53 protein-coding genes and 1 pseudogene (1 of these 54 only partly in view) are annotated in these 56,574 nt (G+C 62.7%); 30 read left to right on the forward strand and 24 right to left on the reverse strand.

All coding sequences use genetic code 11. The features are described 5' to 3' along the window. Positions 1-328: 328 nt before the first annotated feature. Complete coding sequence (locus FHS89_RS14805) at positions 329-1,942, reverse strand: acyl-CoA synthetase (RefSeq protein ID WP_184012906.1); 1,614 nt, start codon at positions 1,940-1,942, stop codon at positions 329-331. Positions 1,943-2,110: 168 nt separating this feature from the next. On the opposite strand from FHS89_RS14805, the gene FHS89_RS14810 reads away from it, so the two are divergent. After that, complete coding sequence (locus FHS89_RS14810) at positions 2,111-2,917, forward strand: SDR family NAD(P)-dependent oxidoreductase (protein WP_184012907.1); 807 nt, start codon at positions 2,111-2,113, stop codon at positions 2,915-2,917. 3 nt (positions 2,918-2,920) lie between these two features. On the opposite strand, the gene FHS89_RS14815 is transcribed toward FHS89_RS14810, so the two are convergent. Continuing rightward, positions 2,921-3,493 (reverse strand): histidine phosphatase family protein, encoded by a 573-nt coding sequence (locus FHS89_RS14815; protein WP_184012908.1) that lies wholly within the window; start codon positions 3,491-3,493, stop codon positions 2,921-2,923. Beyond that, positions 3,490-4,020 (reverse strand): bifunctional adenosylcobinamide kinase/adenosylcobinamide-phosphate guanylyltransferase, encoded by a 531-nt coding sequence (cobU, locus tag FHS89_RS14820; protein ID WP_184012909.1) that lies wholly within the window; start codon positions 4,018-4,020, stop codon positions 3,490-3,492. Before cobU ends, FHS89_RS14815 begins: the two co-directional genes overlap by 4 nt. Before the next feature lie 105 nt (positions 4,021-4,125). Here cobU and FHS89_RS14825 point away from each other — a divergent pair, with 105 nt between their 5' ends. From FHS89_RS14825 to FHS89_RS14855, 7 genes and pseudogenes are all read left to right on the forward strand, one after another. Next, positions 4,126-5,001 carry an RNA polymerase factor sigma-32 gene (locus FHS89_RS14825; RefSeq protein WP_184012910.1) on the forward strand — a complete coding sequence of 292 codons (876 nt, stop codon included), beginning with the start codon at positions 4,126-4,128 and terminating at the stop codon, positions 4,999-5,001. Positions 5,002-5,171: 170 nt separating this feature from the next. Continuing rightward, positions 5,172-6,365, forward strand: coding sequence for a bifunctional phosphopantothenoylcysteine decarboxylase/phosphopantothenate--cysteine ligase CoaBC (coaBC, locus tag FHS89_RS14830; RefSeq protein ID WP_184012911.1), 1,194 nt, complete (start codon positions 5,172-5,174; stop codon positions 6,363-6,365). Further along, positions 6,362-6,865: a dUTP diphosphatase gene (dut, locus tag FHS89_RS14835; protein ID WP_184012912.1), complete on the forward strand. Its 504-nt coding sequence runs from the start codon at positions 6,362-6,364 to the stop codon at positions 6,863-6,865. The genes coaBC and dut overlap by 4 nt, the downstream gene beginning before the upstream one ends. Next, positions 6,865-7,317 carry an RrF2 family transcriptional regulator gene (locus FHS89_RS14840; RefSeq protein WP_184012913.1) on the forward strand — a complete coding sequence of 151 codons (453 nt, stop codon included), beginning with the start codon at positions 6,865-6,867 and terminating at the stop codon, positions 7,315-7,317. The genes dut and FHS89_RS14840 overlap by 1 nt, the downstream gene beginning before the upstream one ends. A gap of 7 nt (positions 7,318-7,324) precedes the next feature. Further along, complete coding sequence (cysK, locus tag FHS89_RS14845) at positions 7,325-8,263, forward strand: cysteine synthase A (protein ID WP_184012914.1); 939 nt, start codon at positions 7,325-7,327, stop codon at positions 8,261-8,263. Then, positions 8,260-8,976 carry a GNAT family N-acetyltransferase gene (locus FHS89_RS16205; protein ID WP_221229457.1) on the forward strand — a complete coding sequence of 239 codons (717 nt, stop codon included), beginning with the start codon at positions 8,260-8,262 and terminating at the stop codon, positions 8,974-8,976. The genes cysK and FHS89_RS16205 overlap by 4 nt, the downstream gene beginning before the upstream one ends. Positions 8,977-8,984: 8 nt before the next feature. Beyond that, positions 8,985-9,722 (forward strand): annotated as a pseudogene (locus tag FHS89_RS14855) (HesA/MoeB/ThiF family protein); the annotation flags it as partial. A gap of 3 nt (positions 9,723-9,725) precedes the next feature. Here the strand turns inward: FHS89_RS14855 and FHS89_RS14860 are convergent. Then, positions 9,726-10,712, reverse strand: coding sequence for a 2-hydroxyacid dehydrogenase (locus FHS89_RS14860; RefSeq protein WP_184012916.1), 987 nt, complete (start codon positions 10,710-10,712; stop codon positions 9,726-9,728). Positions 10,713-10,794: 82 nt separating this feature from the next. Between FHS89_RS14860 and FHS89_RS14865 the strand changes: the two genes are divergently transcribed. Next, a complete protein-coding gene (locus tag FHS89_RS14865; RefSeq protein ID WP_184012917.1) occupies positions 10,795-11,283 on the forward strand; it encodes an SH3 domain-containing protein in 489 nt (162 codons plus the stop codon). A gap of 102 nt (positions 11,284-11,385) precedes the next feature. Then, entirely contained in the window at positions 11,386-11,670 is a 285-nt protein-coding gene (locus FHS89_RS14870; RefSeq protein WP_184012918.1) for a hypothetical protein, read from the forward strand. On the opposite strand, the gene miaB is transcribed toward FHS89_RS14870, so the two are convergent. Continuing rightward, entirely contained in the window at positions 11,667-12,995 is a 1,329-nt protein-coding gene (gene miaB, locus FHS89_RS14875) for a tRNA (N6-isopentenyl adenosine(37)-C2)-methylthiotransferase MiaB (protein ID WP_184012919.1), read from the reverse strand. The genes FHS89_RS14870 and miaB overlap by 4 nt on opposite strands. A gap of 101 nt (positions 12,996-13,096) precedes the next feature. Further along, positions 13,097-13,474, reverse strand: a complete 378-nt coding sequence (locus FHS89_RS14880; protein WP_246413959.1) for a Ros/MucR family transcriptional regulator — start codon at positions 13,472-13,474, stop codon at positions 13,097-13,099. Between the two features lie 292 nt (positions 13,475-13,766). Between FHS89_RS14880 and FHS89_RS14885 the strand changes: the two genes are divergently transcribed. Further along, positions 13,767-14,624 (forward strand): hypothetical protein, encoded by an 858-nt coding sequence (locus FHS89_RS14885; RefSeq protein WP_184012921.1) that lies wholly within the window; start codon positions 13,767-13,769, stop codon positions 14,622-14,624. Here the strand turns inward: FHS89_RS14885 and FHS89_RS14890 are convergent. Both FHS89_RS14890 and FHS89_RS14895 read right to left on the reverse strand, forming a co-directional pair. Beyond that, positions 14,612-15,994, reverse strand: a complete 1,383-nt coding sequence (locus tag FHS89_RS14890; RefSeq protein ID WP_184012922.1) for an MATE family efflux transporter — start codon at positions 15,992-15,994, stop codon at positions 14,612-14,614. The genes FHS89_RS14885 and FHS89_RS14890 overlap by 13 nt on opposite strands. After that, a complete protein-coding gene (locus FHS89_RS14895; protein ID WP_184012923.1) occupies positions 15,991-18,003 on the reverse strand; it encodes a M3 family metallopeptidase in 2,013 nt (670 codons plus the stop codon). Before FHS89_RS14895 ends, FHS89_RS14890 begins: the two co-directional genes overlap by 4 nt. A gap of 69 nt (positions 18,004-18,072) precedes the next feature. Between FHS89_RS14895 and FHS89_RS14900 the strand changes: the two genes are divergently transcribed. Continuing rightward, positions 18,073-18,525 (forward strand): tetratricopeptide repeat protein, encoded by a 453-nt coding sequence (locus FHS89_RS14900; RefSeq protein ID WP_184012924.1) that lies wholly within the window; start codon positions 18,073-18,075, stop codon positions 18,523-18,525. 119 nt (positions 18,526-18,644) lie between these two features. Beyond that, positions 18,645-21,134, forward strand: a complete 2,490-nt coding sequence (locus tag FHS89_RS14905; protein WP_184012925.1) for a GcvT family protein — start codon at positions 18,645-18,647, stop codon at positions 21,132-21,134. A gap of 487 nt (positions 21,135-21,621) precedes the next feature. Here FHS89_RS14905 and FHS89_RS14910 read toward each other — a convergent pair whose 3' ends face one another. From FHS89_RS14910 to fabA, 7 genes are all read right to left on the reverse strand, one after another. Further along, complete coding sequence (locus FHS89_RS14910) at positions 21,622-22,692, reverse strand: NAD(P)/FAD-dependent oxidoreductase (protein WP_184012926.1); 1,071 nt, start codon at positions 22,690-22,692, stop codon at positions 21,622-21,624. Further along, entirely contained in the window at positions 22,689-23,654 is a 966-nt protein-coding gene (locus FHS89_RS14915) for a threonine ammonia-lyase (RefSeq protein ID WP_184012927.1), read from the reverse strand. Before FHS89_RS14915 ends, FHS89_RS14910 begins: the two co-directional genes overlap by 4 nt. Beyond that, complete coding sequence (locus tag FHS89_RS14920) at positions 23,651-24,484, reverse strand: alpha/beta fold hydrolase (RefSeq protein ID WP_184012928.1); 834 nt, start codon at positions 24,482-24,484, stop codon at positions 23,651-23,653. Before FHS89_RS14920 ends, FHS89_RS14915 begins: the two co-directional genes overlap by 4 nt. Next, a complete protein-coding gene (locus FHS89_RS14925; protein ID WP_184012929.1) occupies positions 24,481-25,161 on the reverse strand; it encodes a haloacid dehalogenase type II in 681 nt (226 codons plus the stop codon). Before FHS89_RS14925 ends, FHS89_RS14920 begins: the two co-directional genes overlap by 4 nt. A 401-nt stretch (positions 25,162-25,562) precedes the next feature. Beyond that, complete coding sequence (locus tag FHS89_RS14930) at positions 25,563-26,351, reverse strand: enoyl-ACP reductase FabI (protein WP_184012930.1); 789 nt, start codon at positions 26,349-26,351, stop codon at positions 25,563-25,565. Continuing rightward, positions 26,344-27,570: a beta-ketoacyl-ACP synthase I gene (fabB, locus tag FHS89_RS14935; RefSeq protein ID WP_184012931.1), complete on the reverse strand. Its 1,227-nt coding sequence runs from the start codon at positions 27,568-27,570 to the stop codon at positions 26,344-26,346. The genes FHS89_RS14930 and fabB overlap by 8 nt, the downstream gene beginning before the upstream one ends. 43 nt (positions 27,571-27,613) lie before the next feature. Beyond that, positions 27,614-28,120: a bifunctional 3-hydroxydecanoyl-ACP dehydratase/trans-2-decenoyl-ACP isomerase gene (fabA, locus tag FHS89_RS14940; protein WP_184012932.1), complete on the reverse strand. Its 507-nt coding sequence runs from the start codon at positions 28,118-28,120 to the stop codon at positions 27,614-27,616. Between the two features lie 187 nt (positions 28,121-28,307). On the opposite strand from fabA, the gene irrA reads away from it, so the two are divergent. The 3 genes from irrA (at position 28,308) to FHS89_RS14955 (ending at position 30,162) form a co-directional block, all read left to right on the forward strand. After that, positions 28,308-28,727: an iron response transcriptional regulator IrrA gene (irrA, locus tag FHS89_RS14945; protein ID WP_184012933.1), complete on the forward strand. Its 420-nt coding sequence runs from the start codon at positions 28,308-28,310 to the stop codon at positions 28,725-28,727. 141 nt (positions 28,728-28,868) lie between these two features. Continuing rightward, positions 28,869-29,843, forward strand: a complete 975-nt coding sequence (locus FHS89_RS14950; protein WP_184012934.1) for a sodium-dependent bicarbonate transport family permease — start codon at positions 28,869-28,871, stop codon at positions 29,841-29,843. A gap of 4 nt (positions 29,844-29,847) precedes the next feature. Next, positions 29,848-30,162 carry a P-II family nitrogen regulator gene (locus tag FHS89_RS14955; RefSeq protein WP_184012935.1) on the forward strand — a complete coding sequence of 105 codons (315 nt, stop codon included), beginning with the start codon at positions 29,848-29,850 and terminating at the stop codon, positions 30,160-30,162. Positions 30,163-30,550: 388 nt separating this feature from the next. Here the strand turns inward: FHS89_RS14955 and FHS89_RS14960 are convergent, their stop codons facing one another. After that, the gene (locus FHS89_RS14960) at positions 30,551-31,504 is read right to left on the reverse strand and encodes an L-threonylcarbamoyladenylate synthase (RefSeq protein ID WP_184012936.1); all 954 of its coding nucleotides are present in this window, start codon (positions 31,502-31,504) and stop codon (positions 30,551-30,553) included. A gap of 71 nt (positions 31,505-31,575) precedes the next feature. On the opposite strand from FHS89_RS14960, the gene FHS89_RS14965 reads away from it, so the two are divergent. Continuing rightward, the gene (locus FHS89_RS14965) at positions 31,576-33,291 is read left to right on the forward strand and encodes an acyl-CoA dehydrogenase (protein ID WP_184012937.1); all 1,716 of its coding nucleotides are present in this window, start codon (positions 31,576-31,578) and stop codon (positions 33,289-33,291) included. A gap of 88 nt (positions 33,292-33,379) precedes the next feature. Here the strand turns inward: FHS89_RS14965 and FHS89_RS14970 are convergent, their stop codons facing one another. Continuing rightward, positions 33,380-34,807, reverse strand: a complete 1,428-nt coding sequence (locus FHS89_RS14970) for a TldD/PmbA family protein (protein WP_184012938.1) — start codon at positions 34,805-34,807, stop codon at positions 33,380-33,382. A 231-nt stretch (positions 34,808-35,038) separates the two neighbouring features. Between FHS89_RS14970 and coxB the strand changes: the two genes are divergently transcribed. From coxB to FHS89_RS15005, 7 genes are all read left to right on the forward strand, one after another. Next, on the forward strand, positions 35,039-35,869 hold the full coding sequence (gene coxB / locus FHS89_RS14975) for a cytochrome c oxidase subunit II (RefSeq protein ID WP_246413961.1): 831 nt from the start codon (positions 35,039-35,041) through the stop codon (positions 35,867-35,869). A 50-nt stretch (positions 35,870-35,919) separates the two neighbouring features. Next, complete coding sequence (cyoE, locus tag FHS89_RS14980) at positions 35,920-36,879, forward strand: heme o synthase (RefSeq protein WP_184012940.1); 960 nt, start codon at positions 35,920-35,922, stop codon at positions 36,877-36,879. Positions 36,880-36,891: 12 nt separating this feature from the next. Further along, on the forward strand, positions 36,892-37,086 hold the full coding sequence (locus FHS89_RS14985; protein ID WP_184012941.1) for a hypothetical protein: 195 nt from the start codon (positions 36,892-36,894) through the stop codon (positions 37,084-37,086). Then, entirely contained in the window at positions 37,086-37,682 is a 597-nt protein-coding gene (locus FHS89_RS14990; protein ID WP_184012942.1) for a cytochrome c oxidase assembly protein, read from the forward strand. The genes FHS89_RS14985 and FHS89_RS14990 overlap by 1 nt, the downstream gene beginning before the upstream one ends. Before the next feature lie 25 nt (positions 37,683-37,707). Then, positions 37,708-38,532: a cytochrome c oxidase subunit 3 gene (locus FHS89_RS14995; RefSeq protein ID WP_184012943.1), complete on the forward strand. Its 825-nt coding sequence runs from the start codon at positions 37,708-37,710 to the stop codon at positions 38,530-38,532. A 79-nt stretch (positions 38,533-38,611) separates the two neighbouring features. Continuing rightward, positions 38,612-39,310, forward strand: a complete 699-nt coding sequence (locus FHS89_RS15000) for an SURF1 family protein (RefSeq protein WP_184012944.1) — start codon at positions 38,612-38,614, stop codon at positions 39,308-39,310. Then, positions 39,307-40,047, forward strand: coding sequence for an SDR family oxidoreductase (locus tag FHS89_RS15005; protein ID WP_184012945.1), 741 nt, complete (start codon positions 39,307-39,309; stop codon positions 40,045-40,047). The genes FHS89_RS15000 and FHS89_RS15005 overlap by 4 nt, the downstream gene beginning before the upstream one ends. A gap of 63 nt (positions 40,048-40,110) precedes the next feature. Here FHS89_RS15005 and ileS read toward each other — a convergent pair whose 3' ends face one another. From ileS to FHS89_RS15025, 4 genes are all read right to left on the reverse strand, one after another. Next, positions 40,111-43,062 carry an isoleucine--tRNA ligase gene (gene ileS / locus FHS89_RS15010; protein WP_184012946.1) on the reverse strand — a complete coding sequence of 984 codons (2,952 nt, stop codon included), beginning with the start codon at positions 43,060-43,062 and terminating at the stop codon, positions 40,111-40,113. A gap of 368 nt (positions 43,063-43,430) precedes the next feature. Then, positions 43,431-43,985, reverse strand: coding sequence for an ActR/PrrA/RegA family redox response regulator transcription factor (locus tag FHS89_RS15015; RefSeq protein WP_184012947.1), 555 nt, complete (start codon positions 43,983-43,985; stop codon positions 43,431-43,433). A gap of 43 nt (positions 43,986-44,028) precedes the next feature. Next, a complete protein-coding gene (locus FHS89_RS15020) occupies positions 44,029-44,655 on the reverse strand; it encodes an SCO family protein (protein ID WP_184012948.1) in 627 nt (208 codons plus the stop codon). Positions 44,656-44,734: 79 nt separating this feature from the next. After that, positions 44,735-45,886, reverse strand: a complete 1,152-nt coding sequence (locus FHS89_RS15025) for an alpha-hydroxy acid oxidase (RefSeq protein ID WP_184012949.1) — start codon at positions 45,884-45,886, stop codon at positions 44,735-44,737. 62 nt (positions 45,887-45,948) lie between these two features. On the opposite strand from FHS89_RS15025, the gene FHS89_RS15030 reads away from it, so the two are divergent. Both FHS89_RS15030 and FHS89_RS15035 read left to right on the forward strand, forming a co-directional pair. After that, on the forward strand, positions 45,949-46,395 hold the full coding sequence (locus FHS89_RS15030) for a c-type cytochrome (protein WP_184012950.1): 447 nt from the start codon (positions 45,949-45,951) through the stop codon (positions 46,393-46,395). An 82-nt stretch (positions 46,396-46,477) separates the two neighbouring features. Beyond that, positions 46,478-48,832 (forward strand): ATP-dependent helicase, encoded by a 2,355-nt coding sequence (locus tag FHS89_RS15035; RefSeq protein ID WP_184012951.1) that lies wholly within the window; start codon positions 46,478-46,480, stop codon positions 48,830-48,832. A 44-nt stretch (positions 48,833-48,876) separates the two neighbouring features. On the opposite strand, the gene murJ is transcribed toward FHS89_RS15035, so the two are convergent. Then, entirely contained in the window at positions 48,877-50,415 is a 1,539-nt protein-coding gene (gene murJ, locus FHS89_RS15040; RefSeq protein WP_184012979.1) for a murein biosynthesis integral membrane protein MurJ, read from the reverse strand. Between the two features lie 222 nt (positions 50,416-50,637). On the opposite strand from murJ, the gene FHS89_RS15045 reads away from it, so the two are divergent. The 3 genes from FHS89_RS15045 to FHS89_RS15055 all read left to right on the forward strand — a co-directional run bounded on the left by FHS89_RS15045 (position 50,638) and on the right by FHS89_RS15055 (position 54,468). Beyond that, complete coding sequence (locus tag FHS89_RS15045; RefSeq protein WP_184012952.1) at positions 50,638-52,665, forward strand: NADPH-dependent 2,4-dienoyl-CoA reductase; 2,028 nt, start codon at positions 50,638-50,640, stop codon at positions 52,663-52,665. Between the two features lie 195 nt (positions 52,666-52,860). Further along, entirely contained in the window at positions 52,861-53,514 is a 654-nt protein-coding gene (locus FHS89_RS15050) for a peroxiredoxin (protein WP_184012953.1), read from the forward strand. 48 nt (positions 53,515-53,562) lie between these two features. Continuing rightward, complete coding sequence (locus tag FHS89_RS15055; protein ID WP_184012954.1) at positions 53,563-54,468, forward strand: haloalkane dehalogenase; 906 nt, start codon at positions 53,563-53,565, stop codon at positions 54,466-54,468. A gap of 34 nt (positions 54,469-54,502) precedes the next feature. On the opposite strand, the gene FHS89_RS15060 is transcribed toward FHS89_RS15055, so the two are convergent. Next, positions 54,503-54,988, reverse strand: coding sequence for a hypothetical protein (locus FHS89_RS15060; protein WP_184012955.1), 486 nt, complete (start codon positions 54,986-54,988; stop codon positions 54,503-54,505). A 191-nt stretch (positions 54,989-55,179) separates the two neighbouring features. Between FHS89_RS15060 and FHS89_RS15065 the strand changes: the two genes are divergently transcribed. Then, on the forward strand, positions 55,180-55,752 hold the full coding sequence (locus FHS89_RS15065) for an RsmD family RNA methyltransferase (protein ID WP_184012956.1): 573 nt from the start codon (positions 55,180-55,182) through the stop codon (positions 55,750-55,752). On the opposite strand, the gene FHS89_RS15070 is transcribed toward FHS89_RS15065, so the two are convergent. Beyond that, positions 55,733-56,574, reverse strand: partial view of an NAD(P)/FAD-dependent oxidoreductase gene (locus tag FHS89_RS15070; RefSeq protein WP_184012957.1) — the 3' portion only. Its footprint extends 373 nt past the window's final position; only the last 842 of its 1,215 coding nucleotides appear in the window; the start codon falls outside the window, past its right edge; its stop codon occupies positions 55,733-55,735. The two genes, FHS89_RS15065 and FHS89_RS15070, sit on opposite strands and share 20 nt — an antisense overlap.

Below are 56,574 nucleotides of genomic sequence, written 5' to 3' on the forward strand. Positions count from 1 at the left end.
TTTTTCCGGAGGATACCAATGTAGCAAAAGTTTCGCGCTGAAGCGCGGCTTTTTCGTCTGAAGACGAAGGCTTCAACCAAATCAGGGACAGTGAAATGGGACTGGCGGAGCAAGAGCAGCCCCCGCGATTCGGCCGTGGGTCAAGGTCCGAGGAACGAGCGGCCTTGACGCGCGGGCGAATCGTGAAACCCACAATTGAGGGGGTGATTTGAGGAACAAACCTGTTCCTCAAACACCTCATGACAGGCAAAGCCTCAGCGCCGAAGGCGCTGCCGGGCCCAACAGGAGGAGGGAGCGCAAGCGACTGAACGACGGGCGGGAGAGCCCCCTACAGGTCCTGTGCGCGCGCGCGGAGGACGAATTTCTGGATCTTTCCGGTCGATGTTTTCGGCAATTCGCCAAATATCACCGTTCTTGGGCATTTGTAATGCGCGAGGTTCTCGCGGCAAAAGCTGATCACCTCCGCCTCATTCGGCGCATGCCCTCCCTTGAGTTCAATAAAGGCACAGGGCGTTTCACCCCATTTCTCATCTGGGCGCGCGACCACGGCGCAGAAGGACACAGCGGGGTGTTTGTAGAGCACCTCCTCCACCTCGATCGACGAGATATTCTCCCCACCAGAGATGATGACATCCTTGGAGCGGTCCTTAAGCTGGATATATCCGTCCGGGTGTTTCACCCCGATATCCCCGGTCCAGAACCAGCCGTCCTTGAATGCTTTTGCCGTCGCCTTCGGGTTCTTGAAATAGCCTTTCATCACCACATTGCCGCGCATCACCACTTCGCCAAGGGATTGGCCATCGGCGGCCACCATCTCCCCGGTTTCGGTGTTGCACACATCAAGCGCCTCAAGCGCGGCATAGCGCACGCCCTGACGGGATTTCAGCGCGGCTTGCTCCGCCACGGGCTTGTCCGACCAGTCCTGATGCCATTCATTGATCACTGCCGGGCCATAGCATTCGGTCAGCCCATACAGGTGGGTCACATTGAACCCAGCCTCGGCCATCGCTGCGAGCACCGTTTCAGGGGGCGGGGCAGCGGCGGTCATGAATTCGACAATATGCGGCAGGTCGCGCTTTTCCTCGCCCGAGGCATTGAGCAGCGTCGACATCACGATGGGCGCGCCGCACATATGGGTCACACCATGATCCGCGATGGCATCGAACATCGCCTTCGCACGCACTTGCCGCAGGCACACATGGGTGCCCGCAACGGCACTTAGCGACCACGGAAAACACCAGCCATTGCAGTGAAACATCGGGAGCGTCCACAGATAGACAGGATGTTTGCCCATCCCCGCGCTCAGGATATTGCCCGTTGCAAGCAACGACGCGCCGCGATGATGATAGACCACGCCTTTTGGGTCACCGGTGGTGCCGGACGTGTAGTTCAGGCTGATGGCGTCCCATTCATCCTCCGGCATCAGCCAGTTGAAATCGGGATTGCCAGCCACGACGAAATCGGAATAGCCGCAGGTGCCCTCATGCACGGTCGGGTCGAGATATTCGATAATGGTCGGCTTTACCTTCGCAAGTTTGATCGCCTCATGCGCCAGCGGCACCAATTCGCGGTCCACAAGTAGGACTTTTGCCTCCCCATGATCAAGGATGAAGGCAATGCCCGCCGCATCAAGCCGCGTGTTGAGCGCATTCAGCACAGCGCCCGCCATCGGCACGCCGTAATGCGCCTCGATCATCGGTGGGGTGTTGAACAAAAGGGCCGCCACCGTATCGCCCCGCGCAATCCCGATATCGCTGAGCGAGCAGGCAAGGCGGCGCGCCCGCGCGTAGAGATCGGCATAGCTCAGACGCTGCTCGCCATGGATCACAGCCGGATGCGCGGGAAAGGTGCTCGCCGCCCGCTCCAGCAGGGTCAGCGGCGTGAGGGGCTGGTGATTGGCGGGATTGCGGGGCAAATCCCGGTTAAAGGCAGCATATGTCATTGTCATCTCCTCCCGTTTTTCCGCACTGTCACGCCTGCGGTTGGCTTAAGAAAGGGCGATTGACCCGCCCTGTCCAGTCTGATCGTCATATCCCCCCTCGAAACATCGGCAGAGTTGGGCTATGTGAGCGGTCCGGGAGACCGACCGGCGTAACGCAAGGAGGAACGGATGGGCGTGTCCGTTGCAGGAAAGACCGCGATTGTCACAGGAGCCGCGCATGGCGTGGGGCTCGCGATTGCGCGCAAACTCGTGGCCAATGGCGCAAATGTGGTCATGGCCGACCTCGATGATGAAAAGCTCGACAGTGAAATCACCACGCTGCGCAAGGATGATGGCCGTGTGACGGGCTTTTCCTGCGATCTGCGCGAAAAGCTGTCGATCACCAATCTGATGGCCACCGCGATGGATCAGTACGAGCGGGTGGACATTCTGGTGAATGCGTCCCGTCAGGTGCTGGCCTCTGATCCGCTGGACCCTGATGATGATCTTTTTGACCAGTTGATGCAGCAGAACGTGAAGAATGCGCTGCGGCTCAGCCAGGTCGTTGCGCGCAAGATGATCAAGCAGGCCGCCGATCAGCCCCGCGGCACGAATAACGGGGCCATCGTGAACGTGACCTCCATCGCGTCGCGCCGCACATTGCCTGAATTGCTGGCTTATTCGGTCAGTTGCGCGGCGCTTGACCAGATGACCCGCAGCCTCGCGGTGGCCTTGGCCAAGGATGGGGTGCGGGTCAATGCCGTGGCCCTTGGCGGTGTGATGACCGCCCATCTGAAAGAGGCATTGAAGGACCGGGAGGAACTGCGCGCCGAACTCGCCGCCGTGACCCCGCTGGGCCGGATCGGTGAGGCGGAAGAAGCGGCGGAGGCCGTGATGTTCCTCGCCTCCGACGCGGCGAGCTTCATCACCGGGCAGATTTTGGGTGTCGATGGCGGGCGCATGAACCTTGATCCGATGGACCGGCCCGCGCACTGACCGCTAAAGCTGGAGGTTCACCCCACCGACCCGCCAAACGCCGGGTTCGGGCAGGTAATCGAGCCGGGTCATTGAGAGGTTCGCCACTTCAAACGCCAGCGCCCGGTCCGGGGACAGTCCCGTCGCATGGGCCAAGGCGGCAAGGATCACACCCATATGGGCTACCGCGATAATATCGCGGTGCTGGCCATTGAGGCGATCAATTTCAGCGACAACACGGGCCGAAAACCCATCCCAGCTTTCCCCGTTCGGCGTGGCAGGAGCACCCGGAGTGGTCCAGAACGCATGGGACAGGTCGGGCCAGCGGGTCGCGATCTCATCAAATCCCAGCCCCTCCCAATCACCATAATGCATCTCCCGCAAGGCCGATGTGTCGGGCAGACGCTCCCGATCCAAGGCATCTGCCGTTGCTTTGGCGCGGATGAGGTCAGACGAAATCACCGGGGCGTCTGCGGGCAAGGCCGCGCGGAGCCGCGCGAGTTTCACGGTGTCGGACAAATCGGCGGGCAGATCGGTCCAGCCGATAGCAGCCTTTGCATGGGTCGGCCCGTGCCGCACCCACCACCAGCGGGTCATTGCGGCACCGTGCCTTTCAGCGCCATGGGCAATCCGGCGGCGACGAACAGCACCGTATCGGCCTCCGCCGCGATGGCCTGATTGAGCCGCCCCTGCGCATCCCGAAACCGGCGCGCGAGCGCATTTTCCGGCACGATACCAAGGCCCACTTCGTTTGACACGACGATCACCGGCCCCGTGGCCGCGCTGAGTGCTGCCCGCAACGCGGCACTCGCGCGATCAAGGTCGGCCTCCGCCAGCATTTCGTTGCTCAGCCACAGGGTCAGGCAATCTATCACCGTCACATGCCCGGCGGGCACGCCCTTTATGGCGTCGGGCAGGGCGCGCGGCTCCTCGATGGTCAGCCACCCCGCGCCCCGATCCGCCCGGTGGCGGACGATGCGGTCGGCCATTTCATCGTCCCAAGCCTGCGCCGTGGCGATATAGGCGCGTGGCAGGCCGCAGCCGATGGCCAATCGTTCGGCCAATGCCGATTTGCCAGAGCGGGCGCCGCCAAGCACGAAAGTAAGTCTTTTGAGTCCGCTCATGAAACAATCTGAATCTTTTTTACAGGATTGGTGATCCAAGCCGTTAACCGCTTCGTAACACCCTAAAGACCACAACACGCACCACACCGACAAGGGATCTGAGCCATGGCACTGGATGACACGCTTTCCCGATCTGTAACGCGCAAGGCCATGTCGGCCGAAATGCTGGATGCAGAGACCGAGTTGCAATTGGCCCGCGCATGGCGGGACAATCGCGATGAACGGGCTTTGCACCGCTTGGTTACGGCCTATATGCGGCTCGCCGTGTCGATGGCCGCGAAATATCGCCGGTACGGGGCACCGATGCCGGATCTCATTCAGGAGGCGGGGGTAGGCCTGATGAAGGCCGCGGATAAGTTTGACCCGGATCGGGGGGTCCGGTTCTCAACTTATGCCGTATGGTGGATCAAGGCGTCGATCCAGGATTATGTGATGCGGAACTGGTCGATGGTCCGTACCGGCTCCACCTCGTCGCAAAAGGCGCTTTTCTTCAATATGCGCCGCGTGCGCGCCAAGCTGGAGCGTGAAGCCGGGGGCGACACGATCGACGGGCAGACCATGCGTGAGATGATCGCGACCGAGGTTGGCGTGCCGCTGCGCGATGTGGAGATGATGGAGGCCCGCCTGTCCGGCTCCGACTTCTCACTCAACGCGCAACAGGCGGGCGATGAGGGCCGCGAATGGCTTGAGGCGCTGGAGGATGAAAGCCCGCAGGCCGATGAAACCGTCACCGCAAACCATGACACATTGCGCGCCCGCGCGTGGCTGACCGACGCGATGCAGGCTCTCACGGACCGCGAAAAGATGATCGTGGTGGAGCGTAAGCTCCGCGACGACCCGCGCACGCTGGAAAGCCTCGGCACGGAATTGGGCCTCTCGAAAGAGCGCATCCGCCAGCTTGAGGCGCAAGCGCTCAAGAAGCTGCGCAAGCGGCTGGAGGCCAGCAATGTGAGCGCGGCAGAGATGCTCGCCTCCGCCTGAACAGGTTTTACTCCCCAGACTGGGCCGGTCGCATGCGCGCACCGGCCCATTTTTTGTGCTCTTTGCGCGGGTAGGAAATGCCCATCCCTTCCCCCCTTTGCCTTGAAAGGTGGGACTCCGGGCCATACACACTATATCTGTGTTAATAATCCCGACGCCCGGAGCCCCATATGCTGACTGGATCACGCATCCTCCTGATCATTGGTGGTGGCATTGCGGCCTATAAATCGCTTGAGCTGATCCGGCTTTTGAAAGGGGCGGGTCATGCGGTCAGCCCGGTTCTGACCCGGGCGGCGGAGGAATTCGTGACACCGCTCTCCGTTTCTGCGCTGGCGGGGGAGAAGGTCTATCGCGACCTGTTCGATCTGACGGATGAAGCGGAGATGGGGCATATCCAACTGTCCCGCGCCGCCGATCTGGTCGTCGTCGCCCCGGCCACCGCCGATATGATGGCCAAGATGGCCCATGGTCACGCCAATGACCTTGCCTCCACGCTCCTGATGGCGACCGATACGCCCGTGTTGATCGCGCCTGCGATGAATGTGCGGATGTGGGAGCACGCCGCGACCCAGCGCAATCTGGCGACGCTTCACGGCGACGGAATTGCCGTGATCGGGCCGGATGTGGGCGACATGGCCTGTGGGGAGCATGGACCGGGCCGGATGAGCGAGCCTGCCGCCATCATGGCGGAGATCACCCGCAGGCTCAGCGACGGGCCGCTCAAGGGAAAGCATATCCTCGTCACCTCTGGCCCCACCCATGAGCCGATTGACCCGGTGCGCTACATCGCCAACCGATCCTCCGGGGCGCAAGGAACCGCGATTGCGGAGGCGTTGACCGCACTTGGGGCTGAGGTCACCTTCGTCACTGGCCCCGCGACGGCCCCCCGCCCCCGTGGTGCGCGGTTGATTGAGGTGGAGACCGCCCGGCAGATGCTCGACGCGGTGCAAGCCGCCCTGCCCGCTGCAGCCGCTGTGTTCTGCGCGGCGGTTGCGGATTGGCATGTGACAAATGCCGGCTCCTCCAAGATCAAGAAAGACGCGACCGGCACCCTGCCGACCCTCGATTTCGCGGAAAATCCGGACATCCTCGCCACGATCAGCAAGGGCGCTGATCGCCCGCCGCTCGTCATCGGGTTTGCTGCGGAAACGGATGACGTGATCGCACATGCGACCGCGAAACGCGCGCGCAAGGGCTGCGACTGGATCGTCGCCAATGACGTGCGGCCCGAGACGGGCATCATGGGCGGGACCAGCAATCAGGTGACGCTCATCACAGCGGACGGGGCTGAGCCATGGCCCCTTTTGAGCAAATCGGACACGGCCGCGCGTCTTGCCGCGCGCATTGCGGAGCATCTGACATGACCGGCATCAATCTCAGCCTGCCCGGCATCACCGTCAAAGTGAAACGCAGCGACGATGCCGACCCGGATATCCCGCTCCCCGCCTATGAGACGAAAGGGGCGGCGGGCATGGACCTGTGCGCGAATTTCGGCACCGATCTGCGCCGCCGCCCGGTGAGCCTGATGCCAATGGGCCGCGCGCTGATCCCCACCGGATTGAGCCTTGAAATCCCGGACGGGTTCGAGGGGCAGGTCCGCCCGCGCTCCGGCCTTGCCCTGCGGCACGGGATCACGGTGGCCAATGCGCCCGGCACGATTGACAGCGATTATCGCGGGCAAGTGTCGGTGATCCTGATCAACCTTGGCACCAAGACCTATGAAATCAGCCATGGCGACCGGATTGCTCAGCTTGTTCTGGCACCGGTCATCCGCATTCATTGGGCGCTGACTGATACGCTTGACGATACGCCGCGCGGCTCGGGTGGGTTCGGCTCCACCGGCAAAAACCGAAAGGCCCCCTGATGCTCAGACTCTCCCGTAAATCCATCCTCGCCATCGAAGCAGTGCTTGACGTTGCCTATAATGCGCGCCCCGAACCCGTGCAGGCGCGCGACATCACCAAGCGGCAGGGCGTGCCGCATCGCTACCTTGAGCAGGTGTTGCAGCGGCTTGTGCGCGATGGCGTGCTCAAGGGCGTGCGGGGACCGCGCGGCGGCTACACGCTGGCCCGTGAACGGCGCAAGGTGACGGTGGGCGATGTGGTCCGCGTGGTCGCGCAGATGGATGTGGAGCTTGACGATACCCGCTCACAAGGCGCGCTGTTTGCCGAGGTTGTCAGCCCGCTCTGGATCGACATGCAGGCCCGCATCTTCGCCGAGATGGACGACATCACCATGGAGCATCTCTGCCAACAGGCAGAGGCCGCGAATGTCCCACGCGCCGAAGTGTCGGATGCGGATGATTTCACGATCTGAGGACTGAATGCGCTCGCGCGGAACGATCTATTCCAACATCACCGAAACCGTGGGCGGCACGCCCTTGGTCCGGCTGTCGCGGCTGGCGCCCGAGGCCGATATCTGCGCCAAGCTGGAGTTTTTCAATCCGCTCTCCTCGGTCAAGGATCGCATCGGCGTCGCGATGATCGACGCGCTGGAGCGGGAAGGGCGGCTTTTGCCCGGTGGCACGCTGGTGGAGCCGACAAGCGGCAATACTGGTATCGCGCTTGCGTTTGCCTGTGCTGCGCGCGGGTACAAACTGATCCTTGTGATGCCCGAGAGCATGTCGATCGAGCGGCGCAAGATGCTCGCCCTATTGGGCGCGGAGTTGCGGCTGACCCCACCGGGGCAAGGGATGCCCGCCGCCATCGCCCTGGCCGAGGAGATCGTGGCAAGCCTGCCCGGCGCGGTGATGCCGCAACAGTTTGAAAACCCGGCGAACCCGGACATTCACATGACTACCACGGCAGAGGAAATCTGGGCCGACACTGCCGGGCGCGTGGACGTGTTCGTGGCCGGTGTGGGGACCGGGGGCACGATCACCGGCACCTCAGCCGTGCTCAAGGCGCGCAACCCGGCGCTCCACGTCGTCGCGGTGGAGCCGGAGGACAGCCCGATCCTGTCTGGCGGCGTCGCGGGGTCCCATAAGATTCAAGGGATCGGCGCGGGCTTCGTACCCGCCATTTTGCGGCGTGATCTGATCGACGAAGTGCTGACCGTCGCGAACCAGTCCGCTTTCGACACCGCACAGGCACTCGCGCGGGTGGAGGGCATCCCGGCGGGCATCTCATCCGGTGCGGCCGTGTCAGCCGCGCTTGAGATCGCCGCCCGGCCCGACATGGCAGGCAAGCGGATCGTCACGATCCTTCCGTCGAGCGCCGAGCGCTACCTCTCAACCGCCCTGTTCGACGGGTTGACCGCATGATGTCGGTACTCAATACGCTTGGCTCCGGTGGGCTGGTGACGGTGTTTCTGTTCACGGGTCTGGCGCTTGGCTTTGCTTGGGCGCTCGATCTGCCTCAGCGCGCGCGGGTGTGGATCATCGGGATCGCTGTCGCGAGCCTGCCGCTGTCGCAATTCCTGCCCGCCGGGAACCCGTTTCGCGAGCAAATCGCGCAATCCCTTGGTGCGCTGTTGGTGGGCGCGGTTTTCATATCGCCGATCCTTGTCTATGCGGTCGTGATCCGGAAACTGCGCCGCCGCGCCGAACCACCCCCGCCCCCACCCCGGCAGGGGCTTGGCCTGATTGAGGAGGACGCCGCGCTCAACGCGGACATGCACGCAAAGCTTGTGGCGATGAACCTCGAACTGGGCCCTTATGAAAAGGTCGTATTCTCCCTCGTACACCGGGACAGCCGGGGAGAGATCGAAGGCGCCTTGCGCGTGATCATCGTGCTTGGCCGGGCGGAGTTCACGACATTCTGGGTCGAGCCCGAGGCCCGTGGCAAGGGCATAGGAGGGATCCTGATCCGCGCGGCGGAAAACGAGGCACGGATGCGCGGCGCAACGGTTGCGGTGCTTGATACCTTCAGTTGGCAAAATGCCATGCCATTTTATGAGAAAGCCGGATTTCGGCGCGCTTATACCCGCGCTTTCCCTGCTGGACCCGAGCAATATTTCTATGAGAAAGAGCTATGACCCCAGATGAGCTGGACCGTTACGCGCGCCATATCGTGCTGCGCGAAATCGGCGGTCCGGGGCAGGCAAAGCTGCGCCGCGCGCGGGTGCTGGTGATCGGTGCGGGCGGGCTGGGGTGCCCTGCGCTGCTGTATCTAGCGGCGGCAGGTGCGGGCACGCTGGGGATCGTGGATGACGATCGGGTGAGCCTGTCCAATTTGCAGCGGCAAGTCCTGTTCCGAACCGAGGATATTGGCCGCCCCAAGGTCGATGCCGCCGCCGACGCCATCGCCCGCCTGACCCCCCATGTCAGCGTGGAGCGGCACGCACAGAGGCTGGGAGAGGACGCAACAGAGCTAATCTCTGCATATGATCTGATCCTCGACGGGACGGATAATTTTGCCACCCGCTATGCGGTCAATCGTGCCTGCGTGGCAGCGGGCAAACCCCTTCTGTCGGCAGCGATGACCCAATGGGAAGGGCAGATCAGCCTTTACGATCCGGCCCATGGCGGGCCGTGCTACGCATGTGTCTTTCCCGAAGCCCCGGCAGAGGGGCTTGCCCCCTCCTGCGCGGAGGCTGGCATCATGGGGGCGCTGGCGGGCGTGATGGGTAGCATGATGGCGGGCGAAGCGATCAAGCAAATCACTGGCGCGGGCGACGGATTGCGCGGCACGATGCTGATCTATGACGCGCTCTACGCGGATGTCCGGCGGATGGGCGTCAGGCAGCGGGCGGATTGTCCGGCCTGTGGCAGCGCCGCCTGATCCTCACAACATACTCGGCACAACCAGATCCGGGGGGCGGTGGCCATCGGCGAAGGTTTTGATGTTGATGATGACCTTCTCGCCCATCTCAAGCCGCCCCTCCTCCGTCGCACTCCCCATATGGGGCAGCAGTAGCACGTTCGGTAGTTCTTTCAGGCGCGGGTTCACCGCGTGGCCATGCTCGTACACATCAAGCCCAGCGCCCGCGATATCGCCTGAGCGCAGCGCGCGGGTCAGGGCGTTTTCATCCACGATCTCGCCGCGTGCGGTGTTGATGATATAGGCCGTGGGCTTCATCAGTTTCAGCCGCCTTGCGTTGATCAGGTGAAAGGTCGCGGGCGTGTGCGGCGCGTTGATTGACAGGATATCGACACGCGCCAGCATCTGATCAAGGCTGTCCCAATAGCGCGCGCCAAGCGCCTGTTCGGTCTCCGTATGGAGGCGGCGGCGGTTGTGATAATGCACCTGTAGGCCAAAGGCCAGCGCGCGCCGCGCCACCGCCTGCCCGATCCGCCCCATGCCCAGAATGCCGAGGCGTTTGCCCCCGATCCGGTGGCCCATCAGCGCCATCGGGCTCCAGCCATGCCAGTCCCCGCTCGCCATCATGCCTGCCCCTTCCTTGAGGCGGCGCGGGACACTGAGGATCAGCGCCATGGTCATATCCGCCGTATCATCGGTCAGCACGCCGGGGGTGTTGGACACCGCAATCCCGCGCTGACGGGCGGTGGCCACGTCGATATGATCGAACCCCGCACCATAATTGGCAATGAGCTTCAACTGCTCCCCCGCCTGCCCCAGCATCCGCGAATCGATCCGGTCCCCGAGGGTCGGCACGATCACATCCGCCGTTTTCATCGCCTGCGCCAGCGCATCGGGTGAAATCGGCTGGTCGCTGTCGCTCAAAGTCACGTCAAACAACTCAGCAAGCCGGGTCTCCACCGGTTCTGGCAGGCGGCGGGTCACAAAAACCTTGAGTGTCTGGTTCGGCATAAAAAAGTCCTCCGATTGACGGATGCGTTTTGCTATTGGAAAGCGTAGTCTCCCCATGGCAACAGATAAACCGTGAAATAATATGTCGCGCCGAATTACCGCATTAATTTTTTCGATCCTGCTGATCGTGACGCCCGGCTTTGCCGTGGCGCAAGGCGATCGGGGGCCGGTCACGGGGCTGGACCTGCCGCGTTATGTCAGTCTGAAAGGCAGCAAGGGGAATGTGCGGCGCGGCCCGTCTTTTGGCCATCCGATCGACTGGGTGTTCGTGCGCCGGGGAATGCCGCTGCGGGTGACCGCCGAATATGACGTCTGGCGGCGGGTCGAGGATCACGAAGGCGAAGGCGGCTGGATCCATTCCACGCAAATCTCCGGCGTGCGCACGGCGCTGGTGCGCGATGACGGCTTGGTGCTGCGTGAACGCCCGACCGACCGGGGCCGCCCTCTGGCCGAGTTGGGTGAAGGGGTCATCGTGCGCCTTGATGAGTGTCAGGGCGATTGGTGCATTGTCCAGATCAACGGCATCGAAGGCTGGGCCCCGGCCCGCACCATGTGGGCAACGGGCCGTTAACGCTGATTGACCCTCTCCGGGCAAGATTTCGTTAACACCTCGCCCCTAGCTTCTCCCTATGGGTGACCGTCCGGGGGGACGGCGAAATTGGGGGAACCACACATGGGTAAAGGAATGGTCACGGCGATTTTCGCCGCAGGGATGAGTCTGTCTATCGGCAGCGTGTCCGCACAGGAGCGGGTGCCGAATTTTGCCGAATTCGGATACGCGCTCGACGGAAAGATGCCGACGCCGCATCAATTCGTGATGGACTGGATGGAGGAAGAAGCGCCGGGGATCACCGACATGATCCTGCGCGCGCGCCAGCCATTTGGCCCGCAAAGCGATCTCGGGCTGAGCTTCGACCCGGATGGGCAAAGCTCCGTGCGGGTCACGCTGCGCTTTTAGGCCAGCCGACCGGCCAGCGAATTCGGGGCAGAGGCAGTGATCTCCACCGGCAGGATTTTACCCCGCGCTTCGGGTGCGGCCGTGACGAACACAGACTGGAGGTAGGGGGATTTGCCGATCATCTGGCCCGGCTCCCGCCCCGGCTTCTCGAACAGGACAGGGAGGGTTTTGCCCACCTGCGCCTGTTGGAATTCACGCTGATGGCGCGTCAGCATGTCCTGCAATTCCGCGAGCCGCGCGCTGGCGACATCGTCCGGGATCGTGGGCCGGTCGGCGGCTGGCGTGCCGGGGCGCGCGGAATATTTGAAACTGAACGCCGAGGCATAGCGCACCTCTTCACACAGGCGCAGCGTGGCCTTGAAATCCGCATCCGTTTCGCCGGGAAATCCGACGATAAAATCGCCGGAAATCGCCATATCGGGCCGGGCCGCGCGCATCCGGTCTAGCACGCGCAGGTATTGCTCGGCGGTGTGGCGGCGGTTCATGGCCTTCAAGATCGGATCAGAGCCGGACTGCACGGGCAGATGCAGATAGGGCATCAGCTTGTCGATCTCGGCATGGGCGGCGTAGAGGTCTTCGGTCATGTCATTGGGGTGGGAGGTGGTGTAGCGGATGCGCTCCAGCCCTTCGATCCCGGCCAGTTCCTGCACCAATCGCGCCAGCGACCAATCGGCACCGTTTAACCCTTCACCGTGATAGGCATTCACGTTCTGGCCCAGCAGCGTGATCTCCGCCACGCCCCGCTCCACCAGATCGCGGGCCTCGGCCATGATGCGGGCCGCCGGGCGGCTGACTTCGGCACCACGGGTATAGGGCACCACGCAGAACGCGCAGAATTTGTCACAGCCCTCTTGGACGGTAAGGAACGCGGCGGGCGCGCGGCTGGCCTTGGGGCCACGCGCGCGGGGCAGATAGTCGAACTTGTCCTCTTCTGGAAATTCGGTGTCGATGGCCCGCGCGCCCTGCCGCACCTTTGCCTCCATCGCGGGGAGCCGGTGATAGGCCTGCGGGCCGACCACGAGATCAACGAGCGGCTGGCGGCGGATGATCTCCTCCCCCTCGGCCTGCGCGACACAGCCCGTCACCCCGATTTTGAGGTCGGGCTTGGCGTCCTTGAGGCTGCGCATCCGGCCCAGTTCCGAATAGACCTTCTCCGCGGCCTTTTCGCGGATATGGCAGGTGTTGAGCAGGATCATATCCGCGTCATCGGGCGAATCCGTCTGTTCATAGCCCGACGGGGCCAGCGCACCGGCCATCCGTTCGCTGTCATAGACATTCATCTGACAGCCATAGGTTTTGACGTAGAGCTTCTTCGTCTCGGCCATGGGGCGCTCCTTGAGGGCAAAAAATAACGGCGGCGCCCATTTCCGGGGCACCGCCGTGTGATGTAGCGGGAAGCGGGCGGACCCGCAACCTTGGCCGCAAATCAGGCTTTTTTCTTGCGGCCCAGACCGATCTGTTTTGCCAGTGCCTGCCGTTTGGCCGCGTAGTTGGGTGCGACCATCGGATAGCTTGGCGGCAGACCCCATTTCGCGCGGTAATCATCCGGCGTCATGCCATAGGCTGTGGAGAGGTGCCGCTTGAGCATTTTCAGCTTCCGGCCATCCTCAAGGCACACGATGTAGTCATCGGTCACCGACTTCTTGATCGGCACTGCCGGAACAAGTTCCGCCTGTGCTTCCGCAGCGCCGCCCGCAAGGTCGGACAATTTGCGAAACACCGTTTCAATCAGGTCCGGCAGATCATTCGCCATGACCGAATTGTTTGAAACATGGGACGAGACGATCTCAGAAGTGAGCGCCATAATATCCGCAGTTTCCAATTCCATAGTTTCTGTCATTTCGTTTTCCTGTCGTGATGTCGGGTTGCCCAAGTTCATCCCACGAACTTACCCCACATCTGTTGAGTACCCACGGTTATACAAACCTGATTGTGATATACAAGTGCGTTGCAGTAAAAACACCGTAAATCTAGCATAAAAACGGGTCACTTGGACAGCTCTATTTAAAAGGGAGGCGAACAGGCCAGCATTCGCGGAATCCTTGCAAAACCAGCAATCCTCTGTAAGACGGGGCGGGTTCCAATGGACAGGGCAAATGCAGGATCAGCCGCTTCACAGCATCATTCTTGGCGCAGTCTCATCGCTGCCACAGGGGCCTGTGGCGATCCTGTTTGCCGAAGACCCAAGTGAAATCGCGGGGACCATCGCGCATCATCAAAAGCTCGGCTTTGACGCGATCCTGCTCATTGGAGACGACCTTGGCGTGTTGCCAGCTTTCGATGCGGAAGTGCGCCACCTGCCCGTGCTGGTGCGCAATCGCGATCATGTGGTGGAGATGCTCAATCTGTTGATCCCCGCACTAGCCGGGCGATGGATTTATTGGGGCTTTAATGCCGAATACCTGTTCTTTCCCTTTTGCGAGTCGCGCAGCATCAAGGATTTGACGGCCTTCATGGAAGAAGAGCGGCGATCCTCCGTCTTTACCTCCGCGATCGACCTTTATGCGGGCGATCTATACCGCGCCACGAATGCCGTCGATCCGTCTGATGCCTATCTCGACCGGTCGGGATATTACAGCTTTCAGCGCTATCGCGACGGGCAGCCGCTGGATCGGCAGTTCAACATCTTTGGCGGGCTTGGCTGGCGGTTTGAGGAGTTCGTGCCGTGGGAACGCCGCCGGATCGACCGCGTGAGCCTGTTCAAAGCGCGAAGTGACCTCACCATCTGCACCGATCTGCTGTTGTCGGATGATGAGATGAACACGGTATCGAGCAAATGGCACCATAACATCACCTGTGCGGTGATGTCGTTCCGGGTGGCAAAATCGCTCAAACGCAATCCGGGATCGACCTTCGAGATTGCCAATTTCACATGGCGTCAGTCGGAGCGGTTCTCTTGGACCTCAACGCAGTTGATGGAGCTTGGCTTTATCGAACCGGGTCAATGGTTCTGATCCGCCGGGCGGAGCAGGTTTAATCCAGCACCACGCGCCACGCGCAGCGTGATGATCGCGGCCAGAACCGCCCCGGTGACCCCACCGGCCAACAGCGCAAGCCAAACGCCCCGCACCTCAAGCCCCATCGGCCCGGTGAACAGCCACCCGAACAGGGCCAGCCCAATCCCAAGCCGCCACACGCCAATCAGCAGCGGCCAGTTCGGCCTCTCCAACCCCTGAAGCAGGTTCTGACTGACAAAGATCAGGACAAGGAACGGCAGGCCAAAGCTAAGGATTTGCAGGAACATCACCGCATGGGCGACCACCGCGTCATCGTCATTGAACAACCGCACCAATGGCTCCCCCATGGTCCAGATCACCACCGCACCCAGCGCCACGAATACACATCCGGCCATAGCGGTCAGCCCGACCGCCTCCCGAATGCGATCCTGTTTTTCGGCACCGATGTTCTGAGCGGTCAGTGGCAGCAGCGCCGTGGTCAGCCCGATCACTGGCAACAGCAGCAACTGTTGCAACCGGAACCCCACGCCATAGGCAGCCACCGCATCCGCGCCATAAGGCCGAAGGAAAAACTGCGCGATCACACCGCCCAGCACGGTCACATAGATCGTTGAGCAGGCGGGGATGACATTGCGCATCAAATCCTTCTGCTTGCCCCATCGCGGCAGCAGATCACGCCATGCGATGTCCCTCAACACATCAGAGCGAAAGGCGCTCCATCCGATGAACAGCAAAACCCCCGACTGACACAGGATGGTAGAGAGCGCGATGCCGTTCAGCCCAAACCCGTCGAACACCCCCGGAATACCCCAGATGAACAGCGGGTTCAGCCCGACATTGGCCAAGGTGGCCGCCAATTGCGCCCGCTCCTGCGTCACCGTATCGCCCTGCGCGCTGAGCGTTCCGGTCATCGCATAGGTCACGATGAACCCCGGCGCGGAAAGCAGCATCAGCCGCATATAGGTGACAGCGTTATCCACATAGGCATTGTCACCCCCAACCGCGCGCGCAAGCGCGGGCAGCCCCCAGAACCCCGCGACCATCGCCAACGCACAGACCACGACTGACGCCCCGATGGCTTGCGCCGCCGCCCGCGCGGCCGCCTGCCTGTCACCCGCCCCGATCGCATTCCCGACAAAGGCAGACACCCCGATGCGAAACCCAACACCGGTCCCGATGATGATGAAAAACAACTGCGAACCAAGGCCAAGCCCCGCCTGCGCCTCCGTCGAGATTTTGCCAGCATAAAACGTATCGGTCACATTATAGAGCGTAACAAACAGCAAGGAGAGTGCCGCCGGAATGGCGACAGCCCGGATATGCCCCAGAATGGAGCCTTGCGTCAGATCACGCTCTTTGCCGCTCATGCCGCGTTGAGCCCGCGCCCTTTCAACAACGGCTCCGGCCCCGGCATCCGGCCCCGGAACGCGGTGTAGAGCACATCTGGCGCGCGTGACCCGCCCGCGGAGTAAACATGCTCCGCCAGTTTCGCGGCCAATTCGGGGTTGAACGGATCGCCCGTCTCCTCAAACGCGGCGAAGGCATCGGCGTCCATCACCTCTGACCACATATAGCTGTAATAGCCCGACGAATAACCGTCGCCTGCGAACACATGCTGGAAATGGGGCGTGGCGTGGCGCATCACGATGGCCTCCGGCAGGCCGATGCGGTCCAGCGTTTCGGTTTGTGCCGCCATCGGGTCCGCCGGGGCGGGGCCCGCGTGGAAATCCAGATCGACCAGCGCGCTTGCCACATATTCGACCGTAGCAAAACCCTGATCGAAATTCTCCGCCGCTTTGAGCTTATCGAGCAGCGCCTGCGGCATCGGCTCCCCGGTTTCATAATGGCGGGCATGGGTGCGCAGGATGTCAGGCACGCTCAACCAATGCTCGTAAAGCTGGCTTGGCAATTCCACGAAATCACGCGCGACGGAGGTGCCGGAGATGAACGGGTAGGTCACATCCGACAACAGGCAATGGAGCGCATGGCCGAACTCATGGAACAGCGTGCGCGCATCGTCAAAGGTCAGCAGCGCCGGATCACCCTTGGCGAAATTGCAGACGTTCAGCACCAAGGGCCGCTCATCACCATCGAGCTTGGATTGCCCCCGGAACCGGCTGCACCACGCGCCGGAGCGTTTGGACGGGCGTGCGAAATAATCCCCAATGAACAGGCCCATATGCCGGTCGCCCAGCTTCACGTCCCATGCGCGCGCATCCTTGTGATGCAGCACCGCATCCACCGGCTCGAATGTGAGGCCAAAAAGGCGCGTCGCCACGTCAAACGCCGCGTTGATCATCGCGTCGAGCGTCAGGTACGGTTTGACCTCCGCCTCATCCAGATCGTGATCGCGCTTGCGCAGTTTCTCCGCGTAATGGCGCCAGTCATGGGGGCCAAGCGGGTGGTTTCCGCCCTCCTCCGCGATGAGCGCCTCCAGCCGTTTCGCATCCCGTTCCGCTGCGGCCTTGGCCGGGGTCCAGACCTGCATCAGAAGATCGCGCACGGCCTCCGGCCCGCCAGCCATTTCCTTTTCCAGCTTGAAGGCCGCGAAACTGGGATAGCCGAGCAGCGTCGCGCGTTCTTCGCGTAGGGCAAGGGTTTCGCGCACGATCTCCGCGTTGTCCGTGTCACCACCATTCGCACCGCGCGATGTCCATGCGGCAAACGCCTTTTCGCGCAGGTCGCGGCGGGTGGAGAATTGCAGGAACGGCACGATCAGCGACCGGCTCAGGGTGATGACATAGCCGTCCACGTCCCGCTCCTGCGCCGCCGATTTGGCCGCGCGCACCAGATCCGCAGGCAGCCCATCGAGATCCTCCGCAGAGAGCGCCATCATCCAGTCCCGCTCATCCGCCAGCACGTTTTGCGTGAACTGCGTGCCGAGCGTCGCGAGCCGCTGCATCACCTCCGCCAGCCGCGCCTTGCCTGCGTCATCCAGTTGCGCCCCGGCCCGCACGAACATCGCGTGATAAAGCTCCAGCACCCGCAATTGTTCATCCGTCAGGCCAAGCGTGTCGCGCCGCTGGTAGAGGTCATCAATCCGCTCAAACAACTCCGCATCCATCGTAATCTCGGAGGAGAAGGCGGCGAATTTCGGGGACCATTCGCGCATGATCGCCTCCACTTCCGGCGATGCGTCGGTGCCAGAGATGTTGAAGAACACGCCCGCGACCCGATCCAGCAACCCCTCCGACTGCTCCATCGCCTCGATCGTGTTGGCGAAGGTCGGTGTGCCGCTCTCCTTGATCGCCGCGATCCTTTCCCGCGCTTCCGCGAGGCCTGCCTCGAACGCGGGCGCGTAATGCTCCGGCGCGATCAGATCGAAGGGCGGCAAGCCGTAAGCGCGGTCAAAAGGCTGTAACAACGGGTTGGTCATGCTCTGGCATCCTTATCAATTCGCGCTAAGACCTATGGTGATAGACCCATTCCGGCAAGGAGCCATCCCATGCGTTTTCTCATTCTGATCGCGATGCTGTTCGCATCCCCACTTCATGCGGCCCCGTCCGGCACGGATTACGGCAGCACTACGAGCAAGGACGCGCGCCTGACAGCGGCCCTTGGCATGATCGAAAGCGGGCAGGCCCCCGCCGCAATCACGATGCTGGAGGAGATTGTCGCCCGCAATTCCGACAATGCCGATGCGTGGAACCTGTTGGGCTATGCCCATCGCAAGGAAGGCGATTTCGCCGCGTCCCGCGTGCATTACACACGCGCACTCACCCTGAACCCCCGGCATGAGGGCGCGCTCAGCTATATGGGTATTTTGGAATTGGAGGAGGGGAACATCGACGCGGCCCGCGCGCTCCACGCCCGGTTGCAGGCGGTGTGCTTTCTGGGATGTGAGCCGCTCGATGATCTGCGAGAGGCGTTTGTGGCACGCGGCACGCCGGTCAGTTAATCCATTCCGACATAATCAGGGCAGGTCGCAAATCCGCATCCAACAGTCGCCCGCGCGCCCTTCCCCTTCAGCGCTTCACGGCACAAGATATCAGCATCTTTGCCGGAGGATATTGAGTCATGAGAACCCATGCACGCGCCGTTGTCGTCGGAGGGGGCGCGGTTGGCGCGTCCATCGCCTATCACCTTGCCAAGGCGGGCTGGTCCGATGTGGTGTTGCTTGAACGCGACGAGCTGACCTCCGGCTCCACATGGCACGCAGCCGGTTTGTTGCCGCTCTTTAATATGAGCTACGCGGTCAGCCACATTCACGACTATTCCGTGAAATTCTACAAAGAGCTTGAGGCGGAAACGGGCCTAAATGCGGGCTTTTCGGTCGTGGGCAACCTGCGCATGGCGCAAACGCAGGCGCGGATGGACGAATACCGGCTCTATGCCTCCACGGCAGAGACGGTCGGCATTCCGCATGAATGGCTGACCCCGCAGGATATCAAGGATCGCTACCCGCTGGTGCAGACCGAAGACCTCGTCGGTGCGATCTTCCACCCCACCGATGGCTACATCAACCCGGCTGACGTGACGCAAGCCATGGCAAAGGGCGCGCGCCAACGCGGGGTTGAGGTGATCCGGCGGGTGCAGGTCGATGGCTTCTCCCGGCAGGGCGATGACTGGGTCGTCCATTGCACCAAAATGGCGGATAAGGGCGGCAACCTCATCTCCAGCGAGGACAAGTTCACCATCACCTGTGAGCATGTCGTCACCGCCACTGGCAACCATGCCCAGCGCACCGCCGCGATGATCGGCACCTACATCCCCGCGATCCCCGTGGAGCACCAGTATATCGTCACAGAGCCTGATCCGGCCCTTGTCGAATGGCGCAAGCAGAACGGGGAGCACCCGGTTCTGCGCGACGCGGATGCGAAATGGTATGTGCGGGAAGAACGCGGCGGCTGGATCCTTGGCCCCTATGAGCGGAACGCGCCCGCCTGCTTCAAGTTTGGCGTGCCGGACAGTTTCCGCGCGGACCTGTTCCCCCTCGATCTGGAGCGGATCGAAGAGGAATACATGTCGATGATCCACCGCATCCCATCCTCCGAAACCGCCGGGTTGAAGGACGATTTCAACGGTCCGATCTGCTACACCCCCGATGGCAACCCGCTGGTCGGTGAGGCCCCCGGCGTGCGCAATTTCTGGTTCGCGGAAGGGTTCTCCTTTGGCATCACGGCGGCAGGCGGCACGGGCCATTACCTTGCGCAATTGATGACCGAAGGGGAGGCGGAGATTGACATGTGGTCGCTTGATCCGCGCCGCTTTGGCGGCTGGGTCAACCGCGAATATGCCACCAAAAAGAATGAGGAGGCCTATGAGCATGTCTATATCCTCCACCACCCCGATGAAGAGCGCCCCGCGGCCCGCCCGCTGAAAACCGCGCCCTGTTATGACCGGATGGCCGCGCGCGGCGCGCAGTTCGGCTGCGTCAACGGGTGGGAGCGGCCCAACTATTTCGCCCCTGAAGGGTTCAGCGACCATGACGCGCGGTCCTTCCGCCGGGGCGGCTGGTGGCAATATGCTGAGGCCGAAGCCAAGGCCGTGCGGGAGGCTGCGGGCCTGATCGACGCCTCCGCCTTCACCAAACATGTGCTCAAGGGGCCGGGGGCCACGGCCTTCCTCGACTGGTTGACCTGCAACAAGCTGCCCAAAGTGGGCCGCATCAACCTGACCTATGCGCTGACCGTCGCGGGCACCGTGCGGACCGAGCTGACGATCGTGCGGCAGGCGGAGGATGCCTATTACCTCGTCACCGCCGGTGCGGCGGAGGCCTATGACAGCGATTACCTGGCAAAGATGGTTGAGGATAAGATCGGTGAATTTGGCTCCATGTATCTGGCTAATGTCACCGCGCAATATGGCGTGTTCGCGCTGGCAGGCCCACGCAGCCGGGACATTCTGCGCGATTTGATCGTGGCCGAAGACCCGGCAGCGGCGCTGACCAACAAGGCATTCCCGTGGTTGTCGGCCAAGCAGATCGACCTTGGCATGGTGCCGACACTCGCGATCCGCGTGGCCTATACCGGGGAGCTTGGCTGGGAATTGCATCACCCGATGGAAATGCAGAACCACCTCTTTGACCGGATCATGGCCGCAGGGGAGCCGCATGGCCTGAAACTGGTGGGTGCACGGGCGCAGAACTGGCTGCGGCAGGAGAAATCCTATCGCGCCTTCGGCTCTGACCTTGGCAGGGACGCGACGCCGCTGGAGGCTGGGCTGGACCGGTTCGTGGACCTCGACAAGGAGTTCAAGGGCAAGGCCGCGATGCTGGAGACGGGCATCCGCGCGAAATGCGTCACGGTCCTGATCGACGGGCCTGATGATGCGGACCCATGGGGCCGTGAGGGTCTGTTCCATGACGGGCAGATGATCGGACGGTTGACATCGGGTGGCTACTCCGTGGCCTTTGGCAAGCAGATCGGCATCGGCTATGTCCGCCCCGATTTGGCGGTGACGGGGCAGGCGCTGAAGGTGCGGATCATGGATGGTCTCTATGATGCGACCGTGACCGAGGACAGCCCCTATGATCCAAAGAACGAAACGATCCGCATGAACGGCTGATCCGACCGTTCTGAAACCGAAAAAAGGCCGCGGGATGGTTTCCGCGGCCTTTTCCCGTCCAGGGAGGAATGTAGGGGCGCCGACCCGGCATGGTGACAGAACTGCCGGGTCGGCGAGCGCCGCGGGACCCCGGGACAGGTGGGGATCAGGGGCCGCAGCACGATAAGACACATAGGGTCAAGGGTGGCCATGGGCCTGTCCAACACAATCATCTGGGACGGATGATGGTCCACGCGCTGCTACATCCAGTCTGATCTGAAACCCCAATACTCATGGGACAAGACGCGACTAACTTCAGATGCAGGACAGGTCGAAAGCGTCCACGGGGGCAACCGTATCGGCTTCTCATGTCGCGCACGCAGTGTGAAGAACCCCTCTTTCCGTATGCCTTAAATCAAATATGACGCAACGGCAGGGACAGGCACAGACAGCTATCGTGAAAGTAGCGTGAATTCTGCGGAAACAGCTTGGCGAATTTGCGTAAAACCTAGGCAAACCGCCGGGGTGAAAGGGAATTCTCAACCCAGTCCGGGCAGGGGGACGCCTCTCCACGAATCAAAGCGGCCATATGCGCGGCCAGTGCGGGCGATGTCTGCACGCCATACCCCCCCTGCCCTGCCAGCCAATAAAAGCCGGGCGCATCCGGGGCCTCCCCAGCCACCGGGACATGATCGGGGGCAAAGCTGCGCAACCCGGCCCAGCTATGCGTGACGCGGGTGATTTCATAGTCCACGGCCTGACTGAACCGATCGAGCCCTTCTGCGATCACCATATCCTCCGGCCACGCGTCCTGCGGTGGCACCGGATCCTCATCCGCCGGGGACACCATCAGCCGCCCGGCCTCTGGCTTGGCGTACCATGTCTCGGTCGCGGGCAGGATCATGGGCCATGTGGCGATGTCCTGCTCGACGGGCAGGATCGCGGCGGACCGGCGGTACGGGATGATGCCCATGGGCCGGACATGCGCGCCGCGCGCAACTTCGTCGGCCCATGCGCCCGCTGCGTTCACCACCGTCCCAGCCGAGCAGGCCCGCCCATCGGCCAAGCTGATCTGCCAGCGCCCATCATGCGTGAGCGCCGTCACCTCCGCCTTTGTCCAGACCTCCCCCCCGGCGGCGCGATGGGCGCGCAGGTGATCCTGCATCAGGCGGTCCACGTCGATATCGGATGCCGCGCGTTCAATGGCCGCGCGGTTCGCGGCCTCCGGTCGCAAGAGGGGGAAGGCCGCGCAGGCTTCTTCCGTCGTGATCTGCTCCACGCCATGCGCCTCTGCCATGAAGGCATCAAAAGCCGGGCGGTCGTCGCGTGTGGCGATGGTCATCACCCCGCGCGGGCTGAGATAGCCGCCCTCGGACAATGGCCCGAAGCTCAGGTCATTGAGGGCGCGCAGCACCGGCTTGCCATAATTCCGCACGAAAATCGCAGCCGAGCGGCCGGTGGAATGCCTCCCCGGCGCGTCCTCCCGCTCCAAGAGCAGCACAGAGCGGTGCCCGGCCAGCGCCGCTGCCAGCGACGCGCCCGCGATCCCCGCGCCGATGATCGCGACATCAACTCTCATGGCCGGGCAAGCGCGCGGTCGAACATCTCAGGATCGACATTCCCACCCGTGGTCACTGCGATCACTGCATCCCCCTCAAACGCATCCGCATGAAACAGCACAGCAGCGAGGGCAGCAGCCCCGCCCGGCTCCAACACCAGTTTGAGCCGCAGGAACGCGTGTTTCATCGCATCAAGGCATTCGTCATCCGTGACCACCACACCCGGGCCGCAATGAGCCACCATGATGGGAAAGGTCAGATCCCCCGGTTGTGGCGTCACGATCGCATCGCAAATGGAGCCAAGCATCGTCGCGTTCCGCTCGATCCGGCCAGAGGCGAGGGAGCGGGTGACGTCATCGAACGCGTGCGGCTCACAGGGGCGCGCGCGGAATCCCGGCGCGCTCCCGGCAAGCGCCAACGCGATGCCGGAGGTCAGCCCCCCACCGCCGCAGCACACGGCCACGTCGGCTTGGCTCACGCCGTATTCCGCGGCTTGCTCGGCTATCTCAAGGCCAGTGGTGCCTTGGCCTGCGATCACATGCGGGTTGTCATAGGGCTTGATCAGCGTAAGCCCGCGCGCGTCGGCGAGCCGCGCGCCAATGGCCTCCCGATCCTCTGTCGCCCGGTCATAAAGCACGACCTCAGCGCCCAGCGCGCGGGTGTTGTCGATCTTGAGCGCGGGGGAGTTCGCGGGCATCACGATCACAGCGCTCAACCCAGCCCGTGCGGCGGCTGCCGCCACCCCTTGCGCATGGTTGCCGGACGAATAGGCGATGACACCCCGTGTGCCTTCGGGCAGTTGCGAAATGGCGTAGGACGCCCCGCGATATTTGAAGCTGCCGGTATGTTGCAGGCATTCCGCCTTCACCAGCACGCGCCGCCCCGCCATCTCATCCAGAAAGGGGGAGGTCAGCATCGGTGTGCGCCGGGCCACGCCGTCCAGCACGCGGGCTGCGTTGCGGATATCGTCATAGGTGCTCATGTCGCGCGCTCCAGCAGGCAGTCAAACAGGGAGAGGCTCTCGGCCTCATCAAGGAAGGGGACATGCCCCCGGTTCGGCACCTCCCCAGTCAGGAGGTCAGGATGGCGGGCCTTCATCCGCTCCACCGTCTCTGCCGTCAGGAGGTCGGAATGCGCGCCGCGCAGAACGCCCGTGGGAATGCCCGACAGCGCGTCGAACAGGGGCCAAAGGTCGGGCATCGGGCCGGCCTCGGCCTGCGCGAGGATCGCGTCTCGCAATTTGGGATCGTAGCGCAAGTGCAACCCATCGGGTTTCTCGTCGTAGAACCGCCGGACATGGGGCAGCCAATCCGCGGCTGTCATGGTCGGGAAACGCTCGGCGTTGAAGGCAGCCGTGGCCTGTGCCGCGTCCTCATAGGTTTTCGCTGCAGGGCGACGGCCCAAATACTGCATGATGACATCAAGGCCACCGCCCGCGATCTCCGGCCCGATATCATTGAGAAGCACGGCAGAGAGCCGCTGAGGCAGCGACGCGGCGATCACCATGGCCTGCAACCCGCCGCGCGATGTGCCGACGATCATGGCCCGCTCGATCCCAAGGTGATTGAGCAGCTCCACCGCGTCGCGCGCCTCTACGGCCACGTCATAGGTCATGAAATCAGCGGCCCGGTCGGATGCGCCTCTCCCGCGCGCGTCCAACCGGATGAAGCGGGCGGCATCCGCGCGGGCGGCCATCAATGGCTCGAAATCAGCCATGTTGCGGGTCAATCCCGCAAGGCACAGGACCGGGTGGCCTGCGCCCTGATCGTCATAGGCCAAAGACAGCCCATCGGAGGTCTCGAAATACTTCATGAGGCAAGCTCCGGTATCGTCGTCAGATCGGTGAGCGTATGGGCAGGCTTCGCCCATAGCCGGTCCATGGGCAGGCCCGCGCGATTGACCCAGACGGTCTGGAATCCGAACCCCACCGCACCCGCCGCGTCCCATCCGTTGGAGGAGACGAAAAGTACGTCATCGGGCGTGCAGGCAAACCGCTCTGTCACCATGGTGTAGACGCGGTCATGGGGCTTGAAGATGCCCACATCCTGCACGGACAGGACCGCGTCCAGCATGGGGCCAATTCCAGCGGAGCGGACGGCGGCGTCCAGCATCCCCGGCTCCCCGTTTGACAGTATGGCGGTCTGGTAGCCGTTCTCTTTAAGGGTGGCGAGCATCTGCGGCACCTCGGGATAGGCGCTGAGTTGGTGGTATAGCTCCAAAAGGCGCGTGCGCAGCGCAACGTCGTCGAGGCCAACGGCCTCTAGCGCATAATCAAGCCCATCTTGCGTCACGGTCCAGAAATCAATGTGCTGCCCCGCGATCGCGCGGAGCCATGTGTATTCCAACTGCTTTTGCCGCCAAAGGGCGGAGATTTCGGGCCAATGCGCCGCGAAAGCCTCCCGCCCCGGTTCGGCCGCAGCGTCCCGCGCGGCGGCAGAGACGTCGAACAATGTGCCATAGGCATCAAACACACATACCCGAATTGCCATGTCATCCCTCCGCGTTTTCCGGCCCAAACCTTGCGCATCGGGGGACAAAGCGCAATCCGACAAAGCGCTCCCGCACGTCGCTGGCCCTTCGGGCCGCTCCCTTTGGGCCGGGCGCCGCGCCTTACGGCGCGGCGGTGCCTCCGGCGGGGTATATTTGAAGAAAGTGAATTTGGGTTTGCGTTAACAGAGCAGCCCCGCGATTCGGCCGTGGGTCAAGGTCCGAGGAACGAGCGGCCTTGACGCGCGGGCGAATCGTGACACCCACAATTGAAAGCGTGATTTGAGGAACAAACCTGTTCCTCAAACACCTCATGACAGGCGAAGCCCCAGCGCCGAAGGCGCTGCCGGAGCAAACGGGAGGAAGGAGCGTCAGCGACTGAACGACGGGCGGGAGAGCCGCGTCAGAGGTTCTCGGGTTGGGCCATGCCGAGGATATGATAGCCGCCATCGACATAGAGGCATTCGCCCGTCGTGCTCGCCCCATAGTCCGAGATCAGGAACGCCGCCGCCCCGCCGACATGGGCGAGGTCCGCATTCGTGCGCATCGGGCTATTTTCCTCGGTCGTGCGGTAAACCTTGCGTGCCCCACCGATCGCAGCCCCCGCGAGCGTGCGCATCGGGCCGGGGCTGACCGCATTCACACGGATACCATCGGGGCCAAGATCATTGGCCAGATACCGCACGGACGCCTCAAGCGCGGCTTTCGCCACGCCCATCACATTATAGCTCGGCGTCACGCGCTGTGATCCAAGGAAGCTGAGCGTCAGGATCGTGCCGCCATCCGTCATCAGCGGATGCGCGCGCCGCGCCACATCCACCAGCGAATAGGCCGACACATGCAACGCTTTCTGGAACCCATCAAGCGACGTGTCCATGAACCGCCCCGACAGGTCCTGCTTATCCGCATAGGCAATCGCGTGGACCACGAAATCGAGCTTGCCCCATTGCGCCTCGATCTCTGCGAACAATGCATCGAGCGTCTCAGGCTCCTGCACGTCGCAATTCATGATGATCGTGGAGCCAACGCTTTCGGCCAAGGGGCGCACGCGCTTTTCAAATCCTTCGCCAAGGAAGGTGAAGGCCAATTCCGCCCCCTCCTCCGCCAGCACCTTTGCGATGCCCCAGGCGATGGATTTGTCATTCGCGACGCCGATGATCAGCCCGCGCTTGCCCTTGACCAGATCAGCCATCGTAGCGGCTCATCGCGAGGGTGGCGTTGGTGCCACCAAAACCGAAGGAATTGGACAGGATCGTGTCGATGCCCGCGTTGTCCTTCCGCTCCAGCACGATCTCTTCCGGGCTAAGTGCGGGATCGAGCGTCGTGACATTGGCCGAGGCCGCAAGGAAATCATCCTGCATCATCAACAGCGAATAGATCGCCTCATGCACCCCGGTCGCACCAAGGCTATGCCCGGTCAGCGATTTGGTGGAGGATACGGGCGGCGTGTTGCCCTGACCGAAGATGTTGCGCAGCGCCTCGATCTCCTTGATGTCGCCCACGGGCGTGGAGGTGCCGTGCGCGTTCACATAGGACACTTTCCGCTCCCCCAGCGTGGACATGGCAAGGCGCATCGCGCGCTCCCCGCCCTCACCCGACGGGGCGACCATGTCGTAGCCGTCAGACGTGGCGCCATAGCCCGTCACCTCAGCGTAGATTTTCGCGCCGCGCGCCTTGGCGTGCTCCAATTCCTCCAGCACGACCACGCCGCCACCGCCAGCGATCACAAAGCCGTCGCGGGTCTCGTCATAGGCGCGGGAGGCCGTTTCGGGCGTGTCGTTATATTTGCTGCTCATCGCACCCATCGCGTCGAACAGGCAGGACAGCGTCCAATCAAGCTCTTCACCACCGCCCGCAAACACGATGTCCTGCTTGCCGAACTGGATCAGCTCCGTCCCGTTGCCGATACAATGGGCAGAGGTCGAGCAGGCAGAGGTGATCGAATAATTCACACCCTTGATGGCGAACGGCGTCGCAAGGCAGGCGGAGTTGGTGGAGGACATGCCCCGCGTCACCATGAACGGCCCCATCCGCTTGGGACTGCCTTTCTCGACAACGATGTTATGCGCCTGAAACAGGTTCTTCGTCGATGGCCCACCAGAGCCCATGACAAGCCCGGTGCGCTCATTGGAAACGTCGGATGCCTCCAACCCGCTGTCCTTGATCGCCTGATCCATCGCGATGAAGTTATAGGCCGCGCCGTCGCCCATGAAACGCAACTGGCGCTTATCCACATGCTCGGTCACGTCGATATCGGGCATCCCATGGACCTGAGACCGGAACCCGTGCTCCACATAATCGGGGGCGGCGGAAATGCCGGATTTCCCGTCCTTGAGGGATTGCTTGACTTCATCCGCTGTGATCCCGATGGATGATACGATCCCGATCCCGGTGATAACGACACGCCGCATGGCATTTCCTCTCTACGTCTGATGACCCTGCCCGGTGGGCGGATTATTCCTGAAACAGCCCGACCTTCATGTCGGTTGTGGTGTAAATGACCTCGCCATCGGCCTCCATCGTGCCGTTCGCCATGCCCAGTTTGAGCTTGCGGTCGATAACACGGGTGAAATCGACGTGATAGCGCACGAGCTTTGTCTCGGGCGTCACCATGCCGGTGAATTTCACCTCCCCCACGCCAAGCGCGCGGCCCTTGCCCAGCATCCCGCGCCAGCCAAGGTTGAACCCGGTCAATTGCCACAGCGCATCAAGGCCAAGACAGCCCGGCATCACCGGATCGCCAAGGAAATGGCACTGGAAGAACCACAGATCAGGATTGATATCGTATTCCGCGACAACATGCCCTTTCCCGTGGCTGCCGCCATCAGCGGAAATCTCGGTCACCCGGTCCATCATCAGCATTGGCGGCGCGGGCAATTTCGGATTACCGGGGCCAAACATTTCGCCACGGGCACATTGCAAAAGGCCCTCATAATCAATGCTGCTGGGTCGGTCGGTCATGTGGGTCTGCTCCGGATATGCTTCAAAACTGCAATATTTCTCACGCATGATGTAGCATCCGCCGCGCCCGGGCTGCAATGGCAACTGTGCGGCTTGTGCATCGCGCGATGTTTGCGAAACCGTCACACATGCATTACATAAGGGCGTAGAAGTAACTGCAGGACGACCGACAATGGCGACAGGCCGCATGACAGACAGCACAGTGACCCGCCGCGCGCGCCAATGGCTCGCCGGGGCGAACCTGCGCCCGACACGTCAGCGGCTTTGCCTGGCGGAGCTGTTGGTGGGCGACGGGCAGAACCGGCACGTCACCGCAGAAAGCCTGCACCGCGCGACGGCGGATGCGGATATGTCCGTGTCTTTGGCAACGGTCTACAACACCTTGCGCGCGTTTTGCGATGCAGGTCTGGTCAATGAGATCACGGTCGATGGCACCCGCTCCTATTTCGACACCCGCACGGATGACCACCCGCATTTCTTCTGGGAGGAGGATGGCCGCCTGACCGACGCGCCGACCGACAGCGTTGCGTTTGAACGGCTTCCCGCAGCACCCGAGGGCGTCGAAATCTCAAAGGTCGATGTGGTGATCCGGCTGCGCAAAAGCTGACCGCCTGCCCGTTCGTCCATCTGTTTCTTTTTTCCCCAAATACCTCCCGCCGGAGGCTTCCGCACCCGGCTACACGCACCCCCTTTGCCACCTGATGGAAAAAGGGTAAGGACACGCCAGTGATTTACGGAGTTGCCTTTCATGGATGCGATCCTGAGCCTCGCCGCGGCGAATATCCTCTCCCCGACCGTCTTGTTCTTTATCCTTGGGTTTGCGGCCTCTCTGGCCCGGTCTGACCTGTCGATCCCCGAGGCGGTGGCGAAGGGCATGTCGCTCTATCTGCTCTTGGCCATTGGGTTCAAGGGCGGTGCTGGCGTGGCGGAGAATGGCCTGACGGTCACACTCGGCTTTGCCATGATCGCGGGGATCATCCTGTCGGCCTCCATCCCGCTCATCGCTTTCGTGATCCTGCGCGCCATATCCGGGCTGAGCCGCGTCGATGCGGCGGCGGTGGCGGCGCATTACGGCTCCATCTCCATCGTGACCTTTGTGGCGATGACCTCGATGCTTGATGCCGCCGGGATCGCATTTGAGGGCTTCATGGTCGCGGTTGCCGCAATCATGGAGGCACCGGCGATCCTGACGGCGCTGCTTTTGGCCTCTGGTGCGACGGGCAAGAAAGGCGTGGACAAGGATTTGCTGCGTGAAGTGATGCTCAATGGCTCCATCGTGCTCTTGATCGGGGCCTTTGCGATTGGCTGGATCACCGGGGTCGAAGGACTTGCAAAGATCGAGGCCTTCATCGTCTCTCCCTTCCAGGGCGTCCTGTGCCTGTTCCTGCTCGATATGGGGCTGATTGCCGGGCGCGGGATGCGGTCGAGCCGCCAACACCTCGCACCACCAGTGATCCTCTTCGGGGTGCTTATGCCAGTGATCGGTGCGAGTCTTGGCTTGGCATCAGGGCTGTTGCTGGGGCTGTCCGTCGGGGGGGTTGCGGTGCTGATGACGCTGTGCGCGTCCGCAAGCTATATCGCGGTGCCCGCGGCGATGCGCGTGGCACTGCCCGCCGCGAACCCGTCGATTTACCTTACGCTGTCCTTGGGCGTAACCTTCCCGTTCAACCTGACGGTGGGCATTTCGCTCTATCTCGCCGTCGCTTCCCTGTTCGGAGGATAGAGCCATGCAGACCCACCCTGCCAAACGGATCGAGATCATCATCGAAGCCCCGCTCCTGCGCCGCCTGACCGATGCGCTCGATAAGGCGGACGTGCCGGGATATACGGTGCTGCCCGTGTTGGCCGGATCCGGCAAATCCGGGCCATGGAGCCGGGAGGGACAGGTGTCATCCGCAGGCGGCATGGCATCGGTCACGCTGGTCACAACGGTTGAGCGCGCGGATCAGGTGCTGGAGACCGCCTTTGCGGTGGTCCAACCCCATATCGGTATCGTGAGCGTTACGGACTGCGAAGTCATTCGCCCGGCCCGTTTCGCCTGAAGGCGCTCCCGCAGGTCGCTGGCCCTTCGCGCCACTCCCTTTGGGCATGGCCGCCCGCTCGCGCGGGCGGGTGCCTCCGGCGGGGTATACTTGAAGAAAGTGAATTGGACTTGGTGGGGCAAGAGCAGCCCCCGCGATTCGGCCGTGGGTCAAGGTCCGAGGAACGAGCGGCCTTGACGCGCGGGCGAATCGTAAGCCCCACAATCGGAAGCGTGATTTGAGGAACAGACCTGTTCCTCAAACACCTCAGTGCAATCTTAAACCGGCGCGCAGCGCCGGCCTTTCCGGGCGCTTCATTCCATTCCGCGCGTTCGGGCGCAAACGCTGCCCCGCAGCGTTTGTCTTTCGCCCTCACCCCAAAGGGAGGCGCAGCCGACGTGCGGGAGGGCTACCTTGGGGCCGCCGCGCGGCGAAGCCGGTCGTTGATCGCCCGTCCCAATCCCTGATCCGGGATCGGCGCGACCGCGATCTTTTTTGCATCGTTCAAGGCATGAAGGCAGGCAAACAGATTGGCCGCAGCCTCCGCCAGATCGCCAGTTCGTGACAGGTTAAGCCCATCTACCCCCGGCCCGAAGCCAAGCCATACCTCGTCCGCGTTCGGTGCCAGCGCATTCAGTCGCACCGTGCCATTTGGCGCATAATGCGATGTGAGTTGCCCCGGTGCTTCGGGCGTCTCCAGATCCTCACCGTCCTGCAACGGGCCCGCGAGTGCTGCCTCAAGCGCCTCTTTCGGCACGCCCCCTGCGCGCAGGAGGCATGCGCGGCCCGCGCGCCAGCCGACGATAGTGGATTCAACGCCAACCGTGCAGTCCCCGCCATCCAGCACCGCCGCAATCCGCCCATCGAGACCGTCAAGAACATGCTGGACCCTTGTCGGGCTGATCCGTCCCGACGGATTGGCACTTGGCCCGGCAATCGGCGCGTCTGCCGCGCGCAGCAGACGTTGCGCCAGAGGATGTGCGGGGACACGGATGGCGACCATCGGGCCGCCCGCTGTCACCAGATCGCTCAACCCGTCCCGCTTTGGCACCACCAGCGTCAAAGCGCCGGGCCAGAATGCCAGCGCCAAGGCCCGAGCCTCCGGGCTGAACACGCCCCACCGCTCCGCCGCCGCAAGATCGGGCACATGGATGATCAGCGGATTGAAACTTGGCCGCTCCTTGGCCGCATAGATCGCCGCCACCGCCTGTCCGTTGCGCGCATCCGCGCCAAGGCCATAGACCGTCTCTGACGGGAACGCGACGAGCGCGCCAGCCGCAAGGAGGGCCGCTGCCTCCGCCACTCCAGCATCCGTGGGCGGCAGGCGTCGGGTCGCCGTAACGTGGCGTTCTTCTTGTGTCATGCCGGTGCCAATCTTACCAATCGTTGAAAACGGCGTTAGTGCGCCATGCCATATTTGGGGAGGGTTTCACAATGACATATCAGGCACCCGTTGCGGACATCCAGTTCACGCTCACCCATGTGATCGGCGCATCGGCGCTCGCTGAAACCGAGCGATTTGCCGAAGCGACGGAGGATATGTCGGAGGCGATCCTGACGGAGGCCGCGAAGCTCACCGAATCCGTGCTCGCGCCGCTGCAGCGCCCCGGCGATCTGCATCCCGCGCGACTGGAGAATGGCGTGGTGCGCTGCTCGCCTGGATATGCCCAAGGGTATCAGGCGATTGCAGAGGGCGGCTGGGTCGGGATCAACGCCGACCCGGATTTCGGCGGCATGGGGCTGCCGATGACGCTGACGACAGCCGTGGGGGAGATGATGAACTCCGCCTGCTTGTCACTGGCGCTTAACCCACTGATGACCCAAGGACAGATTGAAGCACTGGAGGCCCATGCCAGTGACGAGATCAAGGCGCTCTACCTGCCCAAGCTGATCACCGGCGAATGGACCGGCACGATGAACCTGACGGAGCCGCAGGCGGGCTCGGATGTTGGGGCGCTCACGACCAAGGCCGTGCCAAACAGTGATGGTACCTACGCGATTTCCGGCCAGAAGATTTACATCTCATGGGGGGATCACGATCTGGCGGAGAATATCTGCCACCTCGTGCTGGCGCGTCTGCCCGGCGCGCCGATGGGCACGAAGGGGATATCGCTCTTTATAGTGCCGAAATACCTGCCCGATGGCGATGGGAAACCGGGGGTGACCAACCGGCTCAATCCTGTGAGCCTTGAGCATAAGATGGGGCTTGGCGGCTCTCCGACGGCTGTGATGGCGTTCAACAACGCGACCGGCTGGATGATCGGGGCGGAAAACACGGGCATGGCCGCGATGTTCACGATGATGAACAACGCGCGGCTTGGCGTGGGAACGCAAGGGGTTGGTGTGGCGGAGGCTGCCTATCAGCACGCGCTGGCATATGCGATGGACCGCAAGCAGGGCCGCTCCCCGATCAAGGGCGGGACCGGAACGATCATGGATCACGCCGATGTCCGCCGGATGCTGATGACGATGAAGGCGCTGACGCGCTCCGCCCGGGCGATTTGCTATGATTGCGCCTATTCGCTCGATATGGCGAAGGCAACGGGCGACGCGGCATGGACCGCGCGCGCGGCGTTCCTGACACCGATCGCCAAGGCGTTCGGCACGGATGTCGGGTCGGAGGTGTCGGACCTCGGTATTCAGGTGCATGGCGGCATGGGCTTTATCGAGGAGACGGGTGCTGCGCAATTTGCCCGCGATGTGCGCGTGACGCGCATCTATGAAGGAACCAACGGCATTCAGGCGATGGATATGGTCGGGCGCAAGCTGGCCGATGGCGGCACCGCCGCCGAGGCCCTGTTGGACGAGATTGAAGCAACGGCCGTAACCGCGCGCGACGCGCATCCGCTGCTGGCCGATGCGTTGCAGGATGCGGGCGAATGCCTTGCGGAGACGACACGCTGGATGGTGGAGCAGGAGTTGAACGACCGCTTCGCTGGGGCGGCGAATTATTTGCGCGCCTTTGCCCTGACCCTTGGCGGGCATTACCTGATGAAAGCCTCCCTCGCCGCACCGGGTGATACAGCGCGTCTGGCGCTGGCACAGTTCCATTTGCGCCAGTTGGTGCCACAGGTAACCGCCCTCGCGCTGAGCGCGCAGGAAGGCGCGGAGCCGCTCTACGCCCTGTCCGTGCGCGATTTTGCTCAGTAACGCTCCCGCCCGTCGCCGCCATATCAAAGATATGTCGCCTCCCGTTGGGGGTGAGGGATCGGCAGCGACCGAACGACGGGCGGGAGGGCTAGGTGCTGGAGCCGCCCACCGTCAGCCCGCCGATCAGAAGGCTTGGTTGTCCAACGCCCACGGGCACCCATTGCCCCGCTTTGCCGCAATTTCCCATACCCGGATCAAGCGCCATATCATTGCCGATCGCGCGGATCTGCTTCAGCGCGGTTGCACCGTCGCCGATCAGCGTCGCACCCTTGACCGGTGCGCCGACGACGCCGTTCTTGACCTCATAGGCTTCGGTACAACTGAACACGAATTTGCCATTGGTGATGTCGACCTGCCCGCCGCCAAAGCCCACCGCGTGAATGCCGTCCTCCACACCCGCCACGATATCCCCCGGGCTGACATCGCCGCCCAGCATGTAAGTGTTCGTCATCCGCGGCATCGGCACATGCGCGAAGCTTTCGCGGCGGCCGTTGCCTGTCGCGGCCACACCCATCAGCCGCGCATTCTGACGATCCTGCATATAACCCACGAGCACACCATCTTCGATCAACACATTTCGCGCCGATGGCGTGCCCTCATCATCCACCGTGAGGGAGCCGCGCCGGTCCGGGATCGTGCCATCATCAAGCACGGTCACGCCCTTCGCCGCGACCTCCTTGCCCATCAAGCCCGCGAAGGCCGACGTGCCCTTGCGGTTGAAATCACCTTCCAGCCCGTGGCCCACTGCCTCATGCAACAGGATGCCGGGCCAGCCGGGGCCAAGTGCGACGTCCATCACACCGGCGCGCGCGGGGATCGCATCAAGGTTCACCTTGGCGATGCGCAGAGCCTCGTCCGCGACTTTCACCCAAGTCTCCCGCCCCGTCAGTGGCAACAGGCCATGCCGCCCGCCACCCCCCGCAGAGCCGCTTTCGCGCCGCCCGGCATGTTCGACAATCACGGAGATGTTGAGCCGCGCCATCGGGCGCACATCCGTCACCTGCTGCCCCTCGGGGCGCAGGATCACGACCTCTTGCAGGCTCGCGCCGATGCTGACGCTGACCTGCACGACAGCGCTGTCCTTTTCGCGCAAATACGCGTCGATCTCTTGCAGCAACTCGATCTTTGCCGGGAACTCCATATCGGTGGTGGGGTCGATATCGGAATAGAGCTTGCGATTAGTCGGCTGCGGCCCATCCGCGAGCGTCCCTGCCCCGGTCCGTACCGCGAGGCGTGCCGTCTCGGACGCGCGGCGCAGCGCGGCCTCCGTCATTTCCGTGGAGTGCGCGTAGCCCACGACCTCCCCCTCCACCGCGCGCAGGCCGAACCCTTCGGCAGCGGTATAGTTGGCCGATTTCACCCGACCGTCGTCAAACACCAGCCCTTCACCGCGCCGCCGTTCCAAAAACAACTCCCCGTCATCCGCACCCGCGACCGTTTCGCGGAGAATCGCCAAGGACGCCTCCCTGTCGAGATCGGTTTCAAACGGGGCGAAACTGGGTTGGGTATCCGACATTCGGAAAACCTCCGGGTTTTAGGTGGCAAAAATGTATGTATGCGACGGAATGCGGCAGCGAGATGGGTTGCCCCAACTCATGTAGTGTGGTTTTTGACGTGGATCAAATAGGGGAGCGGAAGAGGCCCGGTTTTTACACGCGGTGACGTGTGGATCGTGCGCCAATCCCAACCAAAACGCGGGAACATGACTATGCGAATGAACAGGGTTCTGATTGCAGCAACAGCGGCTATGGTCGCGTTTGGAGCCACCGCCGCGCGGGCGCAGGAGGAACTGCTCAGCCCGTTGCCCTCCTTGGGCAAGCCGCAGCCGGGCGGGATCGCGCTGCAGGACAAATATACCGAATTGGCCCATGATGTGGCCTTTCTCGACAATTTCCTGCTGGTGGTGATCACGCTGATCTCTCTTTTCGTGACGGCTTTGTTGGTTTGGGTTTGCATTCGCTACAACGCCAAGCGCAACCCGGAGCCGCAGCGGTTCACCCACAACACCCCGATCGAGATTGCATGGACCGTGATCCCGGTCGTGATCCTGATCGTGATCGGCTCCCTGTCCTTGCCGATCCTGTTCAAGCAGCTTGAAACGCCTGAAGCAGACGTGACGATCAAGGTGACGGGCTACCAGTGGTACTGGGGCTATGAGTACCCCGATGCAGGCGTCTATTTCGACAGCTTCATGCTGGAGCGGGACGATCTGGAGGAGTATGGCTACGCGGCGGATGAATATCTGCTGGCGACCGACACCGCGATGGTCGTGCCCGTCAACGCGACGGTTAAGCTGCAAATCACCGCCGCTGACGTGATCCACGCGTGGAAAATCCCGGCCTTTGCCGTGCATATGGATGCCGTGCCGGGCCGCCTGAACGAAACTTGGTTCAAAGCCGAGGAAGTCGGCGTGTTCTTTGGCCAGTGTTCGGAGCTGTGCGGGATCAACCACTCCTACATGCCGATCACCGTCAAGGTGGTGCCGCAGGAAGAGTATGACATGTGGCTCGAAGCGGCGATTGCCCGTTACGCTGATGCGGGCCTCCCGGCCCCCGTTCAGGTCGCCGCAGCCGAGTGATGCGCCACGGGCGGGGTTAACCCCCCGCCCTCAGCCATGAGGACACCACGATGACAGACACAAGCTGGACCAGCGATGTCGCGCAAACGCCCGAGCCGGGCGTGCGGGATTATTACGAGCTGCTGAAACCGCGTGTCATGTCGCTGGTGATCCTGACCGCGGCTGTGGGCCTCTTTGTGGCCCCGGTTCCGGTGCATCCCATCATTGCCTTTGCCACGATCCTGTGCATCGCGGTTGGGGCGGGTGCGTCCGGGGCGCTCAATATGTGGTGGGACGCAGATATCGACGCAGAAATGGGCCGCACGAAGAACCGCCCGATCCCGGCGGGCAAGGTCACGGGGCAGGACGCACTGGCGCTAGGCCTGTCGCTGTCGGTGCTGTCGGTCGCGATGCTCGCGGTGTTCGGCAACCTGTTCTCAGCGGGCCTTTTGGCCTTCACCATCTTTTTCTACGCCGTGATCTATTCCATGTGGCTCAAGCGTGCGACGCCGCAGAATATCGTGATCGGCGGCGCTGCCGGTGCGTTCCCGCCGATGATCGGCTGGGCCGTGGCGACCGGGGGCGTGTCCATCGAATCCGTGCTGATGTTCGCACTCATCTTCATGTGGACGCCGCCGCATTTCTGGGCGCTCGCGATTTTCCGCAACGAGGATTACGAGCGTGTCGGCGTGCCGATGCTCCCCGTCGTGAAGGGTGACCGCGTCACCCGCAACAACATCCTTGTCTATACCGTGCTGCTCGCGCCGGTGGCGCTGGCGCTGGCCTTTACCCAGATCGGCGGCCCGATCTATTTCGCCGTGGCAGTTTTGTTCAATGCGCGGTTCCTGTGGGGCGCATGGGCGATTTGGCGCCGGGATGAGGCGACCTCCACCGCCGATAAGCACAAGACCGAGCTTCGCGTTTTCCTGCAATCCATTGGCTATCTTTTTGCCCATTTCCTTGCGCTCGCCCTTGAGGGTGCGCTGCGCATGGCTGGCTGGCAGATGGATGCATGGCCGATCTGGTTCTAAGGGAGAGACCACATGGCACTTGGCCAAAACCATGAAATTCACGAACGCCGGAAGGGCCGCAACTATGTGGTGCTTGGGCTTTTGATCGCGTTTGCCGTGCTGATCTTTGCCGTCACGATGGTGAAGATGGGCAATGGCCACATGATGGAAGGGTTCGACCACACCTTCCGCGCCTCTGCCCTTCCCGTGACGGAGGCAACTGAGTGATGGCGATGAACAAGAACACCAAAACGGTCGCAATCTTCTCCGGCGTGGCATTGTTCATGCTGTCGATGTCGTTTGCTGCCGTGCCGCTTTACGACTGGTTCTGCCGCGTGACGGGCTATGGCGGGACGACCGCCGTGGCGTCCTCCGACACGCGTGAGATGCTGGACGAAACGATCCAGATCCGCTTTGACGCGAGCCTTGACCGGGGCATGGAATGGAAATTCAGCGCCCCTGAACAGCGCACGTTCGATCTGCAAATCGGGGATACAGGACTTGCCTTTTATGAGGCGCATAACCCGACCGATCGCCCGATCGCAGGCTCTGCCGCCTATAACGTCGCACCCTTCAGCGCCGGTGAGTTCTTCGTCAAGATCGACTGCTTCTGCTTTCAGGAACAGATCCTGATGCCGGGACAGACCGTGCAGATGCCCGTCACCTTCTATGTCGACCCGGAGATCAAGGATCACCCGGAGGCAAAGTTTGTGAACGAAATCACGCTGTCTTATACTTTCTACGAAATCGACATGCCCGAGCAGGCCGAATACAGCCAGCTCGACACGACACCCACGGCACCGCTCGCGCGCCGTACCAATTAAGACCCACCTGAAACGGGGAAATACCATGGCACACGCCAAGAACCACGATTACCACATTCTTCCGCCCAGCGTCTGGCCGTTCCTTGGCGCGGTGTCCGCTTTCATCATGCTCTATGGCTCGGTGAAGTGGATGTCGCCCAATGCCCCTGCTGAAGGGTTCTGGAGCATCTCCTCCCAGCAGCCATGGCTGTTCCTGATCGGCCTTGTGGGTGTGCTCTATGTCATGTTCGGCTGGTGGTCGGATGTGGTCGCGGAAAGCCAGGTTGGCGATCACACGCCAGTTGTGCAGATCGGCCTGCGCTATGGCGTGATCATGTTCATCATCTCCGAAGTGATGTTCTTCGTCGCGTGGTTCTGGTCCTTTTTCAAGCATGCGATGTACCCGATGGAGGCCATCGGCGGCGTGTGGCCCCCGGTTGGCGTGGAGACCTTTGATCCGTGGCACCTGCCGCTGATCAACACGCTGATCCTCCTCTTGTCCGGCACCGCCGCGACCTGGGCGCACCACGCGATTGTGCATGACAACGACAACAAGACGATGGTGAAGGCGCTGGCGATCGCCGTTGGCCTTGGCCTGATCTTCACCGTGTTGCAGGCCTATGAGTATAGCCACGCGGCGTTCGGCTTCTCCGGCTCCATCTATGGCGCGAATTTCTATATGGCGACGGGCTTTCATGGCTTCCATGTGATCGTCGGCACGATCTTCCTGTTCGTGTGCATGATCCGGGCACAGCGCGCGCATTTCTCCTCCGACAAGCATATCGGGTTTGAGGCGGCAGCATGGTACTGGCACTTCGTCGATGTGGTGTGGCTGTTCCTCTTTGCCGCAATCTACGTCTGGGGCAGCTGATTTACATCACTGCCAGACCCCGTAACATGGACCGCGCGCGAGCATCCCTCGCGCGCGGTTTCCGTTTGAAGGATGAGCCATGAAACGAACAATCGCTTTGGTGCTGATCGTGGGTGTGCTGGGCACTGCCGTTCTGTGCGGCTTGGGCCTGTGGCAGCTTCAAAGGCTGGGAGAGAAAGAGGCGCAGATCGCCGCCATCGCCGCCCAGCTTGAAGAGGAGCCGGTGGCGCTGCCTGACATGCCGACAGAGGCCGCGCATGAATACCTGCCGGTGCGTGTCGCGGGGCGATACGCGGTGGGTGAGCTGCATGTGCTGACCACGGGTCAGGGCGGCGGCGCGGCCTACCGGATCATCGCGCCTTTCCTCACCGTCGATGGCCGCCGGATCATGGTGGATCGCGGCGTCGTGCCCGGCACGGCGAAAGACGCCAACCGCCCGGCGGGTGGCAGCGACATATCCGGGCACCTCATTTGGCCGGATGAGACCGACAGCTACACCTTCGCCCCCGATATCGAGGATAATGAATGGTTCGCCCGTGACGTGCCCCTGATGGCGGAAGCCTTGGGAACAGAGCCTGTGTTGATCCAATTGGCCCGGACAACGCTCTTGGGCGCGCCCCGCCCCACACCTGTCACGGTCAACCTGCCAAACAATCATCTGGGCTATGCCGTGCAATGGTTCGGGCTTGCGATTGTCTGGGCCGGGATGACGGTGCTTTTGGTGATCCGCACCCGGCGCAAAACCGCAGACACACATCATTCGGAGGGCAACGCATGAGCCGCACCGCCATCATCACAGGCGCCGGATCGGGGATCGGGCGGCTGACGGCAGAAACGCTGAGTGCTGCTGGCTGGCGCGTGGCGCTGGTCGGGCGCAGGCCCGCACCGCTGGAGGAGGCCGCACAGGGCATGGCGGGTGAAACGCTCGTCCTGCCCTTCGACGTGTCGGATGCGGGCGCAGTGGAGAGCGGCTTTGGCCGCATGATCGGCGCGTGGGGCCGCGTTGATATGCTGTTTAACAATGCTGGCATCTTCTCCCCTCAGGCGACGCTGGATGAATTGCCCGTGGCAGAATGGCAAAGGGCGCTCGACATCAACCTCACGGGGGCCGTGCTGTGCGCGCGGGCGGCATTTGCGCAGATGCGAGCGCAAGCCCCGCAAGGGGGGCGGATCATCAACAACGGCTCGATCAGCGCCCATGCGCCCCGGCCCGGCTCCGTCCCTTATACGGTGACGAAACACGCGATGACGGGGTTGACGAAATGCCTCAGCCTTGATGGGCGGCCTTTTGGCATTGCCTGTGGTCAGATCGATATCGGCAACGCCGCGACAGAGATGACAGCAGGGATCGCGCGCGGGGCGGCGCAGGCCGATGGCACCATAAAGGCAGAGCCAGTGATGGACGCCCAGCATGTGGCGGATGCGGTGCTGCATATGGCGGAGTTGCCCTTATCCGCGAATGTCCAGTTCATGACCATTCAGGCCACCAATATGCCATGGATGGCACGGGGGTAGTTTTCCCATCCCTTGCGGGATGGGAAGCCTCCGGCGGGAGGTATTTATGGAAAAAAGAAACGCTTAGGACAGCGCCTCGTCACAGCGCGCGCATGTGCCCTCATGGGCATGAGTGCCCACATCCGGCAGGATTTTCCAGCAGCGGGCGCATTTCTCCCCCTCAGCCGTGGTTGGCACGACCGCGATGCCCGGCACATCCTCCAGCGTGAAGGCGCCCTCAGGGGCATCATCGGCGCTGATCGTCAGGCCCGAGGTGATGCACAGATCATCCATATCCACATCTGCAAGCAGCGCCCGCAGGCCGTCATCCGCGATATAGACGGTCGGGGCCGCCTCAAGGCTCGCGCCGATCCGTTTTTCACGGCGTTCCACCTCAAGCGCGCCGGTTACAACGCGGCGGACCGTGCGGATCTGCGCCCATTTCGCGGCCAGAGCCTCATCGCGCCATGCAACCGGCGTTTCGGGCATATCGACGAGATGGACGGAGCTGCCCTCCTCCGGGTGCCGTTCGAGCCAGACTTCCTCCATCGTGAAGACAAGGATCGGGGCGAGCCATGTCGTGAGCCGCTCGAACAGGATATCGAGGACAGTGCGCGCGGCCCGGCGGCGCAGGCTGTCTGCCGCATCGCAATAGAGCGCATCCTTGCGGATGTCGAAATAGACCGCCGACAGATCCGTCGTCGCGAAAGTAAACAGCTCGGAATAAACCTGCTGGAACCGGTAGCCCGTATAGCCCTTTCGCACCGCCTCATCGAGTTCGGACACACGGTGAAGCACCCAGCGTTCCAGTTCCGGCATATCCTCAGGTGCGACACGCTCGTCATCTGTAAAGCCATCGAGATTGCCAAGGATGAAGCGGAACGTGTTGCGCAACCGGCGATAGCTGTCGGTCGTGCCTTTGAGGATTTCATCCCCGATCCGTTGGTCCAGCGTGAAATCCGTCTGTGCCACCCAAAGGCGCAGGATATCCGCGCCGAACTGGCGCACGATCTGTTGCGGCTCCATCGCACCACCGGCGGATTTCGACATTTTCAGACCCTTGGAGTCGAGCGTGAAACCATGGGTCAGCACGCCGCGATAGGGCGCGCGCCCCTTGGTGCCCGATCCTTGCAACAGGGACGAATGGAACCAGCCGCGATGCTGATCGGTCCCTTCAAGATAGAGATCCGCGATGCCGTCATCCGCGCCATCCTCCCGATCGCTCAGCACAAAGCTGTGGGTGGAGCCGGAATCGAACCAGACATCGAGAATATCAAACACCTGATCATAGGCCGCCGGATCATAAAGGCCCTCAAGGAAGCGCTCTTTGGCGCCGTCCACATACCACGCATCCGCGCCCTCGGCCTCAAAAGCGGCGACGATGCGGGCATTCACCGCCTCATCGCGCAACAGGAAATCGGGATCGGTCGGCAGCGCGCCCTTCTTGGTAAAGCAAACGAGCGGCACGCCCCAGACACGCTGCCGTGACAGCACCCAATCGGGGCGCTGTTCGATCATGGAGCGCAGGCGGTTTTGCCCCATGGGCGGGGTGAAGGTGACCAATTCATTGATCGAGGTCAGCGCGCGTTCCCGGATCGTGGTGCCATGCTCATCCATACCGTCGCCCAGCGGCTTGTCGATGGCGACGAACCATTGCGGCGTGTTGCGGAAGATCAGCGGCGCTTTCGACCGCCAGGAATGGGGATAGCTGTGCTTGACGCGCCCGCGCGCGATCAGGCTGCCATGGGCGGCGAGCGCGTCGATCACGGCGCGGTTCGCTTTGCCCTCTTTGCCCTTGTGATCAAAGATCGCCAGCCCGCCAAACAGCGGCAGGCTCTCGCGGAACGTGCCGTCCTCCAGCACGTTATGGGTCATGCGGTCCTGCCAGCCACGTTTGACGAACACCTCATAATCGTCCGCGCCATGGCTCGGGGCCGTGTGCACAAAGCCGGTGCCGGCATCATCGGTGACGTGATCACCGGGCAGCATCGGCACGTCGAAATCCCATTCGCCCGCGCTGTCCGCGACCCCGCGCAGGGGATGGGCCATGGTGAGGGTTTCAAGCTCTGCTGCCGTCACGCCGCGCAGGCGGGTAAAGGCCGCAACCTTCGCCGCTCCGAACACGTCCTCAGCCAGCGCATCGGCAAGGAGGAACGTCTCCCCCAGCTTGGCCCAATTGTCGGCCTCGGCCTCCGTCACTTCATAGAGGCCATAGGCCAGCGCGGGGTTGAAGCAAACCGCCTTGTTGGAAGGGATGGTCCAGGGCGTCGTGGTCCAGATCACGACCGACGCGTTCGCCAGATCCTCCGGCAGATCGCCGCCGAAATCGGTGACCATCTCCGCAATGGCGACATCAAGCACGGGCGTGACGACCGGGAATTTCACCCAGATCGTGTGGGACTGGTGGTCATGATATTCGACCTCCGCCTCGGCCAGTGCGGTTTTCTCGACCACGGACCACATCACGGGCTTTGACCCTTGATAGAGCGAGCCATTCATCAGGAAGGTCGTGAATTCGCGCGCGATCACGGCTTCCGCGTGGTAATCCATCGTGAGGTAGGGGTTTTCCCAGTTGCCCGTCACGCCAAGCCGCTTGAACTCGTCGCGCTGCACATCAACCCACTCGGCGGCGAAGGCGCGGCATTCGCGGCGCAATTCGTTGATTTCCACCTTGTCCTTATCGAGCCCCTTGGCGCGGTATTTCTCTTCGATCTTCCATTCGATCGGCAGGCCGTGGCAATCCCAGCCGGGGATGTAGCGCGCGTCCTTGCCCATCATCTGTTGGGAGCGGACGACCATATCCTTGAGCGTCTTGTTCAGCGCGTGGCCGATATGGAGGGTTCCATTCGCATAGGGGGGGCCATCATGCAGGATGAACGGCTCCCGCCCCTCTTTCTTGCGCAGGGTGTGGTAGACGTTGAGCCGTTCCCATCGGGCAAGCCATTCCGGCTCCCGCTTGGGCAGGCCCGCGCGCATCGGGAAATCGGTTTTCGGCAGGAACAGGGTGTCTTTGTATTCGGGCGTGTCGGCGGCCATTTTCAGCGCGCTCCTTCATCGTGAATTGTCGTGATGTGTGAGGCGACGCGGGCGGTTCCCATGCGTCTTGTCCCGGCGGCTCAGGGGTCAGAGCGCCGGGCGGATAATTCGAATAATGATGCCGAATAGTCCTCGCATGGGGCGGTGTTTAGCCGATGCTGTGCGGGGCGTCTAGATGGGTGTGAACGGCACTTTGACCCGGAATCAAGCCGAAGGCGCCGGGTCGCGCCCTCCCTCCCGCACGGGAGGGCGCTTTACGCCGGCGCGATAAGCGGGGCCGTTCTACTGTGTGGAACGATAAAGCATATAGACCCGCAAAAGGCGCGCCCACCCGAGGGAGGGCGCGACCCTATGTTTCAACACGGGGCCTATCGCGGGCTGCGCTTCGCCAGTATCCGCTGAAGCGTGCGGCGGTGCATGTTCAGCCGCCGCGCGGTTTCCGACACATTGCGGTCGCACAGCTCGAACACCCGCTGGATATGCTCCCAGCGCACGCGATCCGCGCTCATCGGGTTTTCGGGTGGCGGTGGCTTGTCATCGACCTTGGACAGGAGTGCGGCCTCGATATCATTGGCGTCAGCGGGTTTTGACAGATAATCGGTCGCCCCGATCTTGACGGCTGCCACGGCGGTCGCGATCGCGCCATAGCCCGTCAGCACCACGATTTTCGCATCGGGCCGCCGTTCGCGCAGCAATTCGACCACATCGAGCCCATTGCCATCCTCAAGCCGTAAATCCACCACGGCAAAGGGCGGTGGGGTCTGATCCGCGAAGGCTTTGCCCTCTTTCACGGTTTGAACGGCCGTCACCTCAAAGCCGCGTTTTTCCATCGCGCGTGCCAGCCGCCGCAAGAACGGCTCGTCATCATCCACAAGCAGCAGCGCGCGGTCATCGCCAATCTCGGCCAGGGTGTCGTCGTTCATGAAGGCTCCTCCAACGTCTTATTTTCTATATGTTAGACGTGTTTTAATAATTTGCCACGAAACATTCTAACTGCTCGGCCATCTTCTCTGGCGTGATCTCCCGGCGGAACACTTCGAGCATCCCCTCCCCCGGTGCCATCAGATAGGTGAAACCGGAATGATCCATCAGGTAATCCTGCGGATCATCGCCGCGCCGCTGGGCGAAAACCCTGTATGCTTTGACCGCTGCGTCCACCTGCTCTTGCGACCCGGTCAGGCCCAACATGCGCGGATGCATGAAATCGGTATAGGCTGCCATCTGCTCGGGCGTGTCGCGGTTGGGGTCAATGGTGATGAACACCGGCTTTACCCCGTCGATCCCCTTGTCATCCATCAAATGGATCGCCTCGCCATTGCGTTGCAGATCGACTGGGCAGATGTCGGGGCAGTAGGTATATCCGAAATAAACCAGCGACAGCCCGTCGATCACATCCGCCTCTGTCACCGTCTCCCCCGTTTCGGAGACGAGCGTGAACGGCCCACCGATCTGCGCGGCCCCCCCTGCTACCGCGCTTTCGCGGCACTGGGCGAACCGGTCGTCCTCTTGTGGGGCGAGGGCAAGGTAGGCCGCTGTTCCACCCACGCCCAAAACGGCCACGGCAAGGGCAGATAGCGCATAGACACGCATCATTCTGTGCTTCCTTCGGTCTTGTTCACATCGTCCTTCATATAGGCGGGTCGGGCGAGGCCTGCGTGCGGCAATTCCGCCCCTAACTCATTCGTGAACGTGGCAAATCGGCGAGTGTCTCGGCACCGGCCTGTTTCATCGCGTTGCGCAAATCTTCGGCCAGAATATGCGCGGCCAGATGCGCGCCATCCTGCTGGAGCGCTGCCGCACCATAAAGGAACGCCCGACCGGCAAAGGTAAACTCCGCGCCGCAGGCAATCGCGCGTGCCACATCAAGGCCAGAGCGGATGCCGCTGTCAAAGATCACCGCCGACCGGCCCGCGACCCGCTCCACGATCTGAGGCAGCACGTCAATCGCGGCGGGTGCCGCATCGAATTGCCGCCCGCCATGGTTCGACACCCAGATACCGTCGACGCCGCGCGTGGCACAGGCCTCCGCATCGTCGGGGCTGAGGATACCCTTCACGACCAGATTGCCACCCCATTCGCGGCGCAGCCATTCGACATAGGCCCAATCGGGGTTGCAGGTCCAATGCTCGACAAAGAATTTGCGCACCGTCTCAAGGTCTTTCGCCTTGGTGTACTGCGCGACGGTCGCGAGTGTCGCCTTACCGCTTTGCGCCGTGGCCAGCGCCCATGCCGGGCGCAGGGCGATATGGCTGAGCATCTGTTTCGATACGCCCGCCTGAATGGACAGACCTGCCCGCCGCTGCCGCTCCCGCCGCGACGGGGCCGGAATATCGACCGTCAGCACCAGCGTCTTGAAGCCCGCGTCGCGCGCGCGCGCCAACACATCACGCCGCAACCCCTCATCGCGGGGGGGATAGAGTTGAAACCAGCCCAACCCGCCATGATGCGGCCCGACCTCTTCGATAGAGGCGGCGGCGACCGTGCTCAGGCAATAGGGGATGCCCGCCTTTGCCGCTGCCTTGGCCAGCATGATCTCCGCCCCCGGCCACATCAGCCCGGTCATCCCGACCGGGGCCATGCCGATGGGCAGCGCATAGTCCTGCCCCATCAGGGTCACGCTTGTGTCGGGGGTTTGGTCCCCTTTCAGGAATTCCGGGCGCAGCCGCACCTTCGCGAGTGCTGCCGCATTAAGGTCCATCGCCTCGTCCCGGCCCGTGCCACTGTCGAGGTATTCCCATGCGAAATGCGGAATGCGCCGCTTTGCCCGCCGGGCCAAATCTTCGATCGCGGGGTAGCGATCTTCGAGCCGGGTGATAGACTTCATGCCAGAGTCTCCTTTTAACAGGCGTCTTGATGCTTGATACTGACCTGAAAGGACAGACGCAAATGACCAAAAGAGCTATTGCCGGTTTTGCCGCCCTTATCCTGAGCACCGGGCTGGTTTTTGCCCATACCGGTGCCACCGGAATCGTCAAAGAGCGTATGGAGCACATGAGCGCTGTCGGGGAGGCCACAAAAAACATCGTGCAGACCGCACGGGGGCGGGTAGAGCGGGATGACGCTGCTCTGCGCGCCGCGGCGGAGGCGATCCGGTTTCACATGCAGCACGCCATGATGAAATTCCCCGAAGGCAGCGATGGCGGCGTGTCAGAAGCCGCACCCGCCATTTGGGCCGATCCGGTGGCCTTTCAGGCCGAAGGCGACGCGCTGATCGGATTGGCGACGGAGTTCGTGCAGACCCTCGACGCAGGCGGCGATCCGATGGCGCTGGTGCCGCAAATCGGCCGCTCCTGCCAGACCTGCCACGAACGGTTCCGACTGTCGAAAGACTGACCCGGCCCCCCGGCGCTTTCGGTGAGAACAAGCCGCGAACACCGCTTTTCCTTTTGCGCGGAGGGCGCTATGCTTTCGCGCTATGAGCAGTATGGATGATTTCGACGACGCCTATGAAGGGGTCGCGCGCCAATCGCTGGCCGCGCGCGCGATGGCATCGCGCCCCGCGCCCTATCTTGACGGGCTGAACGCGGCCCAACGGCAAGCGGTGGAAACGCTGGATGGCCCGGTGCTGGTGCTTGCCGGGGCGGGAACGGGAAAGACCCGCGCGCTGACCACCCGGATCGCGCATCTGCTGAACACCCAGCGCGCTCGGCCCAACGAAATCCTTGCCGTAACCTTCACCAACAAAGCCGCGCGGGAGATGAAAACCCGGATCGGCTCTTATGTCGGTGGCGTGATTGAGGGGATGCCGTGGCTTGGCACATTCCACTCGGTCAACGTCAAAATCCTGCGCCGCCATGCCGAATTGGTGGACCTGAAATCGAACTTCACGATTCTGGACACGGACGATCAGTTGCGGCTTTTGAAGCAGCTCGTACAGGCCGAACAGATTGATGAGAAACGCTGGCCGCCCCGGATGCTGGCCGGGCTGATTGATCAGTGGAAAAACCGCGCCCTTACCCCCGATCAACTCCCCCCTGCGGAGGCCGCGAAATACGCCGAACGCGGCGGTGCGCTTTATGCCCAATATCAGGAGCGTTTGCGCATCCTCAATGCCGTCGATTTCGGGGATCTGCTGTTGCATGTCGTCGAGATTTTCAAGGCGCACCCGGACGTTCTGGCGAAATATCAGAACTGGTTTCGCTACATCCTCGTGGACGAGTATCAGGATACCAATATCGCGCAATACCTGTGGCTGCGCCTGCTGGCACAGGGGCATCGCAACATCTGCTGTGTGGGCGATGACGATCAGTCGATCTATGGCTGGCGCGGGGCGGAAGTGGGCAACATCCTGCGATTTGAGAAGGATTTCCCGGGGGCGGAGGTGATCCGGCTGGAGCAGAATTACCGCTCGACCGCGCATATCCTTGCCGCGGCCTCTGGCGTGATCAAAGGCAATGAGGACCGGCTGGGCAAAACCCTCTGGACCGATGCGAATGGCGGCGAAAAGGTCCGCCTGATCGGCCATTGGGATGGTGACGAAGAGGCCCGCTGGATCGGAGAAGAGATCGAAGCGTTGCAACGCGGCACCCGTGGGATGGACCCCAAAAGCCTTGAGGATATGGCGATTCTCGTGCGCGCGGCCCACCAGATGCGCAGCTTTGAAGACCGGTTCATGACCATCGGCCTGCCCTACCGCGTGATCGGCGGTCCCCGGTTTTATGAGCGCAAAGAGATACGCGACGCGATGGCCTATCTGCGCGTCACCGTCAGCCCCGATGATGGCCTCGCGTTTGAGCGGATCGTGAATGTGCCCAAACGCGGGCTGGGGGATAAGGCACAGACGACCGTGCAGGGCATCGCCCGCCAGCACGGGGTCGGGATGCTGGAAGCCGCACGAATTGCGGTGGCAGACGGGTTGATCAAGGGCAAAGGCGGTGCCGCCTTGGGCGATCTGGTGCGCCAATTTGACCGTTGGTCGGCAGAAATGCACAACGGCGCCTTGACCCATGTGGAACTGGCCGAACAGATCCTCGACGAATCCGGCTACACCGAAATGCTGCGCACCGACAAAAGCCCGGACGCGCCGGGGCGGCTTGATAACCTCAAGGAACTGGTCAAGGCACTGGAAGACTTCGACAATCTGCAAGGCTTCCTTGAACATATCGCATTGGTGATGTCCGCCGATACCGATGAGACGGGCGAAAAAGTGTCGATCATGACGCTGCATGGCGCGAAGGGGCTGGAATTTCCCGCCGTGTTCCTGCCCGGTTGGGAGGACGGTTTGTTCCCCTCCCAACGCTCAATGGATGAAAGCGGCAAGCGCGGGTTGGAAGAGGAACGCCGCCTCGCCTATGTCGGCATCACGCGGGCGGAGGCACTGTGCACCATCTCCTTTGCCGCCAATCGTCGGGTTTATAACCAATGGCAAAATGCGCTGCCCTCCCGCTTCATTGATGAATTGCCGCCAGAACATGTGGAGGTGCTGACGCCACCGGGGCTATATGGCTCAGGCGGCGGTGCGGATTATGGGGCGTCCACGCTGGAGGATCGGGTCGCTTCGGCAGATGCCTATAATTCCCCCGGCTGGCGGCGGATGCAAAGCAACGCGGGTCGGCGCGGCCTCAGCCAACCGAAAGAGGCGCGCAATATGGTGATCGACACGCAGGCGGTGTCCGTCTTTGAGCTTGGCACCCGCGTGTTCCACCAGAAATTCGGCTATGGCCGGGTGGAGGAGATCGAGGGCGACAAGCTGACCGTCGCATTCGAGAAGGCAGGCACGAAAAAGGTCGTGGCAAGCTATGTCACGGCGGAGAATGACATTCCGTTCTGAGCCGCGATGATGCCCGGCGTGCTGCGCCCATGCCTTCGGGCCGATTACCGCCGCAACCGCCGTTTCACCTCGGCCAATGGCATTGCCCCCGTCACCGCCCCGAGTACGAAATAGGCCAGCATCCCGCCCCCGACCAACGCCAGCAGCGCGAGATAACGGAGCCCATCCGCGCTCAGCATATCGCCCAAGAGCGCCTCTATCCCGATCAGCACGGCCCCCATCCCAACACTCGCCACCAGCATACGCGGTGCGGAGCGGGCAAGGCGCGCATCAATCTTGGCCGCGTCGCCAAACTGATGCGACAGCCGCCAGAGGATCGCGAGGTTGACCCACGCGGCCAACGTCGTCGCCCCTGCCGCTGCGATATAGCCGATCACCGGAGCGAGCCCGATCGCGACGCCCGCATTCACCGCCATAGCGATCAGGGCCACGCGAAACGGCGTCTTGGTGTCCTCACGGGCGAAGAAAAGCGGTTGCACGACCTTCAAAAGCACAAAGGCAGGCAGGCCCAGCGCATAGATCATCAGGGCAAAGGCGGTGGCCTGCGCGTCCTGCGCGCTGAACGCGCCCCGCTCAAACAAGACAGACACGATGGGCTGCGGGATGATGACCAGCGCCACGGCAGCAGGCAGGGTCAGGAACAGCGAAAACTCCGCCGCGCGGTTCACCGCATCCCGCCCGCCCACGTCATCCCCCGCGCCCAAACGGCGCGAAAGGTCGGGCAACAGCACGATCCCGATGGCGATACCCACCACGCCCAACGGCAATTGATAGAGCCTGTCGGCGTAGTTCAGCCACGCAATCGCCCCCTCGAAATAACTGGCGACTTGCCGCCCAACGAGGAGGTTGATCTGCATCACGCCCCCGGCCAACGCCGCTGGCAGGGCGATAATGGCAAGGCGCTTGAGCTCCGGCGTCAGGCGCGGGCGCTGCGGGATAAGGCGCATCCCCGCCCGCTTCGCCGCCGTCCAGACCAGCGCCACTTGCACCATCCCCGCCACTGGCACCGCCCAAACGAGCCACAGGCCAACGTCGCGATCCAGAACCGCCGCCAGGACCAGCGCGCCGGACAGAACAATGTTGAGCAACACCGGCGCTGCCGCCGCCGCAACAAACCGCCCCATCGCGTTCAGCACCCCCGACAGAAGAGCGGCGAGCGAGATGAACAGTATATAGACAAACGCGATCCGCCCGTATTCCACCGCCAGATCGAACCGCTCATCACCGCGAAACCCACTTGCCATCATCCACACGAGCACCGGCATCGCGATTTGGCCCACAAGCGTGAACAGGATCAACACGGTCGCAAGTGCCGACATCGCGTTCTGCGCGAAGGGCTGCGCGCCCTCCCCCGTCTCCAGCCGCTTGGCGAACATCGGGACGAAGGCCGTGTTGAACGCCCCTTCGGCAAAGATGCGGCGAAACATGTTGGGCAGGGAGAACGCCACCAAAAACGCCTCCGCCACCGGGCCGGAGCCGAGGAACGCCGCGATCATCAAATCCCGCGCGAACCCGAACACGCGGCTCAACAGCGTCCATGCCCCGACAGTGAGGAAAGCGGAAAGGAGGCGGATACGTTTGATCATCAGGGGCCTGTGCGTGTTTGAGCTAGCCCTAGCACGAGACGAAAGGCGGCGGTACTCCCACTCTTCCTTTCGGACCGGATTCAAGCCGAAGCCGCCGGTCCAGCGCCCCCCCCCGGACGGCCGCTGGATCGGCTCATGTTCGACATGCCGCCGCGTCGCGCTTTACACGCCACGCCTCGGCCCTAGGATTGCGGCAAAACATATCAGGGAGCCGCCGCGATGACCCAATACCCCAACCTGCTTGCGCCACTCGACCTTGGCTTTGTCACATTGCCCAATCGGGCGCTCATGGGCTCAATGCACACAGGGCTGGAGGAAACGGGCGATTGGAACCGGGTTGCACGCTTTTATGCCGAGCGCGCGGCAGGCGGTGCGGCGCTGATCGTCACGGGCGGCATGGCTCCGAATGAGGAGGGTGCAGTGCTGCCCGGTGCGGCGGGCCTGTTTACCCCGAAAGACATCGAAAACCACCGGATCGTCACCGATGCGGTCCATGCCGAGGGCGGGCGTATCGCGATGCAGATCCTGCACGCGGGCCGCTATGCCTATTCCCCGAAATGCGTGGCCCCCTCCCCCGTGAAATCCCCGATCAGCCCCTTTCCGCCCACGGAATTGGACGCGGCAGGCATTGAAAAGCAGATCGCGGACATCGTCACCGCCGCCGAGCGGGCGCAAGAGGCAGGCTATGACGGGGTGGAGATCATGGGATCGGAGGGGTATTTCCTCAACCAGTTCCTTGTCACCCACACCAACAAGCGCACTGATGAGTGGGGCGGCTCATACGCCAACCGGATGCGCCTACCGGTGGAGGTGGTGCGCCGCGCGCGGCAGGCGGTCGGCACCGATTTCATCATCATCTACCGCCTGTCGATGATCGACCTCATTCCCAATGGCTCGACATGGGAGGAGGTCGTGCTGCTCGCCAAAGCGGTGGAGGAGGCAGGGGCCACCATCATCAACACTGGCATCGGCTGGCATGAGGCGCGGGTGCCGACGATCGCGACCAGCGTGCCGCGCGCGGCCTTCACCTGGGTGACAAAGCGCCTGATGGGGGAGGTGTCGATCCCGCTCATCACCTCCAACCGGATCAACACGGCCGAAGTCGCAGAAAACGTGCTGGCGGAGGGGTGCGCCGACATGGTGTCGATGGCGCGGCCATGGCTGGCGGATGGTGCCTTCATGGCCAAGGCAAAGGCCGGGAAGGCGGACGAGATCGCCCCCTGCATCGCCTGCAATCAGGCCTGCCTTGACCACACATTCTCGATGAAGCTGACCTCCTGTCTGGTGAACCCGCGCGCGTGTCATGAAACAGAGTTGAACTACCCGCGCACACACGAGCCGAAGAAAATCGCCATCGTGGGGGCGGGGCCAGCGGGCCTTTCGACCGCGATCACGGCAGCAGAGCGCGGCCATGACGTGACCCTGTTTGACGGCGCGGATGAGATCGGCGGTCAGCTCAACATGGCCAAACAGGTGCCGGGGAAAGAGGAATTCTGGGGCCTTGTTGATTGGTACAAGCGCATGGTGGAGGTTACGGGCGTGACCCTGCGCCTTGGCACCCGTGTCGGCGCGGATGACCTGACAGGGTTTGACGAGGTGATTATCGCCACCGGCGTCTCCCCCCGCGATCCCGGCATTCCGGGGCAGGACGCGCCCCATGTGCTGAGCTATATCGACGTGCTGCGCGGCAAAGCGCCGGTCGGCAAACGGGTCGCGGTGATCGGCGCGGGCGGCATCGGGTTTGATGTGTCCGAATTCCTCGTTCATGCAGGCGAAAGCCCGACCGAAAACCTCGCCATCTGGAAAGAGGAATGGGGCGTGGATGATCCCGCGAATGTCCCCGGTGGCCTCGCCCCCGAGGGGCCAAAGCCCGAAGCACCCGCGCGGCAGGTCATCCTGATGCAGCGCAAGGCGAAAAAGCCGGGCGCAGGTCTGGGCAAGACGACCGGCTGGATCCACCGCGCAGCGCTCAAGATGAAGAATGTGGAGATGCTGGCGGGCGTGAACTATGAGGAGATCACCTCGGACGGTATCATCGTCTCCTCCGGCGAGGGCCGCGAAAACCCGCGCCTTATCCCGGCCGATACCATCGTGCTCTGCACCGGGCAGGAGCCGGAGCGCAGCCTCGCTGATGCGCTGATCGCCAAGGGGATCACACCCCATGTGATCGGCGGCGCGGATGTGGCCGCGGAACTGGACGCAAAGCGCGCAATCAAACAGGGATCGGAACTGGCAGCGGCGCTGTAATTCTTTGACAGCGAAGCCGGGCAAGCGGCTGTTTGCCCGGCGGCTTTGCCTTGATTTCGCGACCCGTGCGGAACCCTGTTTCGCCGCGGAAACCGAAAGCGGAACATCCTCCCTTCCCGCCCCGCCTCCCGTTGAAAGACAGGAACAAACGGCTTACTCCTCTGCCCAACGCAACCCATGAGAGGAGCATTCACAATGGCCCTGCGCATCAATGATGTCGTTCCGAACTTCACTGCGGAAACGACCGAAGGCACCATCGACTTTCACGACTGGATCGGGGACGGCTGGGCGATCCTGTTCAGCCACCCCAAGGATTTCACCCCCGTCTGCACCACTGAATTCGGTGCGGTCGCCCAGCTTGCCGATGAATGGGCCAAGCGCGGGACCAAGGTGATCGGCGTCTCCGTCGATGGCGTCGAGGATCACAAGAAGTGGAAGGGCGACATTTCCACCTTTGCCGGGGCAGAGGCGACGTTCCCGATCATCGCGGATGAGGGGCTGGAGGTGTCCAAGCTCTATGACATGCTGCCCGCCGAAGCCTATCTGCCCGATGGGCGCACCCCGGCGGACAGCGCCACCGTGCGCTCCGTCTTTATCATCGGGCCGGACAAGCAGTTGAAACTGTCGATGACCTATCCGATGACCGTTGGCCGCAACTTTGCGGAGATCCTGCGCGCGCTTGATGCCCTGCAAGCCTCCACCAAGCATGGCATCGCGACGCCCGCGAACTGGACCACCGGGCAGGATGTGATCATTCCGCCCAGCGTGTCTAATGAGGCTGCGAAAGAGAAATTCGGCGAATTCACCGCCGTGTTCCCCTATCTGCGCACGACCAAAGCGCCGGAATAATTGCCAAACCTGTCCTCCCCCGGCACTGTCACCGGGGGAGGACAGAGCATGACCATTCTGCGCACCGACGCGGCCCGGTTCGAGGGGCTGCCGGACTATGGTTTCGCACCGCATTACCTGACCGTCGATGGCCTGCGGATGCATTTTGTCGATGAGGGACCACGGGATGGCCCTGTGGTGCTGCTCCTGCATGGGGAGCCGACATGGTCCTACCTTTACCGTCATTTCATCCCGCCACTGGCCGATGCGAGCTGCCGGGTGATCGCGCCCGATCTGATTGGCTTTGGCAAATCAGACAAGCCCGCTGACCGCGCGGCCTATTCCTATGCCGGGCATGTGGCGTGGTTGAGCGCGTTCATCATGGCACTCGATCTGCGGGGGATCACTGTTTTCCTGCAGGATTGGGGCGGATTGTTGGGGCTGCGCGTGGTGGCGGAGATGCCGGATCGGTTTGCGCGGATCATGGCGGGGAACACTACGCTGCCGACGGGCGATGGCGCGCCCTCAGAGGCGTTCCTGCAATGGCAGGCGTTCAGCCAATCCTCCCCCGATTTTCCCATTGGGCGGATCGTGCACAAGGGGACCGCGCGTGGCCTGACGGAGGCCGAACAGGCCGCCTATGACGCGCCCTTCCCCGATGAGGCGTATAAGGCAGGCGCACGCGCCTTTCCCGCTCTTGTGCCCACCACGCCCGATGACCCCGCGCGGGCAGATCAACTGGCCGCCTGGGCCGTATTACGAGAATGGAACAAACCGTTCCTTTGCTGTTTTTCGGATAAGGATCTGATCCTTGGTGGGTTGGACAAACCCTTCCTAAAACACATCCCCGGCACGCGAGGGCAGGCTCATTTCACAACGCAAAACGCCGCGCATTTCCTGCAAGAGGACGCGGCGGATCAACTCGTGCCCGCTCTGCTGCGGTTCATGGAAACGGGACAGGCGACGACAGAGTGAGGGGGGGGTAGCCGCCTGCCCCATAGGGGCTGGGTTAGCAGCCCTTCGCCGCCGCTGCGGCCTCAAGCCCGCGAGTAACCTCGGAGCCATGGGTGGCAAGCTGGCTTCCGGCGTTCAACAGGTTGGCCGCACCAGTGCCGCCGCGCAGCGCGCCAAAGAGGCCCGCCATGCCCGCGACTGGCGGCTGGGAGGCTTGTGCGGCGATATTGGCCTGAATCTGGTCGCAGCTCAGCGACATATAGGCCTGCGCGTAATTCGGGACGGCGATATTTGTCCCGGCGACACCGCCTGTCATCGCGGATACGGCCTGCGCTGCTGCTGCATTCTGCGCGGTGCCGGTCGTGATCGCGCCGCCTTGGTTCGTGGCGACGGTGTTGAGCAGGGCTGCCGCCGTATTCGCGTTGGCGTTCCCGCCACCAAGGGCTGGCATCAGCGACCCGGCAGTGCCGGCAACATCGGACCCCATGCAGCCGGATACGGCAAACGCGGTCGCAGCGAGGGTCAGGGCAAGTTTTTTCATCTGTGATCTCCTTAAAGTCTGTGGGGGCGAGGGGGCATCGGGGGCCAAAAACACAGACCCAGCGCTCTCTCTGTCCCAAGGTGTAGCCAGCGCGCGTGGGGGCAGACTTCACCCCTCAGGGTGAAAGAGCCGCATTTTCTGCGCTATCAGATGCTTGCGCCCGGGCTTTGCCTCATGGCAGAGGGTGGGGCATGAGAATTGTGGGTGGATCATTGCGCGGTGCGGCGCTGGCCAATTTGGGCGCGGGCGATGATGCGGCCCATCTGCGCCCGACGACCGACCGTGTGCGCGAGGCGGTGTTCAACCTGATCGCCCATGGCGGCTATGCCACACCTGCCCCGCCCGTGGGTGCGCGGGTGCTCGATCTGTTTGCTGGCAGCGGCGCGCTCGGATTTGAGGCGCTGAGCCGGGGGGCGGTGCACCTCACCTCCGTCGAGAATGGAAAGACCGGCGCGCGGCTTATCCAGCAGAACATGCGCGCGCTCAATGTGGCGGACCGGGTGACGCTGTTGCGGCAGGACGCGACGGCGCTCGGCCCCTGCACAGCAGAGCCTGCATCGCTGGTGTTCCTTGATCCGCCCTATGGCAAGGGATTGGGGGCAAGGGCGCTTGCCGCTGCGCGGCAGGGCGGTTGGCTGACGGATAGCGCGCTCGTTGTCTGGGAGGACAGCGTGGAAAGCCCCCCTCCCCCCGGGTTCATGCTGGAAGATGTGCGCCGCTATGGCAGCACGATCATCCAGCTTCTTACCGCATCAGCGCCTTAAGGTCCGTCGCGGGATCGGCCACGGCGGCAGGATCGGGTGAGGTGCCAGCCTCGATCATCCGCTTTCCGACCATATAGCTGCGCGGCTCGTTCATCGCGTCCACAGCCAGCAATCGCTCCCCTGCATAATACCACACCGATTGCGCACCATCCCGCGCACCGGGGCGGATCACGGTGCGCTCATAGCCGGTGTTGAGGCCCGCGATTTGCAGTTTCACGTCATACTGATCGGACCAGAACCATGGCTGCGCTTCATAGGCAACCGGCTGGCCCAGCATCGCAGCGGCGGCGGCTTCTGCCTGATCAATGGCGTTGGGGACAGATTCGAGCCGGATGCGCCCGCCGCGATAGGGAAAGCTCGTGCAATCCCCAGCGGCAAAGATCGCGGGATCGGAGGTGCGGCAGGCTCCGTCCACACGGATGCCATTGTCGATCTCAAGCCCGGCTTCCTCTGCCAAAACGGTGTCGGGTCGGATGCCCACGCCCACCAGCGCGAAATCGAGATCAAGCGTCGTGCCATCGGTCAACACGGCCCCCGACACGCGCCCGTCGCCGATGAGCCGTTCCAGCCCGACGCCTTCGCGGATATCGACACCATGGGCGGTATGGAGCGCGCGGAAATAATCCGCTGTTGCAGGGGCGGCGACACGGGCGAGGATGCGTTCTGCCATTTCCACCAGCGTGACCGTGACGCCCCGTGCTGCAGCCACAGCGGCGGCTTCCAGCCCGATATAGCCGCCACCGATGATGAGCGCGCGGCGGCCTTCGGCAAATTCCGGGGCGATCCCGTCAGCATCAGCGAGATCGCGCATCACATGCACCC

This window comes from Rubricella aquisinus, from assembly GCF_014199445.1.
GTDB classification, from domain to species: Bacteria; Pseudomonadota; Alphaproteobacteria; order Rhodobacterales; family Rhodobacteraceae; genus Rubricella; species Rubricella aquisinus.

Coding starts and splice junctions, on each gene's coding strand:
- FHS89_RS14805 (WP_184012906.1), bottom strand. CDS start 1,942: ATGACATATGCTGCCTTTAACCGGGATTTGCCCCGCAATCCCGCCAAT.
- FHS89_RS14810 (WP_184012907.1), top strand. CDS start 2,111: ATGGGCGTGTCCGTTGCAGGAAAGACCGCGATTGTCACAGGAGCCGCG.
- FHS89_RS14815 (WP_184012908.1), bottom strand. CDS start 3,493: ATGACCCGCTGGTGGTGGGTGCGGCACGGGCCGACCCATGCAAAGGCT.
- cobU (WP_184012909.1), bottom strand. CDS start 4,020: ATGAGCGGACTCAAAAGACTTACTTTCGTGCTTGGCGGCGCCCGCTCT.
- FHS89_RS14825 (WP_184012910.1), top strand. CDS start 4,126: ATGGCACTGGATGACACGCTTTCCCGATCTGTAACGCGCAAGGCCATG.
- coaBC (WP_184012911.1), top strand. CDS start 5,172: ATGCTGACTGGATCACGCATCCTCCTGATCATTGGTGGTGGCATTGCG.
- dut (WP_184012912.1), top strand. CDS start 6,362: ATGACCGGCATCAATCTCAGCCTGCCCGGCATCACCGTCAAAGTGAAA.
- FHS89_RS14840 (WP_184012913.1), top strand. CDS start 6,865: ATGCTCAGACTCTCCCGTAAATCCATCCTCGCCATCGAAGCAGTGCTT.
- cysK (WP_184012914.1), top strand. CDS start 7,325: ATGCGCTCGCGCGGAACGATCTATTCCAACATCACCGAAACCGTGGGC.
- FHS89_RS16205 (WP_221229457.1), top strand. CDS start 8,260: ATGATGTCGGTACTCAATACGCTTGGCTCCGGTGGGCTGGTGACGGTG.
- FHS89_RS14860 (WP_184012916.1), bottom strand. CDS start 10,712: ATGCCGAACCAGACACTCAAGGTTTTTGTGACCCGCCGCCTGCCAGAA.
- FHS89_RS14865 (WP_184012917.1), top strand. CDS start 10,795: ATGTCGCGCCGAATTACCGCATTAATTTTTTCGATCCTGCTGATCGTG.
- FHS89_RS14870 (WP_184012918.1), top strand. CDS start 11,386: ATGGGTAAAGGAATGGTCACGGCGATTTTCGCCGCAGGGATGAGTCTG.
- miaB (WP_184012919.1), bottom strand. CDS start 12,995: ATGGCCGAGACGAAGAAGCTCTACGTCAAAACCTATGGCTGTCAGATG.
- FHS89_RS14880 (WP_246413959.1), bottom strand. CDS start 13,474: ATGGCGCTCACTTCTGAGATCGTCTCGTCCCATGTTTCAAACAATTCG.
- FHS89_RS14885 (WP_184012921.1), top strand. CDS start 13,767: ATGCAGGATCAGCCGCTTCACAGCATCATTCTTGGCGCAGTCTCATCG.
- FHS89_RS14890 (WP_184012922.1), bottom strand. CDS start 15,994: ATGAGCGGCAAAGAGCGTGATCTGACGCAAGGCTCCATTCTGGGGCAT.
- FHS89_RS14895 (WP_184012923.1), bottom strand. CDS start 18,003: ATGACCAACCCGTTGTTACAGCCTTTTGACCGCGCTTACGGCTTGCCG.
- FHS89_RS14900 (WP_184012924.1), top strand. CDS start 18,073: ATGCGTTTTCTCATTCTGATCGCGATGCTGTTCGCATCCCCACTTCAT.
- FHS89_RS14905 (WP_184012925.1), top strand. CDS start 18,645: ATGAGAACCCATGCACGCGCCGTTGTCGTCGGAGGGGGCGCGGTTGGC.
- FHS89_RS14910 (WP_184012926.1), bottom strand. CDS start 22,692: ATGAGAGTTGATGTCGCGATCATCGGCGCGGGGATCGCGGGCGCGTCG.
- FHS89_RS14915 (WP_184012927.1), bottom strand. CDS start 23,654: ATGAGCACCTATGACGATATCCGCAACGCAGCCCGCGTGCTGGACGGC.
- FHS89_RS14920 (WP_184012928.1), bottom strand. CDS start 24,484: ATGAAGTATTTCGAGACCTCCGATGGGCTGTCTTTGGCCTATGACGAT.
- FHS89_RS14925 (WP_184012929.1), bottom strand. CDS start 25,161: ATGGCAATTCGGGTATGTGTGTTTGATGCCTATGGCACATTGTTCGAC.
- FHS89_RS14930 (WP_184012930.1), bottom strand. CDS start 26,351: ATGGCTGATCTGGTCAAGGGCAAGCGCGGGCTGATCATCGGCGTCGCG.
- fabB (WP_184012931.1), bottom strand. CDS start 27,570: ATGCGGCGTGTCGTTATCACCGGGATCGGGATCGTATCATCCATCGGG.
- fabA (WP_184012932.1), bottom strand. CDS start 28,120: ATGACCGACCGACCCAGCAGCATTGATTATGAGGGCCTTTTGCAATGT.
- irrA (WP_184012933.1), top strand. CDS start 28,308: ATGACAGACAGCACAGTGACCCGCCGCGCGCGCCAATGGCTCGCCGGG.
- FHS89_RS14950 (WP_184012934.1), top strand. CDS start 28,869: ATGGATGCGATCCTGAGCCTCGCCGCGGCGAATATCCTCTCCCCGACC.
- FHS89_RS14955 (WP_184012935.1), top strand. CDS start 29,848: ATGCAGACCCACCCTGCCAAACGGATCGAGATCATCATCGAAGCCCCG.
- FHS89_RS14960 (WP_184012936.1), bottom strand. CDS start 31,504: ATGACACAAGAAGAACGCCACGTTACGGCGACCCGACGCCTGCCGCCC.
- FHS89_RS14965 (WP_184012937.1), top strand. CDS start 31,576: ATGACATATCAGGCACCCGTTGCGGACATCCAGTTCACGCTCACCCAT.
- FHS89_RS14970 (WP_184012938.1), bottom strand. CDS start 34,807: ATGTCGGATACCCAACCCAGTTTCGCCCCGTTTGAAACCGATCTCGAC.
- coxB (WP_246413961.1), top strand. CDS start 35,039: ATGGTCGCGTTTGGAGCCACCGCCGCGCGGGCGCAGGAGGAACTGCTC.
- cyoE (WP_184012940.1), top strand. CDS start 35,920: ATGACAGACACAAGCTGGACCAGCGATGTCGCGCAAACGCCCGAGCCG.
- FHS89_RS14985 (WP_184012941.1), top strand. CDS start 36,892: ATGGCACTTGGCCAAAACCATGAAATTCACGAACGCCGGAAGGGCCGC.
- FHS89_RS14990 (WP_184012942.1), top strand. CDS start 37,086: ATGGCGATGAACAAGAACACCAAAACGGTCGCAATCTTCTCCGGCGTG.
- FHS89_RS14995 (WP_184012943.1), top strand. CDS start 37,708: ATGGCACACGCCAAGAACCACGATTACCACATTCTTCCGCCCAGCGTC.
- FHS89_RS15000 (WP_184012944.1), top strand. CDS start 38,612: ATGAAACGAACAATCGCTTTGGTGCTGATCGTGGGTGTGCTGGGCACT.
- FHS89_RS15005 (WP_184012945.1), top strand. CDS start 39,307: ATGAGCCGCACCGCCATCATCACAGGCGCCGGATCGGGGATCGGGCGG.
- ileS (WP_184012946.1), bottom strand. CDS start 43,062: ATGGCCGCCGACACGCCCGAATACAAAGACACCCTGTTCCTGCCGAAA.
- FHS89_RS15015 (WP_184012947.1), bottom strand. CDS start 43,985: ATGAACGACGACACCCTGGCCGAGATTGGCGATGACCGCGCGCTGCTG.
- FHS89_RS15020 (WP_184012948.1), bottom strand. CDS start 44,655: ATGATGCGTGTCTATGCGCTATCTGCCCTTGCCGTGGCCGTTTTGGGC.
- FHS89_RS15025 (WP_184012949.1), bottom strand. CDS start 45,886: ATGAAGTCTATCACCCGGCTCGAAGATCGCTACCCCGCGATCGAAGAT.
- FHS89_RS15030 (WP_184012950.1), top strand. CDS start 45,949: ATGACCAAAAGAGCTATTGCCGGTTTTGCCGCCCTTATCCTGAGCACC.
- FHS89_RS15035 (WP_184012951.1), top strand. CDS start 46,478: ATGAGCAGTATGGATGATTTCGACGACGCCTATGAAGGGGTCGCGCGC.
- FHS89_RS15045 (WP_184012952.1), top strand. CDS start 50,638: ATGACCCAATACCCCAACCTGCTTGCGCCACTCGACCTTGGCTTTGTC.
- FHS89_RS15050 (WP_184012953.1), top strand. CDS start 52,861: ATGGCCCTGCGCATCAATGATGTCGTTCCGAACTTCACTGCGGAAACG.
- FHS89_RS15055 (WP_184012954.1), top strand. CDS start 53,563: ATGACCATTCTGCGCACCGACGCGGCCCGGTTCGAGGGGCTGCCGGAC.
- FHS89_RS15060 (WP_184012955.1), bottom strand. CDS start 54,988: ATGAAAAAACTTGCCCTGACCCTCGCTGCGACCGCGTTTGCCGTATCC.
- FHS89_RS15065 (WP_184012956.1), top strand. CDS start 55,180: ATGAGAATTGTGGGTGGATCATTGCGCGGTGCGGCGCTGGCCAATTTG.